Below are 55279 nucleotides of genomic sequence, written 5' to 3'. Positions count from 1 at the left end.
CGGCGAAACGCTCAGAGCTAGCGCCATCGGCATCAGCGCTTTAGCCGTCGCGGCCTGGGAGTAAAGCAGCGCCGAAGCAAAGAAGAAAATTACCGCCAGCAGCCATGGGTGGCCCTGAATCACGCTGCCTGCGGTCTCTTTGATCCAGTCAATGTTTGCGGAAACAAAGGTATCGCCCAGCCAGGCTACGCCAAGAATACAAATACAGGCGCTCATGCCGGCCTTGAAGGTGCTGGAGTTGAGAATGCTTTCCGTTTCTACGCCGCAGATAACGGTGGTCAGGGTAGCGACCGACAGCATAATAATCAGGATCGCATTGGTGGTATTCATCAGCGGCGTAGCGACGAGGCCAAGGCTTGGGCTGTTGACGATGGCATAAATAACCACGCCAACCACGCCGAGCAGGAAGAGGAAGACGGAGGTTTTGGCGCGAGGTTTAATCTCGATTTGCTTGTCGCCGCGCAGCTCAATCAGGCCTTCTTCCAGGCGTTTGAGGTAAACCGGGTCATTGGACAGCTTTGAGTCAAACAGGATAGACACCAGGAACGACATCACCAGCACCGCCAGCAGCGTGGAAGGGATAACCACCGACAGCAGCTGGATGTAGCTGACGCCATGGCCTTCCATCACTGACGACATGTAAACTACCGCGGCGGAAATCGGCGAGGCGGTAATGGCTATCTGGGCCGAAACCACCGCCGTTGAGAGCGGACGGCAGGGTTTGATGCCCTGTTCCTTGGCGACTTCGGCAATCACCGGCAGCGTGGCCAGCGAGATGTTGCCGGTACCGGCGAAGATGGTCAAAAACCAGGTCACAATCGGGGCAAGAATCGTGATGTATTTAGGGTTTTTGCGTAATAGTTTTTCAGTTTGATTGACGAGGTAATCCAGGCCGCCCGCAATTTGCATCGCTGAGATAGCCGCGATCACCGCCATAATGATGGAAATAACGTCGAAGGGGATGCTGCCGGGTTTTACGCCCATCGCGGCGAGAACTAAAACCCCCAGCCCTCCCGCATAGCCAATGCCTATCCCGCCAAGCCTTGCCCCCAGAAAAATCGCTGCTAACACGATGATGAGCTCGATGACTATCATGGTTGCTTCCTTGAAGTTTTAATGAGATGAAAATGAGTTGTTATGTTTTCGTATACCGTTGAAATGAAAAAGGCACGTCCGGTTGGACGTGCCTTTTGGCGTTTATGCTGATGAATTATTGTTCGTTTTCATCGGTATAGCGCTTAGCTTTGTAAGCCGGGTGCATCAGGTTATGGACGGAGAAAATATCGTCCAGCTCGGCTTCGGTCAGCAGGCCGCGCTCCAGCACGACCTCGCGCACGCTCTTGCCGGTTTCCGCACAAATCTTGCCGACGATATCGCCGTTGTGGTGGCCAATGAACGGGTTCAGGTAAGTCACGATGCCAATGGAGTTATACACGTAGCTCTCACACACTTCTTTATTCGCGGTGATGCCGTTGATGCATTTTTCCAGCAGGTTGTAGCAGGCGTTGGTCAGAATGTGGATGGACTCGAACATCGCCTGGCCAATCACCGGCTCCATCACGTTCAGCTGCAGCTGACCGGCTTCAGAAGCCATGGTCACCGTGGTGTCGTTGCCGATAACTTTGAAGCAGACCTGGTTAACCACTTCCGGTACTACCGGGTTCACTTTGGCCGGCATGATGGACGAGCCCGCCTGCAATTCCGGCAGGTTAATTTCGTTCAGGCCGGAACGCGGGCCGGAAGAGAGCAGGCGCAGGTCGTTACAGATTTTCGACATCTTCACGGCCAGGCGTTTCAACGAGCTGTGCACCATGACATAAGCGCCGCAGTCGGAGGTTGCTTCAATCAGGTCTTCTGCCGGTACGCAAGGCAGGCCGCTCACTTCCGCCAGCTTCTGAACCGCCAGCTGCTGGTAGCCATCCGGGGTATTAAGGCGAGTACCGATGGCGGTTGCGCCAAGGTTAACTTCAAGCAGCAGTTCCGCAGTGCGCAGCAGGTTTTTGGTTTCTTCGGTAAGCAGCACGTTAAACGCGTGGAATTCCTGGCCGAGGGTCATCGGCACCGCGTCCTGCAGCTGGGTACGGCCCATTTTCAGGATCTCTGCAAACTCAACCGCTTTACGCTGGAAGCCTTCGCCCAGCTGGTTGATAGCGTCGATCAGTTTGATAATCGAGGTGTAAACCGCGATACGGAAGCCGGTTGGGTAGGCGTCGTTGGTGGACTGGCATTTGTTGACGTGGTCGTTCGGGTTCAGGAACTGGTATTCACCTTTCTGGTGGCCCATCAGTTCCAGACCGATATTGGCGAGCACTTCGTTGGTGTTCATGTTAACGGAAGTACCCGCGCCGCCCTGGTAGACGTCTACCGGGAACTGATCCATGCATTTGCCGTTGTTCAGGACTTCATCACAGGCCTGAATGATGGTGTTCGCGATGCTCTTCGGAATGGTTTGCAGTTCCTTGTTCGCCATTGCCGCCGCTTTTTTCACCATCACCATACCGCGTACAAATTCCGGTATGTCGCTGATTTTACTGTTGCTAATGTAGAAGTTTTCAATCGCTCTCAGAGTGTGAACACCATAATAGGCATCCGCTGGCACTTCCCTGGTACCCAACAAATCTTCTTCGATACGAATGTTATTTAACATGTGAACCTTCTTAGTAAAGCTGCAGATAAATGCGCTGTATTATTCACACACACGAAATGTGGTTGTGAGCTTAATAGGCCGACGATTATGTCCATATTCGACCGCGTTATCGTGATGATATGCTGATGATAGCGAAAAGCAGTAACCTGGATCACTTATTAAAACCCGCTGCGCATAACAATTATTAATATGTGATATAGGTCAATAGTTGAAAATTTCCAGAAAAAATTCACTGAATAAGCATTGATCTTTGTCTATGTCGTCGCCATTTCACCCCTACGCATAATTGCCAATCCATTTTTCGCGAGGCCACTACCGGGCTCGCCCATTGACAGGAGCGTATAGTGCGCTGGATCCCGTTTATTGCCTTTTTCCTCTATGTTTACATCGAAATTTCGCTGTTCATACAGGTGGCACACGTTCTGGGGGTCTTTATGACCCTGATTCTGGTTATTTTCACTTCGGTGATTGGCCTGTCCCTGGTGCGTAATCAGGGCTTTAAAAACCTGATGCTGATGCAGCAGAAGATGGCGGCGGGCGAAAGCCCTGCGGCGGAGATGATCAAAAGCGTTTCGCTGATCATGGCCGGTATCCTGCTGATGCTGCCGGGCTTCTTTACCGACTTCCTCGGCCTGCTGCTGCTTCTGCCGCCGGTGCAAAAGCACCTGACGCTGAAGCTGATGCCGCATTTGCGTTTCTCCCGCATGCCGGGCGGCGGTTTTAGCGCCGGCAGCGAGGGTGGCGATACCTTCGACGGCGAGTTTCAGCGCAAAGACGATGGACCAAAGCGCCTCGACGACCAGCGCCGGGACGATCGTTAAATTTTAGTTTTTTTTGTTTTCCCCCCTTGAAGGGGGGAAGGCGCATCCCCATTAATCAGGTCACCAGCCGATAACCCATTTGGGACGGCGTTACCTAACTATCTGATACTGACTTTCTCAAAGGAGAGCTATCAATGAGCATTCGTCCATTACATGATCGTGTCATCGTCAAGCGTAAAGAAGTTGAGTCCAAATCTGCGGGCGGCATCGTTCTGACTGGCTCCGCAGCGGGCAAATCAACGCGTGGCGAGATCGTTGCTGTCGGTAAAGGCCGCATCCTGGAAAACGGTAGCGTGCAGCCGCTGGACGTGAAAGTGGGTGACATCGTTATCTTCAACGATGGCTACGGCGTGAAGTCCGAGAAAATCGACAACGAAGAAGTGCTGATCATGTCCGAAAGCGACATCCTGGCAATTGTTGAAGCGTAATTTGACGCACGAACCTGAACGAATTTGAGGAATAGAAGAAATGGCAGCTAAAGACGTAAAATTCGGTAACGACGCTCGTGTAAAAATGCTGCGCGGCGTTAACGTACTGGCAGATGCAGTGAAAGTTACCCTCGGTCCTAAAGGCCGTAACGTGGTCCTGGATAAATCTTTCGGTGCACCGACCATCACCAAAGATGGTGTTTCCGTAGCGCGTGAAATCGAGCTGGAAGACAAGTTCGAAAACATGGGCGCGCAGATGGTGAAAGAAGTTGCCTCTAAAGCGAACGACGCTGCAGGCGACGGCACCACCACCGCAACCGTACTGGCTCAGGCTATCATCACCGAAGGCCTGAAAGCCGTTGCTGCCGGCATGAACCCAATGGACCTGAAACGCGGTATCGATAAAGCCGTTGTTGCTGCTGTTGAAGAGCTGAAAGCGCTGTCCGTACCGTGCTCCGACTCTAAAGCGATTGCACAGGTTGGTACTATCTCCGCTAACTCCGACGAAACCGTAGGTAAACTTATCGCAGAAGCGATGGATAAAGTCGGTAAAGAAGGCGTGATCACCGTTGAAGACGGTACCGGTCTGGAAGACGAACTGGACGTTGTGGAAGGTATGCAGTTCGACCGCGGCTACCTGTCCCCATACTTCATCAACAAGCCAGAAACTGGCGCTGTTGAGCTGGAAAGCCCGTTCATCCTGCTGGCTGACAAAAAAATCTCCAACATCCGCGAAATGCTGCCGGTGCTGGAAGCCGTTGCGAAAGCAGGCAAACCGCTGCTGATCATCGCTGAAGACGTTGAAGGCGAAGCGCTGGCTACCCTGGTGGTTAACACCATGCGTGGCATCGTGAAAGTGGCTGCGGTTAAAGCACCTGGCTTCGGCGACCGCCGTAAAGCTATGCTGCAGGACATCGCAACCCTGACCGGCGGTACCGTTATCTCTGAAGAGATCGGTATGGAGCTGGAAAAAGCGACCCTGGAAGACCTCGGCCAGGCTAAACGCGTTGTTATCAACAAAGACACCACCACCATCATCGATGGCGTGGGTGAAGAAGCCGCTATTCAGGGCCGCGTTGGTCAGATTCGTAAGCAGATTGAAGAAGCAACTTCTGACTACGACCGTGAAAAACTGCAGGAACGCGTAGCGAAACTGGCGGGCGGCGTAGCGGTAATCAAAGTCGGTGCTGCTACCGAAGTTGAAATGAAAGAGAAAAAAGCTCGCGTCGACGATGCCCTGCACGCTACCCGTGCTGCGGTTGAAGAAGGCGTGGTTGCCGGTGGTGGCGTAGCGCTGGTTCGCGTTGCTGCGAAACTGGCTGATCTGACCGCTCAGAACGAAGACCAGAACGTGGGTATCAAAGTTGCGCTGCGCGCGATGGAAGCACCTCTGCGTCAGATCGTTTCTAACGCCGGTGAAGAGCCATCTGTTGTCACCAACGCGGTGAAAGCGGGCGAAGGTAACTACGGTTACAACGCAGCTACCGAAGAATACGGCAACATGATCGACTTCGGTATCCTGGACCCAACCAAAGTAACTCGTTCTGCGCTGCAGTACGCGGCTTCCGTTGCGGGCCTGATGATCACTACCGAGTGCATGGTTACCGACATGCCTAAAGGCGATGCGCCTGACTTAGGCGCTGCTGGTATGGGCGGCATGGGTGGCATGGGCGGCATGATGTAATTCGCCTTCGCACCTTGTGTTAAAGAAACCCTCAGTCAGAAATGTCTGAGGGTTTTTTCTTTTGTTCACAGTCTGGTATAAGGTCATACCGGGCAATAACGGCTCAATACCTTGATTACGGGGAATAACATGCGCATGAAAGTCTCATCGGGAGTGGTTGTGGCAGCGCTGCTGCTGGCAGGATGTAGCACGGGCAATCAGCTGAGCTCCAGCGGCCAGAGCGTTCGTTTTGTGGAAGACAAGCCGGGTAGCGAATGCCGTCTGTTAGGCACCGCCACCGGGGAACAGAGCAACTGGCTGTCAGGCCAGCACGGTGATGAAGGCGGTTCGATGCGCGGCGCGGCGAATGCATTGCGTAACAATGCGGCCGAGATGGGCGGTAACGTGCTGTACGGCGTGAGCAGCCCAACCCAGACCCTGCTGTCGAGCTTTGCGCCAACGGCCAGCAAAATGACCGGCCAGGTTTATAAGTGCCCGAACTGATTCAGTAAGCCTTACCCTCACCCAGCAGAAGACGGCCACACTGAGCGGCTTTTTCTTCTGTTGGGAGAAAAGAGCAGGGTGAGAGCGCTACGCTCTCACTTCTGCCTCAGCTGCAAATCCAGCGGCGTCTTGCTTGGCTCTCCGCCAATCTCTCTTGCCAGCTTCGGTACCATATAGCCAGAAACCAACGTCAGCAGCTCCCGCATAATAGCCCGGGCTTCTTCGTCTTCCACCATAAAGTGGGCCGCGCCCTGAACCCTGTCGAGCACGTGCAGGTAATACGGCATCACGCCTGCATCGAATAATGCATTGCTCAAATTCGCCAGCGTTTGCGCGTTATCGTTCACGCCGCGCAGCAGCACGCTTTGGTTGAGCAGCGTGACGCCAGCCTGGCGCAGCTTCGCCATGGCCGAGCGGAAATCGTCGCCAATCTCCTGGGCGTGGTTAATGTGGTTTACCAGCAGCACCTGAAGCGATGAGCGGGCAATTCTTGCCGCCAGCGTATCGGTAATGCGGGCAGGAATGACGATCGGCAGGCGGCTATGAATTCGCAGGCGCTTGATGTGAGGAATGGCCTCCAGCTCGCCGATGAGCCAGTCCAGCTCGTTATCTTTCGCCATCAGCGGATCGCCGCCTGAGAAGATAATTTCGTCCAGCTCAGGGTGCTCGCTGATGTAGCTGAGCGCGGTCTGCCAGTTGCGCTTGTTGCCCTGGTTGTCGGCATAAGGGAAATGGCGACGGAAGCAATAACGACAGTTTACGGCACAGCCGCCTTTCACCAGCAGCAGGGCGCGGTTGCGGTATTTGTGCAACAGGCCTGGCACCACGCTGTGCTGCTCTTCCAGCGGATCGGTTGTGAAACCGGGGGCGGCAACGAACTCCTGTTTTGCGGTCAAAACCTGGCGCAGCAGCGGGTCGTTAGGGTTGCCTTTCTCCATGCGTTCGACGAAGGCACGAGGGACGCGCAGGGCAAAAAGACGCCTTGCTTCACGTCCGGCGAGCAATTCTTCATCAGCGGCTACATTTAAAATGTGCAGCAGTTCATCAGGATCGGTTATAACATCGGCAAGTTGCGTTAACCAATCTTCTCTGTGAGGGGGATTTAGGGTTACAATGTGTGCCATTTTTTTGGCTAAGCTACCAGTTAACAAATTCAGAGGGCCTTATGGCGACTTATTCTAGCAACGATTTCCGTGCCGGTCTTAAAATCATGATGGATGGCGAACCGTACGCGGTTGAAGCCAGCGAATTCGTAAAACCGGGCAAAGGCCAGGCATTCGCGCGCGTTAAGCTGCGTCGTCTGCTGACCGGTACCCGCGTTGAGAAAACCTTCAAGTCTACCGACTCTGCAGAAGGCGCTGACGTTGTCGATATGAACCTGACTTACCTGTACAACGACGGTGAGTTCTACCACTTCATGAACAACCAAACCTTCGAGCAGCTGGCTGCGGACGAGAAAGCCGTTGGCGAAAACGCTAAATGGCTGCTGGACCAGGCTGAGTGCATCGTGACCCTGTGGAACGGCCAGCCAATCTCCGTGACCCCACCAAACTTCGTTGAGCTGGAAATCGTTGAAACCGATCCAGGTCTGAAAGGCGATACCGCAGGGACCGGCGGCAAGCCAGCTACCCTGACCACCGGCGCCGTGGTTAAAGTTCCGTTGTTCGTACAGATCGGCGAAGTCATCAAAGTTGACACCCGTTCTGGTGAATACGTTTCTCGCGTGAAGTAATTTTCGCGAAGGTTCGCGGCGCGGTGCCTCAGGCTCGCGCCGCCGCTTTATCAGGGCAGGGAAAATGAACCGTTTACTGAAACAGCTTCTTTTTATCTCGCTGCTGGCCGCTGCGCTGTCGGGGTGTCATACCACGCGTGGTTTTGGCGAAGACCTGCAACATCTCGGCGGTGCCATCGAGCGCGCGGCCAACAAATAACTTCACGTAGTCCTAAATCGCTTCGCTTTTCCTTCGTTGTGCCATTTTTTGTCTATGCTTAACGAGCTATACACAAACAACACAGGTAAAAGGAAAAGCTCATGATTAAGAAAACCCTTGCTGCGTTTTTCTCTCTCGTCGTTCTTTCATCCTTGTTGACCGCCTGCAACACCACGCGCGGTGTAGGTGAGGATATCCAGAGCGGCGGCCATGCTATTTCTGGTGCGGCAACAAAAGCTCAGCAATAACGATTTGCGGTACGGTAATATAACCGTGCCGCTATTCTAAAACCGTCTCAGGAATATTCAGAAATAGCGATAGTCTATTATCTGCGCCGAGCTTTAAACGAATGTTTCGCTTATACGTATAAACCGTTTTTACGCTTATATCCATTACCCGTGCGATATATTCATTATTAGCTTCTTCCTTCCAGAGTTTTAATATTCTCTCTTCGCGTAAGGTCAGCAGCGGAGTAATATGCCGTTTCACTTCGCGGAATGGCGGGCGAGTCGCAATAGTCTGCTGAATGAGCGACGTTAGCGCAGGTAATGATAGTGACTTATCCCAAATATCAGTACTGCCCTGCGCGGCACAGTACTCGGCAATGGTGGAGTGCTGCCCGCTTTGCAACAGCAGTAAACGCGTGGTATCACCACAGGCAGAATAAATAGTCGAAAGTTGTTGGATATTATGCAATGCAGTTGAGAAGCTGTTGAAATCGGCTATCACCATATTAGGTTGCCATTTAATTATTCTTTCCCGGGCGAGAAGCAAACTGTCTGTCTCTGAAATACTCACTGCCGTAGCCAGATTATTTTTCTGATTGAGCAAGTGCGTCAGTCCCTGACGGCTGAAGTAACACCTATCAACCAATAATATTTTATACATTTTCACGCTTCACGTTAATCATTACTGCGGCGTTTGCAGGCTGGCAAACCACGTTTTATCATATGAATAATTTTGGCAAAATGAATCACGGAAATGCGCTCGAATTCGCTGTCAATTCCAGGCTTAGTAAGGCCTGGCCGGTGAAACGATTATTTCAATGAGCGCCGTGGGCGGACGGATTTTCAGGCAGCCGTTTGGGTGCTAAAATGACCTTCTCACCTAAGCCTTACGGGACGACCCGCAAGCGCATCTCACAACGGGGACGGCCCCATTTTTACTGGAGCTGTTATGGCCTGGATCGTTCTGTTTATCGCTGGATTACTGGAAGTTGTATGGGCGGTTGGTCTTAAGTACACCCATGGCTTTAGCCGCCTGTGGCCTAGCGTTATCACCATTATTGCGATGGTTGTCAGTATGGCTTTGCTCGCCTGGGCGATGAAAACGCTACCTACGGGAACGGCCTACGCCGTGTGGACAGGGATTGGTGCCGTTGGCGCGGCCATCACCGGGATTTTGCTACTTGGCGAGTCGGCTAACCCGATGCGTCTGGCTAGCCTGGCTCTGATCGTTATTGGCATCATCGGACTGAAACTTTCCACGCATTAACTGCCGGGTTGTTTCACCCAAATCAATTTATCCACCGCGAATCCCTGCCGGGCAGCGATGGCCAGCAGCTGCTGTTTGAGGTCGCGGCTGATAGTTGGCGTGCGGGAAAGGATCCACAGGTAGCTGAGGTCCGGCCCGCACACCAGCGCGTGGCGATACTCTTTATCCAGCGCAATCACGTTATAGCCACCGTAGAACGGGCCAAAGAACGAGACTTTGAGCGCCGCGACGCTTGGGTCTCCGGTGAAATACGCTTTACCTTCAGCCTGCTGCCACATCTGCCTGTCAGGATTAAACCCGCGATTTATCACGCGCAGACCGCCATCATCCATAAAACTGTAGGTAGCCGTGACCTGATTCAGGCCGCTTTCAAAACTGTGGTCTAAGCGGGCGATTTCATACCAGGTACCGATAAAGCGTTTGGCGTCGAAGTTTTGGACCACCGTGACGCTGGGCGGGGGAGTTGGGGCGCTACAGGAGACAACGAATAATGCAACCGCAAGCGCGGTGACAGCGGGCCAAATGCGCATAGCAGATTCCTTCCAGGGTTTTTAGCTAAGTGTAGATGGCGGCAGGAAATAAAGTGTGAGCGAAGCCGGAAATAATAAGGCCTGCATGATGCAGGCCATTGTCATGTTTATTGCAGCGCTTCGAGAATAGCGTAGGCGGCTCTAACCCGTTCCGTATTCGGATAGCTTTTGTTGGCCAGCATCACGATACCCAACTGCTTCTCAGGAATGAAGGCCACGTAGCTACCAAAGCCGCCCGTTGAACCGGTTTTATGTACCCACGAGGCTTTCACTGCGGGCACAGGTGGGTCAATGAGCGTAGCCGGGTGCGGCGCAAGAGCGACCTTGTTGTCGCTACCGTCAATAATAGTTTTCCCCTTCACCGGCCAGTTCAGCATCTCCCAGCCAAGCCCCTGATACATGCTGCCCACGCGCCAGTAGCGGGACTGCGCGAGCCGAATGCCCTGCTGCAGGGTTTTATCCTCGAGACGGTCGGGTGCCATGTTGGCCTGGACCCAGTGCGCCATATCCTCGATGCTGGACTTCACGCCGTAGGCTTCCGCATCCAGCATACCGGGCGAGACGCGCACGGCCTTGCCGTCGCGGTAGCCCCAGGCATAGCGGCTCTCTTCCGTGGCAGGAACGTTAATCCAGGTGTGCGTGAGATTTAGCGGCTCAAAGACGCGTTTTGACATGGCCTTATCGAAGCTCATTCCCGACGGTTTCACCATCAACGCACCAAACAGGCCGATGCTCGCGTTGGCGTAAAGCCGCTGCGTACCCGGAGCCCACTGTGGCTGCCAGGTCTGGTAGAACTTAAGCAGAGCGTCGTTATTGGTCACTTCATCCGGCACCTGCAGCGGCAGGCCACCGGCGGTATAGGTTGCCAGCTGAAGCAGAGTTATCCCCCGCCACCGATCGCCGGTCAGTTCAGGCCAGTATTTTTGTGCCGGATCGCTAAGGCTAATTTCACCGCGAGCCAGAGCATCGCCGCCCAGCACGCCGGTAAAGGTTTTACTGACCGAGCCCAGCTCAAACAGGGTTTCCCGGGTCACCGGCTGGTTACGCTGCACATCGGCCTTGCCCCAGGTGAAATACAGCGGGTAGCCTTTATAGATTACCGCCACCGCCATACCGGGTATCGCCTGTTCCTTCATTAACGGCGCAACGGTGCGGTTTACGAGCTTTTCAATCTGCTGCGCGGTCAGTTCTTTTTGCGCGGCAAAGCTTGAGCATGAGGCGGCGAGGAGCAGCGTCAGGCAGAGGGATTTTTTCATAATGGATAACCTTCCTTAGAGAGATGATAGCAGTCCGGGCCCGTCAGACGAGGCAAGTTTGTTGGATTTGACTCCCGGTGACAAACGATTAAATTTGGCATTAGGCTTAAGATTTTCTAACAGGTGATGCCATGACCCGCAGCTATATCCCCCTGAACTCTCTGAGAGCTTTTGAAGCCGCTGCCCGGCATCTAAGCTTCACGCATGCCGCAATTGAGCTGAATGTTACGCACTCCGCCATCAGTCAGCAGGTAAAGACGCTGGAAGAACATCTGCATTGTCAGCTGTTTGTCCGCGTATCTCGTGGTCTGATGTTGACCACGGAAGGCGAAAACCTGTTACCTGTGCTAAACGATTCCTTTGATCGTATCGCGGGCGTGCTGGACCGTTTTTCGGGTACGCAGGCGAGAGAAAAACTTAAGTTAGGCGTCGTGGGCACGTTTGCCACCGGCTTTCTCCTGCCGCGTCTCGAGGCGTTTCGTCGGCGCTATCCGCATATCGATCTCCAGCTTTCAACCCATAACAACCGCGTGGATCCGGCGGCGGAGGGGCTGGACTATACGGTGCGATTTGGCAGCGGGGCCTGGCACGGGACTGAGGCGACGTTTCTGTGCGACGCGCCGCTGTCGCCGCTTTGCTCTCCGGCGCTGGCTGCTGAACTGCAGACGCCGAAAGATGTTCTGAACCACACGCTGTTGCGCTCCTACAGGCGTGATGAATGGGCGGCATGGCTACAGGCTGCGGATGAAGCCCCCCCGTCACCGACGCATCTGGTTATGGTTTTTGATTCCTCGATAACCATGCTTGAAGCCGCACAGGCCGGAGCCGGGATCGCCATTGCGCCGGTAAACATGTTCACCCATTTGCTGAACAGCGAACGGATTGTGCGTCCGTTTGAGACGGAAATCAGTTTGGGAAGTTACTGGTTAACAAGGCTTCAGTCGCGCGCGCAAACGCCCGCCATGCGTGATTTTTCTGCCTGGCTAGCCGGAGAGTGTGGAAAATAAAAAGGCCTGCGCAATGGCAGGCCTTCAGATTGATGACAAACAGCCGAAAAACGTGGTTTTCGACTGTTTGGGGCAAACCAGAGAACATTATTCATTGTTTTTATTAGTCCTGAGTTCGGACTTTTTTAGAGCAATGAACTTTGTCAGCACTCTCAAGGCCTGCACAATGGCAGGCCTTGTTGCGTGCTAAGCGATTACAGCGTCAGCAGGCCAATAATGGTCACCACCGTCAGGATGGCAGCAAGGCCGTAGAACACCCATTTCCCCGCCGGGACGTGGATTTTCAGATCGTGCATCGCGTGGTGAATACGGTGCAGGCCACACCACAGCGGCAGTACAATCATCAGCAGCAGGAACAGGCGGCCAATCCAGCTGTGGGCGAAGGCATAGACACGGTCAAAGCCCAGCGCATCACCAGGGAACAGGCCCAGCGGCAGCATGATGCCAACCAGCAGCACGATAACCGGCGCGAAAATAGCACCCCACATGCCGCCTGCGCCAAACAGGCCCCAGAATAGCGGCTCGTCGGAACGTTTTGGATTTTGGTTAATCACGTCAGCCTCCTTACCAGAACAGTGCTACAAGCAGCACAACCAGCGTCACCAGACCGGTGACCACCCAAAGCCCTTTAATGACCGGCTCTGGCCCCATTTTTTCACCCTTCACGATGACGTTAGCGGCCTTCGGCGCCAGCTCAAACCAGGTTTTGGTGTGCAGTACCGCCGCGGCCAGGGTGATGATATTAAGGATAATTACCACCGGGTTTTGCAGGAAATCGACAAAACCTGCCCAGCCTTCCGGCCCGTGTTTCAGCGAAAAAAGTCCGTAAATCAGCACAATGCTGAACCAGACGGTCGGGACCGAAGTGCCTTCACGCAGCATATAAAAACGGTAGAAGCCCAGCTGTCGCCACCAGGTTGGCGCCATGGGGCGGACATAAGGCTTACGTTTCGTGGTCATGGTGCACTCCTTAGCGTGGTTTCAGGGTAGCAATCAAAAAGTCTTTCGAGCTTTCGACTTTGCCCTGCTGGATGGCCGCGGCCGGATCGACGTGTTTTGGACAGACTTCGGAGCAGAAGCCGACAAAGGTGCAGCTCCAGACGCCGTTCTGCCCGTTAAGCTGCGGCATACGCTGTTTCTTGCCGTGGTCGCGGCTGTCCAGGTTGTAGCGGTGGGCGAGGGTGATCGCCGCCGGGCCGATGAACTCAGGATTCAGGCCAAACTGCGGGCAGGCGGCATAGCACAGCCCACAGTTGATGCAGCCGGAGAACTGATGGTATTTCGCCATCTGCGCGGGCGTCTGCTTGTTGGTCCCCTGATCCGGCGTGCGCGAGTTGCCGATAATGTAAGGCTTAATCGACTCCAGGCTTTCGATGAAGTGGGTCATGTCGACCACCAAATCGCGCTCAATCGGGAAGTTGGCCAGCGCTTCTACTTTGATGCCTTTGGTGTATTCGCGCAGGAAGGTTTTACAGGCCAGCTTCGGCACTTTGTTGACCATCATGCCGCAGGAGCCACAAATCGCCATACGGCACGACCAGCGGTAGCTGAGGTCCGGCGCGAGGTTATCTTTGATATAACCCAGTCCGTCCAGCAGCGAGGTTTGCTCGTCAAATGGCACTTCGTAGATTTCGCTATGCGGCTTGCTGTCCGTTTCCGGGTTGTAGCGCACAATCTCAATCTTCAGGGTTTGCATCTCAGCCATTTGCCTTCTCCTTTTTCTCAGCGTCTTCCGCTTCCGCGCCGTACACGCGTTTTGCTGGCGGCAGCGTGGTTATCTTCACGTCGCTATAGTCGAGGCGAGTGGTGCCGTCGGCGTCGCGGAAGGCCAGAGTGTGCTTCAGGAAGTTGACGTCATCGCGTTCGGTATGGCCTTCGTCAAGGCGCTGGTGAGCGCCGCGCGACTCTGTACGAGCGATGGCGGAGTGCGCCATACATTCGGCTACGTTCAGGCCGTGGCCCAGTTCAATGGTGTAAAGCAGGTCGGTATTGAAGACGCTGGAGGTGTCGGTAATGCGCACTCGCTTGAAGCGTTCCTGCAGCTCGGCCAGCTTGTCGACGGTTTTTTGCATTAATGCCGTGGTGCGGTAAATCCCGCAGCCTTCCTCCATGGAAAGCCCCATTTCGTCGCGGATTTTCGACCAGTTTTCGTTGCCTTCCTGATTGACCAACTGCTTCAGGCGGCCTTCAACATCGGCGGCCTGGGCGTTCAGCGCGGCATCGTTCGCTGGCCGAGCCTGAGCGGCACGCTCCATCGCCTGCTCACCCGCGAGACGGCCGAACACCACAAGTTCTGCCAGCGAGTTAGAGCCAAGACGGTTGGCCCCATGCAGGCCCACGGAAGAACATTCACCTACTGCGTAAAGCCCTTTGATGCGGGTTTCGCACTTCGTATCGGTTTCAATCCCGCCCATGGTGTAGTGCGCGGTCGGGCGGACTGGAATAGGTTCTTTGATTGGGTCGACGCCGACATAGGCTTTTGCCAGCTCGCAGATAAACGGCAGGCGCTCAAGCAGCTTTTTCTCGCCCAGGTGGCGCAGGTCGAGGTAAACCACGTCCCCGCGCGGGGTTGAAATGGTGTTGCCTTTGCGCCACTCGTGCCAGAAGGCCTGAGACACTTTATCGCGCGGGCCGAGCTCCATGTATTTGTTCTTCGGCTCGCCGAGCGGGGTTTCCGGCCCCATGCCGTAATCTTGCAGGTAGCGATAGCCGTTTTTGTTCACCAGGATACCGCCTTCGCCGCGGCAGCCTTCGGTCATCAGGATGCCGGAGCCCGGCAGCCCGGTTGGGTGATATTGCACAAACTCCATGTCGCGCAGCGGTACGCCGTGGCTCAACGCCATGCCCATGCCGTCGCCGGTGACGATGCCGCCGTTGGTGTTGTAGCGATAAACACGTCCGGCACCGCCGGTGGCCATCACTACCGCGTTGGCGCGGATCTGCACCAGTTCGCCCTCCATCATGTTCATCGCGACCACGCCGCGAGCCTGCCCGTCATCGACCAGAATGTCGAGGACGAAGTGCTCGTCGAAGCGTTGAATTTGCGGGAATTGAAGGGAGGTCTGGAACAGCGTGTGGAGCATATGGAAGCCGGTTTTATCGGCGGCGAACCAGGTACGTTCGATCTTCATGCCGCCGAAGCGCCTGACGTTGACGCTGCCGTCCGGACGACGGCTCCACGGGCAGCCCCACTGCTCAAGCTGGGTCATTTCAGTTGGGCAATGGTGAACAAAGTAGTCAACCACATCCTGCTCACACAGCCAGTCGCCTCCGGCAACGGTGTCGTGAAAATGGTATTCGAAGCTGTCGTGATCCTGTGCGACGGCAGCGGAACCCCCTTCGGCGGCAACCGTATGGCTGCGCATTGGGTAGACTTTGGAAATCAGAGCGATTTTTGCCTGTGGATTAGCCTGGGCTGCCGCAATGGCTGCTCGTAGGCCTGCTCCGCCGGCGCCTATAATGGCGAGATCGGCTTGAAAGGTTTGCACGACATTCCTCCAGATTGTAGTAATTCGCAAAGCTATACGACCAAAGGGTATTCACCGTCATAAAGGCGGTGGCTGCGAAAGGTGTATCCCTGCTCCTTTTTAGGTAGATGAAGTATAACCGGAGGGATTTTAGGGAAATTTGATTTGTTCGATTTTTTTGCCGATCTGTGCGCTGATTAATTACTTCTGTTAATGAATTGCGTCACAAAAATGATTGTTTAAATGGTGTAGTGCGAAGAGAAAAATGGCGGCTGGGGCGCGAGAAAAATTTTGCCTGAGTCTCGCTATTTGCGCCGAAATTAAAATTCTCTGCGCAAAATTTGTCTCCTTTCTGTGATGCGGGTAGACTTCTCGGCCTTGCATAAATACGGAGACTTTCTCATGAGCGAAACGGCCACCTGGCAGCCGAGCGCGTCCATCCCCAACCTGTTAAAACGCGCCGCCATCATGGCGGAGATTCGGCGCTTTTTCGCCGACCGCGGCGTTCTGGAGGTGGAAACACCCTGCATGAGCCAGGCGACGGTAACCGATATTCATCTGGTGCCGTTTGAAACCCGTTTCGTCGGCCCAGGCCACTCTCAGGGCATGAACCTGTACCTGATGACCAGCCCGGAATACCACATGAAACGCCTGCTGGCGGCGGGCTGTGGTCCGGTGTTCCAGCTGTGCCGCAGTTTCCGTAATGAAGAGATGGGGCGTCACCACAATCCGGAATTCACCATGCTGGAGTGGTACCGTCCGCACTACGACATGTACCGCCTGATGAATGAGGTGGATGACCTGCTGCAGCAGGTGCTGGAGTGTGGCGCGGCAGAAAGTCTGTCTTATCAGCAGGTCTTCCAGCGCCATCTGGACATCGACCCGCTGTCTGCGGACAAAACCCAGCTGCGTGAAGCCGCGGCGAAGCTAGACCTGAGCAACATCGCTGACACAGAAGAAGACAGAGACACGCTGTTGCAGCTGCTGTTCGCCATGGGCGTTGAACCACAGATTGGTAAGGACAAGCCGACCTTTGTGTATCACTTCCCGGCAAGCCAGGCCTCTCTGGCGCAGATTAGCACCGAAGATCACCGCGTGGCGGAGCGCTTTGAGGTGTACTTTAAAGGGATTGAGCTGGCGAACGGTTTCCACGAACTGACCGACGCACGTGAACAGCAGCAGCGGTTTGAGCAGGATAATCGCAAACGTGCCGCTCTTGGCCTGCCGCAGCAGCCGGTGGACATGAATCTGCTGGCGGCGTTGGAAGCCGGAATGCCGGACAGCTCCGGCGTGGCGTTGGGCGTTGATCGCCTGATCATGCTGGCGCTGGGGGCAGAAAGCCTCTCCGAGGTTTTAGCCTTTACCGTCGACCGCGCTTAGCGCTCAAAAGGCTTAACGCTCGAAGACTTTACGTTCGAAGAATAGTGGCCCCGCATTTGGGGCCATTTTTTTAGCTCTGGCTTAGGCAGCCAGCCGCCAGGTTATTTCTCCGCCTGCATTTGATAAACTGCGCGCCATGCTAACGATAAAACGAATTACCGACCGCAGCTCCCCGTACTTTGAAAGCGTGGACGAGCTGTATGAAAGCGCCTTTCCGCGCCACGAAAAACGCCAGCCGGCCGCAAAAATCAGCGCACTTGCTAACCCAAACTACAGCCTGCAGGCGTGGTTCGACGGCGAGCAGTTTGTCGGCATGATTGGCGCATGGGACTTTGACGACTACGCCTATATTGAGCACCTTGCCGTCAACGACCAGCTGCGTGCGCAGGGCTACGGCAAACGGATGCTGAGCCAGTTTTTACAGCTTTACCCGCAAACCATTCTCGAAATCGATCCGCTGACCACGGCGATCGCCCATAAGCGGCTGCGCTTTTACCAAAGCCTCGGGTTCAGTGAAAACGCATACCCGCATTTCCACCCGACCTACCATGCGGACATTCCCGACCATCAGCTGATCGTGCTGAGTTACCCGCAGCCTATCGACGAGGTGCGGTATCAGCGATTTTTTGACGATCTCTGCCGCGTCGTGATGGAACGCAGCGTTTAAACCACAACTTTCTTAACGTGCCCGCCGGCCAATCACCGGCGGGCGCTGATGTGTTTTTGCTTACCAGGACTTGATTGATGGATATCACCACGCTTTTTCTTTACGTCATCGCCGTTAGCGCGGTGATGGTGACGCCCGGCCCGTCGATGCTTTTAGCGCTCAATAACGGAGCGACTTACGGGATGCGCATTGCGGGCTACGGCTTTCTTGGGGCGGTGTTGGCCGACCTGCTGCTGATTGGCGCGGTGGGCTGCGGCCTGGGCGCATTGTTGCAGGCTTCCGAGCAGCTGTTTGCGGTGGTGAAGTGGGGCGGTGCGCTTTATCTGGTGTATCTGGCTTACGTTTTGTGGCGTGCCCCTGCTAAGGCCCTGAGCGTGAGCGCTTCGGCAGCGGTGGCCACGGGAAAAACGGCTTTTTTACGCTCGCTGATGGTCGGTTTATCCAACCCGAAGGGGCTGCTGTTCTTCTCGGCATTTTTACCGCAGTTCATCCGCCCGCAGGAGCCGGTGGCGATGCAGTACATGATTCTGGCGCTGGTCAGTGCGATTATCGACTGCATCATGATGACGATTTACGCCTGGGGTGGCCGCCATGCGATGCGTAAGTTCTCCGCTAACGTGATGCGTTGGGTGAACCGCAGCTGTGCGGGAATGCTCGCCGTGCTGGCGGTGGGCGTGGCGCTGTATCGACGCAGTAATTTGACCTGAGAAAGGTCAGAGAAAATCGAGCGCTGGCCGCGGAGAACATCGGGCCAGCGCTAGCGTCTTAGCTTTCCTGCGCTTCGGCGAGTTCGCGAAGGTAAGAAAAGATCTGACGATAGGACTTAGGCGGCTTATTGGCCGCTTTTTCTTTTTGCGCGTTACGGATAAGCACGCGCAGCTGCTGGCGGTCAGCCTGCGGATAAAGTCTCAGGACTTCGCTCATCGCCTCGTCGCCTTCTTCGACCAGACGGTCGCGCAGCGCTTCCAGCTTGTGGAACAGCGATACCTGCTGGTTGTGGCGGTTTTTCAGCTTGTCGAGCGCCTGACGGATAGGGTCCATATCGCGGGAACGCATCATCTTGCCGATCAGCTGTATCTGGCGGCGGCGACCTTCTTTCTTAATGCGCTGCGCCAGCTCAATCGCGGCACGCAAATCATCGTCGAGCGGGATTTTTTCCAGGGCATTTTTGCCCAGTTCCATCAGCTCAACGCCGAGATGTTTTAGCTCTTCGGCGTCGCGCTTAATTTCACTTTTACTGACCCAGATAATCTCATCATCTTCGTCTTCATTTTCATCATCGGGCACGTCGTCGAGCCAGTCTTCGGGCTGCTTGGTCATATTAGGCTCCTTAAAAAGTTGACGCGGATATTACCAGCAATGGGCCTGCACTGCGAAATTGTTCTGATCCTGTTAGACTTGAACGACTCACCTTACATTATGGCAGTAGCGATGAAAGTAAACACGCAAGTAGCACAACAACGTCAGGTTCTGGAGCAGGCGGTTTCACAGGCGCTGGAGCTGGCGAAAGACAAGTCAGACGGCGCAGAAGTTGCGGTCAGTAAAACCACTGGTATCAGCGTCAGCACCCGCTACGGTGAGGTGGAGAACGTCGAATTCAACAGCGATGGTGCGCTTGGCATCACCGTTTATCATCAAAACCGCAAGGGCAGCGCTTCGTCCACCGACCTTAGCCCGGACGCGATAGCGCGTACCGTACAGGCGGCGCTGGATATCGCGCGCTATACCTCGCCGGACCCTTATGCAGGCGTGGCCGATAAAGAACTTCTGGCCTTTGATGCACCCGATCTGGATCTCTTCCACCCGGCGGAGATTGACCCGGAGCGTGCCATTGAGCTTGCCGTACGAGCGGAAAACGCCTCCCTGAACGTGGACAAGCGTATTACCAACACCGAAGGCGGCAGCTTTAACAGCCATTACGGCATCAAAGTCTTTGGCAACAGCCACGGCATGCTGCAAAGCTATTGTTCCACTCGTCACTCTCTTTCGAGCTGCGTGATTGCCGAAGAGAACGGCGATATGGAACGCGATTATGCCTACACCATCGGCCGTGCGATGGAAGACCTTAAGTCACCCGAGTGGGTCGGTGCCGACTGCGCACGCCGCACGTTGTCCCGCCTGTCGCCGCGTAAGCTGTCCACCATGAAAGCGCCGGTTATTTTCGCCAATGAAGTGGCGACCGGGCTGTTCGGTCACCTGGTCGGCGCGATTGCAGGCGGCGCGGTGTACCGTAAATCGACTTTCCTGCTGGACTCCCTCGGCAAGCAAATCCTTCCGGACTGGCTGACCATTGAAGAGCATCCGCACCTGCTGAAAGGCCTGGCCTCCACGCCGTTCGACAGCGAAGGCGTGCGCACCGAACGCCGTGACATCATTAAAGACGGCGTGCTGCAGCAGTGGCTGCTGACCAACTATTCCGCGCGTAAGCTTGGGCTGAAAAGCACCGGCCACGCGGGCGGCATCCACAACTGGCGCATTGCCGGTCAAGGCCTGGGCTTTGAGGAAATGCTGAAACAGATGGGCACCGGGCTGGTGGTGACCGAGCTGATGGGGCAGGGCGTAAGCGGCATTACCGGCGACTATTCTCGCGGTGCGGCAGGCTTCTGGGTTGAGAACGGTGAGATCCAGTATCCGGTGAGCGAAATCACCATCGCCGGTAACCTGAAGGACATGTGGCGCGAGATAGTTACTATTGGCAACGATATAGAAACACGTAGCAACATTCAGTGTGGTTCAGTCTTACTTCCGGAGATGAAGATAGCCGGTCAGTAAAGCAATGTGGCGCGTCCTGCCGCGCCTACCTCAAAAAAATACTCTAAATAATTCGAGTTACAGCCAGGCGGCAAGAGAGTAAACCCCCAGGAGCTTACTTGGGTAAGTGACTGGGGTGAGCGAAAGCAGCCAACACCGCTGTAGCTTGAAGTATGACGAGTAGAAAAAAGATAAAGGAAAGGTGAGTAAATGCGTAAGCAACTGATTGCAATGTTAGCAGTATCATCCGTTTTGTTGTCCGGCGTCGCTTTTGCTAAAGACGTTGGCGACGACATGGACATTATCGCCAAAAACTACAAAACCGTGCTGAGCACCAAAGATGCCGCCGAGCTGAAAACTTCACTGGGCAACATGCGTGAAGCAGCTCTGGATGCGCAAAAAGGGACGCCGCCAAAGCTGGAAAATGAAGCAGCCGACAGCGCCAACATGAAAGAGTACCGCCACGGGTTTGATATCCTCGTGGGCCAGATTGACGGTGCGCTGAAGCTGGCTACTGAAGGCAAAGTCACAGAAGCTCAGGCCGCTGCGGCTGACTTCAAAACCACGCGCGATACCTACCACAAGAAGTTCCGCTAAGATTTAAAAACGGGCGGGTTATTCCCGCCCGCTCTCTTTATTGCAGTGCTCTCACCGCGCGTTCCAGCGCATCAATATCGTTATTGCTCAGCAGGGGCTGAATAGCCTGAAAATGCTCATCGCTTAGCTGATAAATTTGCAGCTTCAGCAGCCGCTCAATCACTTCGGGTTCGAAACGCAAGGCGATAGGTTTTGCCGGGTTGCCGCCGACCACGCTATAAGGGCTGACGTTTTTTGTCACCACGCTGCCTGCGGCAATAATCGCGCCTTCGCCAATGGTCACGCCAGGCATAATCATTGCCCTCATGCCTATCCAGCATCCGTCTCCCAGCGTGGTATCGCCTTTGGCGCGGTAAGCGTCTTTGATGGTTTCGATAAACGGATAAAGGGAAAACCAGTCGCTGCGGTGCGTGTGATTGCCGCCCATCAGGATCACCGCCTCGGCGGCAATGCAAACGTAATCGCCAATCCACAGCTGGTCGAGCACGCCAATGGGTTCCCACTGCTGGCTAATCGCGTCTCCCTGAAGGTAGCGCACCGCGCTTTGCTCAAAGCCGCCATCCCAGCAGTCGCTGTAATAGCTGTGCCGGCCTTTGATATGAATATTGGGGTTAGTCACCGTTTCGTGCAGGTATTCGACCTGAGACCAGTGTTTTTCAGTCTTTGACATGTTTTTTCTCACAACAATAGTATGCCGACGGAACAAAGTTCCGTTTCAATTTGCAGAGGGAAAACTTGAACGCGCTAAGCGATGCGCGGCTGTTTCAGCCAAGGATTGTTGAGGATTGTGGTGAGTAGCATGACGTTAAAACCTGTATTGAAGACCCGCTAACCTTAACACCGGGAGCTTCAGAGTACACTTTTTTCCTCCCTCGTTTGTGTGTAGCGCACCCTGGCCAACTTCACCTTCTACCTCGATCACAAAACGGTAAATCCATTATTACTCTAAGGCTAATGATTGGTTCCTGAGCTTAATTGATAGCCAACCCGGCGTGGCGCACACTTTTAACCAGACTAAAGCCAATCAAAATGATTTGCTGAATCAGGAGGTTAATAATGAGTGCTAGCCAAACGCCTGCCCGCGTCTGGAACACACGCCGCACCGAGAAGCAGCGGCGAATGGCGTCCAGCAACGTACAGGGCAAGGTGATCCCGACCGGGGACCTCGTCGCAGTGATGGAAAAGCTGATTGCGCCGGGTGACCGGGTGGTGCTGGAAGGTAACAACCAGAAACAGGCAGATTTTCTCTCCCGCATGCTGGCGGAAGTCAGCCCGCAAAAAGTACACGATCTGCATATGATCATGCCGAGCGTCGGCCGCAGTGAACACCTTGATATCTTTGAAAAAGGCATTGCCCGTAAGCTCGACTTCTCTTTCTCCGGTACCCAAAGCCTGCGTATTTCTCAACTGTTGGAAGACGGGCAGTTGGAAATTGGCTCTATTCACACCTACATCGAGCTTTATGCGCGCTTATATGTCGATCTTGCGCCTAACGTCGCGCTTATCGCCGGGTATAAAGCTGACCGTAAAGGCAACCTGTACACCGGGCCGAGCACCGAAGATACCCCAGCGCTGGTTGAGGCTGCCGCCTTCCACGACGGCATTGTTATCGCCCAGGTTAATGAGCTGGTGGACGACGACTGTGACCTACCGCGCGTGGACATTCCCGGCTCGTGGATTGACTACGTGGTGGTTGCCGATAAGCCGTTCTTTATCGAACCGCTGTTTACTCGCGACCCGCGCCTGATCAAGCAGGAACATATCCTGATGGCAATGATGGCTATCAAAGGCATTTACGCCGAGCATCAGGTGCAGTCGCTGAACCACGGGATCGGCTTCAACACCGCCGCCATCGAGCTGCTGCTGCCCACCTACGGCGAACGGCTTGGCCTGAAAGGCAAAATCTGCAAGCACTGGACCCTGAACCCACACCCGACGCTGATCCCGGCGATTGAAAGCGGCTGGGTTGAGAGCGTGCACTGCTTTGGCGGTGAACTGGGGATGGAAGAATACATCCGCGCTCGCCCGGATATCTTCTTTACCGGTGCCGACGGCTCCATGCGTTCCAACCGCGCTATGTGCCAGCTGGCAGGGCAATACGCGGTGGATATGTTTATCGGTTCGACCCTGCAGGTTGATGGCCTGGCGAACTCTTCTACCGTGACGCGTGGCCGCCTGTCGGGCTTCGGCGGCGCGCCAAACATGGGCCATGACCCGCACGGTCGTCGCCATGCCACACCGGCCTGGCTGAACATGATAACTGAACCTGACCCGATGCAGCGCGGCAAAAAGCTGGTGGTGCAGATGGTCGAAACCTTCCAGGCGGGCGTGAAGCCAACCTTCGTAGAAACCCTGGATGCTGTTGAAGTGGCTAAAACCTCCGGTATGCCGCTGGCACCGGTGATGATTTACGGCGACGACGTAACCCACGTGCTGACCGAGGAAGGGATTGCGTATCTCTACCGCGCGGAGAGCCTGGAAGAGCGACGTGCGATGGTGGCAGCGGTGGCCGGTATCACCGACATCGGCCTGGGCGTTGACGCTAAGCGCGTCGCGGCGCTTCGCCAGAGCGGCAAAGTGGCTTACCCGGAAGACATGGGGATCCGCCGCAGCGATGCGACTCGTTCCCTGCTGGCGGCAAGCAGCGTGGCCGATCTGGTCGAATGGTCCGGCGGTCTCTACAACCCGCCGGCGAAATTCCGGAGCTGGTAATGAAATTACATCCACAGAAAGGCGTTGAGGCAGGGGCGGGCTGGCTGGCAAGGGCGGCAACCCAAAGCCTGATTGAAGAAGCCCGTCTGAGCCCAAAACCCGGTCTGGTGGACAGCCGGGGGAATGGCGCCCATCACGATCTCAGCCTGGCGCTGATGGAGCGATCGGCCCACAGCCTGACCCCGACATTTCATGCTCTGGCATTACAAAGCTGGGAACGTCCGGCAGACATCGCGCTGCGCCAGCTGGTCGGGCGCCTGGGGCGCGAAGGGGAGCAGCAGATGATGGCGGCGACCTGCGGGGTGAACACCCACCGGGGCGCAATCTGGGCGCTTGGCCTGCTGGTTTCCGCCGCCGCTATGCACGGTATGGCTGGCAGTAGCGCGGAGATTACCGCTACGGCAGCACGGCTGGCTGGGCTTCCTGATGAGGCAGCACCAAAGAGCTTTAGCAAAGGGTTGAGAGCCACAAGACGCTATCGCGTGCCGGGCGCACGAGAAGAAGCTCAGCAGGGCTTTCCTCACGTTATGCGTCTCGCGCTGCCTCAGCTGCGCCGCAGCCGCCAGTCCGGAGCAACCGAGGGCGAGGCTCGCATTGACGCTCTGATGGCGATTATGACTTCGCTGTCAGATACCTGCGTGCTCTCTCGCGCCGGGTTAACCGGGCTGGAAACGATGCAGAACGGTGCCCGTAGCGTGCTGATCAACGGCGGTATTTCGCGCCAGGAAGGCCGCGACGCGCTGGACGTGCTCGACCGCAACATGCTGGCGCTGAATGCTTCTCCGGGCGGGGCGGCTGATTTGCTCGCCGCCACGCTGCTGCTGGACCGCATCGCCAATGATGCCACCCCGCTTCACTCACTTATTTAACGAGGGCGTTATGGAACACATTACGTTGTCATTTCCGGCAACCCGCACGGCCACAGGCAAAGCCCTGGCTGGCGTGGTGGGCTCCGGCGATATGGAAGTCCTGTTTTCTGCCGCACAGGGGCAGACTCTGACCATCGACATCACCACCTCCGTCGATAACAGCGAAAAACGCTGGAAAGCACTTTTCGAGCGCCTGGCCGCACTGAGCAGCCTGCCTGCCGGAGATTTGAAAATTCATGATTTTGGCGCGACGCCGGGCGTGGCGCGTATCCGTATCGAACAGGTCTTTGAGGAGGTGGCTCATGCGTGACGACAGCAGCTTTATTGAATTAAGAGCCCGCGAGCGCGCACGTCTGCTGCTGGATGAAGGCAGCTATCGTGAATTGCTCGACCCGTTCGACGGCATTGTCTCGCCGTGGCTGGGGCCGCAGGGCATTGTGCCGCAATCTGATGACGGCATGGTCGTTGCCAAAGGCACGATTAACGGTGGCCCGGCGGTGGTGATTGCCATCGAAGGCGCATTCCAGGGCGGCAGCATGGGCGAAGTGTCCGGCGCAAAAATGGCGGCCGCGCTTGAACTGGCGGCGGAAGACAACCGCCACGGCATTCCTACTCAGGCTGTGCTTTGCCTGGAAACCGGCGGCGTGCGCCTGCAGGAGGCCAACCTCGGCCTGGCGGCGATTGCCGATATTCACGCAGCGATTGTCGATTTACGTCGCTACACCCCGGTGATTGGCGTTGTGGCCGGCACCGTGGGCTGCTTCGGCGGAATGTCGATCGCCGCCGCGCTTTGCAGCTATTTGATTGTGACTCGCGAGGCACGTCTTGGTCTCAACGGCCCGCAGGTTATCGAGCAGGAAGCGGGCATTGAGGAATATGACTCCCGCGACCGGCCGTTTATCTGGGGCATGACCGGCGGTGAAGTTCGCTATCAGAGCGGGCTGGTGGACGCGCTGGTTGGCGACGGCGTCCATGCCGTGAAGCAGGCGGTCAATGAAGCCATCGCCAAAGGCGTTCCGGCGCAGCATCGCACCGATAACTACGCGTGGTATCTGGATCGCCTGACCCAATTCGACACCAGCCAGCAGGCTGATGCCGAACAGATCAAACAGCTTTTTGGGGAGAAACGTTAATGAGCCAGAAACTGAATCGCGCCGCCGTTTGGCTGGATACTTTAGTTCCGAATGCGCCGCGTATGGCGGGGCTATGCGCCTCCGTACAGGTCGCCGACGGCAACGTTGACGGGAAACCTGCCCGCTTTATCGCCGTGGTGCCCGATGCCAATAACCATTATCCCCGTGCTGCTGGCGGCGAAGTGGGGCTGTTAGAAGGCTGGACGCTGGCAAAAGTGGTCAGCGAAACCATCGCTGAAGATGCAAACAAGGCTGAAAAGCGCGCCATCGTTGCGGTGATTGATGTCCCAAGCCAGGCCTATGGCCGCCGCGAAGAGGCATTCGGTATTCATCAGGCGCTGGCCGGTGCCGCAGGCGCTTATGCCAATGCTCGGCTGGCCGGGCATCCTGTTGTGGGCCTGATTGTCGGCAAAGCGATGTCCGGGGCGTTTCTCGCCCATGGTTACCAGGCTAACCGGCTGATCGCCTTTAACGACAAGGGCGTGATGATCCACGCGATGGGGAAAGAGTCCGCCGCGCGCATCACCTTACGCACCGTGGAGGCGCTGGAGAAGCTGGCCGCCACCATTCCACCGATGGCCTACGACATCAGCAACTATGAAACTCTCGGCCTGCTTTCGGCGCTGCTGGATATCAGCCACCCGGATGCTCCGCAGAGCGACGATGTGGCAAAAGTGAAGGCTGCTCTGAGTACGGCGGTGAAAGAAGCACGTAGCGAGACTTCGCTGAAATGCCGTCTGCTGGCGAAAAATCGCCACAGTTCGGCGCTGGTTCGCGAACGTATGCGCGCCAGCTGGTAATAAAAAAGACAAACCTGCCGGACTCTATAACCAGGCACGGTACGCCGTGCCTGAGTAAAAAAAACGTCCGAAAATAATAAATATCGCGACCGTGCTAACTCTCTTTATTGACTCAAGGTGAAGTTATGACTTACGTGATCGTTCATGCTCTGGCCCCTATTTTTGTCATCATGCTGCTGGGATTTTTCGCCGGCAAAGCGAAAATGGTCGATAACAAAAATGTCTCGCTGTTAAACATTTTTGTCATGGACTTTGCTCTACCCGCCGCGCTGTTTAGCGCGACCGTTCAAACGCCGTGGCTTGGCATTGTTCAGCAGTCACCGCTGATTGTGGTGCTGGTGCTTGCGATGTGGATTACCTACGCGGCGATTTACTTCCTGGCGACCAGCGTATTTAAAAAGTCGCCGCAGGATGCTGCCGTGCTGACCCTTACCGTGGCGCTGCCTAACTATGCCGCGCTCGGCCTGCCAATTTTAGGCAGCGTGCTCGGTGAAGGCTCTTCGACTTCGCTTTCCGTGGCGGTGTCGATTGCCTGCGGTTCCGTCCTGATGACGCCGTTCTGCCTGCTGATTCTTGAGCGTGAAAAAGCCCGTGCGGCCGGTGAAAACAGCGGCTCAACGCTGGCGATGCTGCCGGTGCTGATGTGGCGTTCGGTGAAAAAACCTATCGTCTGGGGGCCATTGCTTGGGGTTGTGCTGTCGGCTATCGGTATCCGTATGCCTGACCTGCTGCTGGCCTCGATTAAACCGCTGGGCCTGGCCGCTACCGCCGCTGCGCTGTTCCTGACCGGGGTGATCCTGTCGGCCCGCAGGCTGCAGATCAACACCATGGTGATCGCCGCGACCGTTACCAAGTTGCTGATTCAGCCGTTCATCGCCTGGGGCATCGTGCTGGCGCTTGGCCTGACCGGCCCGGTAGCGATTACTTCCATCCTGATGATTGCCCTGGCCGCCGGCTTCTTTGGCGTGGTCTTTGGCAACCGCTTTGGCGTGCAGTCGCCGGATGCAGAAGCCGTGTTGTTGCTAAGCTCGGTACTCTCTATCCTGTCGCTACCGCTGTTTATTACGCTGACTTCAGGACTTTAAATAATGCCGACATTACGCCCCCACGATCTCCTTTGGCTCACCGACCGCGAAGCGCTGGAAGGTGCTAACGAGGAGTGGGTCACAAGCCAGTGGCGCCCTGCGCTGCCGGTGGTGGTGCGGCGTGATGTCGAGCGTGACGGACGTGTTCCGGTAGGCGTGCGAGGAATGCGGCGCGACCAGCGAGCTGCGGGTTGGGTGAATCCGGCGAGCGTGAAGCGCGTCGTCAGCCCGGAGGCGTTATCCAGCCGTGACCTGCTGCTCAATTCCCCGTTTGTTTCCATGCCGCCGGTGCAGGGGGCTATTCAACTGGCAAGCCGCCCGTGGGCATGGCGCTGGGGCATTACCGGGAGCGTAGGCTATACGCTGGCAACCGAAGTGCCGGTGATGCACGCCGCGAGCGACCTTGATTTGCTGGTCCGCTGCCCACAGCCGATAGCAAAAGAGGCGCTGGCAGAGTGGCAGAGCCTGACCGACAAACTGCTTTGCCGGGCCGATACGCAAATCGAAACGCCCTATGGGGCGTTTGCGCTGGCGGAATGGCTAAGGGAAAAGCGCGTGCTGCTGAAAACCAATCAGGGGCCGCAGCTCGTGGTTAATCCCTGGCAGCCGGAGGATAACGGATGAAGATACTTTTTACCTTTCCCGGACAGGGAACGCAGCGGGCGGACATGCTGCAAAATTTACCCGAGCGTGACGCCATCATGGCGCAGGTAAGGGCGGTTTTAGGCGATGAAGCAAACCAGCTGGATAGCGCTGCCGCGCTGAAGCATACCCGCGCGGTGCAGCTTTGCCTGCTAATCGCAGGCGTGGCCTGGGCGCAGGAGCTTGAGCGTAATGGCGTGAAGCCGGACATGGTCAGCGGCCTGTCTATCGGGGCGTTTCCGGCCGCGGTGATGGCCGGCGTCATCCGTTTTTCCGATGCCCTGCGGCTGGTGGCGCTTCGTGGCGACCTGATGGAACAGGCTTATCCAGAAGGTTACGGCTTAACGGCCATCGTCGGGCTGCGTCTTGAGCAGGTTGAAGCCCTGGTGGCGGGCAGCGAAACCTATATCGCGAATATCAATGCCGAGCAGCAAATCGTCATTGCCGGGAGCGAGCTGGCTATGGAGAAGGTGGCGCACCGGGCGTTGGAGCAGGGGGCGCAAAAAGCTCGCCAATTGGCGGTTAGCGTGCCGTCCCATTGTGCGCTGCTAAATGAACCCGCACAGAAGCTTAAGCAGGCGTTTGCCGATGTGGCGTTGAGCCGCCCGTCCTGCGCTTATCTCAGCGGCAGCACGGGCCGCGTCCAATGGCAGCCGGAACAAATTGCCGAAGATCTGGCGCTTAACATGGCGCGGACCGTGCGCTGGCGAGAGGCGATGGTTGCCGCCAACGAGCGCGACGTGCGTCTGGCTGTTGAAATGCCGCCGGGCAGCGTACTTTCGGGGCTGACACGGCAGGCGTTTCGGGAAGGGATCGCCGTCTGCCGGGAACAAAATAGCGTGGCGGCCATCGTTCATCTTGCGGAAAAAACTAAGGCGGCGCGTTAGGCGTATCGATAAACGAGCGGGCGTACATGCGCCCCTCGGCGGCCAGCGCCAGCAGGTTCGGGTCAAGTTCGCGATTACGGGCGAAGACGATAGCGATGGTCTGCTTCATCTGGTACTGCTCGGCAAGCCTTAAAAGCTGCACCGAATTTTCATACACCTTCTTCATTCTGCCGGGCATCAACGTCAGCCCGACGCCCGCCTGTACCAGGCTGACCATTGAGAAAATGTCGTTTACGCGGGTGACGATTTCCGGTTCGAAACCGGCGACGCTAAAGGCTTCCTGAAAGCCCGCGTAGGTAGCAAAGCCTTCCGCGAGCGAAACAAATTTTTCACCGTGGAACTCGCGTAAATCTGCCGGATGGCTGGTGTCGAGCGGGAAGCTGGCCGGTGCGGCGAGGAAAATATCGTCCCGGAACATCGGCAGGACTTCCAGCCTTGAGCGATCGACTTCGCCTTCGGAAATAGAAATCAGGATGGCGTCCAGCACGCCGTCTTCCAGCATATTCAGCAGCACCTGATTTGAGCCCATGGTGAGATCCATTTCCAGCTCCGGTCGCCTCAGTTTCATGCCCATGATCAGTTTCGGAACGGTTTCGAGCGTCAGGGAATAGAGGGTGCCGATGCGCAGCCGGCCCTGGCCAACGCCCGCGGCCTGACGGGTTTCATCGATGCCGCGCGCCATCAGCGCCACCACTTCTTTGCAGTGTTCCAGCAGGGTGAGCGCAGATTCCAGCGGCACGAGGTTGCGCCCTTTATGAATAAACAGCGGGCAGCGCACACCTTCTTCCAGCGTATGCAGCGCGCGATGCACGCTAACCCCGCTAATACCCAGCGCTTCGGCGGTGCGCGCAATGTTCCCTTTCTCCATAAACTCCATAAAGATCTCAAGCTTACGGAAGGTGATTTCAGCGTCGATTTTCATTAGAGGATAATCTTTGGATGTTTGACGCCGCAGGCTTTTGCGTAGCGGACAACGGTTTCAATACTGGCTTTGATAATATTGGCTTCCATACGAGAGACCGTTGGCGGCGTGACGCCCATACGCTCGGCAACCTGTGCGCGTGTTAGCCCTTCATGGCTGCGCCATTCAGCAAGCATTGCCTGCAGCCGGAGTTTACGCTCTTCGGCTTCATAAGCGGCCTGGACTTCGGGGTTGGTTAGCAGGTCTGCGCGCGCTTTTTCCCAGTCGATACTTTTACTCTTTTTCATTGAGCATCTCCTCTAGTCGTTGAAAAGCCAGCTTTGGTAGACATAAAGCCCCCGTGCGATATGGGTCCCCATCGTCCTTATTTCAAACAGCCCATTGCCTAAGGGTTTGCTATCAGGTTCACGCAGCGATGTCGCATTTTGTTTAATTTTATCAATCAGACGCAGCATTTTTGCCTGAACGACGGGAGGCAATTCGGTTATTTCATTGAAGACATCCACATGCAATTGAACGCGAGACATACGGTCACTCCCTGACGAGGTTAACATAGCAATTAAATTGCCTTATAAGCTAATTTTTATTGCCGATGCTGGCGGCAAAACCAGGTGAAAATCAGCCTAAAGCGCGCCTGACTTCTTTTCTATCTCCCGCTTCTGTTTTTGCGTAATGCCTCGTGAACGTCGATTCCTCCGTCATAAGCAACGCCAATAATGGCGGCAAAACTGTCCTCCCATCACACTTTCGAACAAAAAGGGCCGCTGGAAAAGGGGCCTTTTATCACTCGGTTATGTGACCAGATTCACGGTAAGCCAGCGGAAAACCGCCATTCCGGGCCTTTATGTGGAACAGATCACTATTGCCTCACCGATTTCCACTTCGAAGTGGAAAACAACTCGCTACAAACCTTCCACCCCGCCAGGTAGTTTAAAAAACAGATTAGTTAACGAGGTACCCAGGGTGAATAACGGAGCGGTAATGGTTAATGAAGCCGAGGAATTAACGACGCGTATTCAGGATTTTATTTACGCGCTGTTCAAAAGTAAGCACATCACGCCCAACGCGGTACAGGAACAAATGCTGGCCTCCCACGTGAAGGCGATGATTCATCGCTCTCTCACCGGGGAGCCGTTACCAGAAGTGGAAGAGAGCTTGTTCGAAGAGATCTCCGCCGAGTCGATGGAAATGGCGCAGGCGGTGGTCGATCAGTTCGGGAATCTGCCGGTAGAAGAAGCGTGGTTGCTGTCAGTGCATTTCGAAGTGGCGAAAGACAATCTTTGAATCATCAGGAGAAAAAAATGGAACAAATTACCGTAGTGATTGGTGACCGTCTGGGCAAAGGCCAGAAAGTTGCAGCAGGGATCGAAAAAGCGGGCGGTCGCGCCGTGGTTATTCCAGGCGTCGCCGCCGACATGAAGCTGGGCGACGTGATGAAAGCAGAAAACGCCACTTTTGGTATTTCCTTCTGCGGCAGCGGTGGCGCAGGCGCTATCACCGCACAAACCAAACATGGCTACAAAGCCAAATACGGCATGCGCTCCGTTGATGAAGGCGTGACGGCGATTAACGAAGGCAACAACGTGCTTGGCTTTGGCTTTATGGATAAAGAAGAGCTGGGCGAGCGCCTGGTGCTGGCCTGGAACAAGAAGTACGGCAGCTGAGTATGAAAGAGAAATTCGCAACTACGGTGCGAGTCAGCGGGCGCGGCGATACCAAAGCCAAAGCCTTCTCCGACGCCCTGAACCACGTTCAGGGCACGGTGCTCAAATCCACCAACCACATTCTTCTGCGCATTGAGCCACAGGACGTGCAGGTTGTTCAGGCGCAGGTCAGGGTGCGCAAAGAAGCTTTTCTGTTCTTCTTCCTGCGTCGGGAAAGGCGGAGCTACAGCGTGGAGCTGGATGTTTCCGTCAACGTGACGGCTCTTAACCTCGATGAGGTAGATTTCGTCTCTAGTTAATTCAAACATTTATACCCAATTAGCTGGTGTTGTAGCAAGGCAGCAAGGGAAGGCAGTCCGATGAGCTTACTTGGGTAAGTGATTCGGGTGACTGAGCGCAGCTAACGCGGCTACAGCGACAGATAAGCAGGGTAGAAAAGGGCAGACTCATGTTCTTAATTATATTAATAAAATCACTCATTATCGGCGGCCTCGTCGGCGTGGGCGTTGGTGCCGGAGCCGCGCGTATGTTCCATGCGCCAACCACTCAGGGCATGGGCGCATTTCGTACACTCGGCGAGCTGAACTCCTGCGAAGGGGACCCGGCTTCTCACTTCTCCTTTGGCCTCGGCTTCTTCTTCAACGCGTGGGCTTCTTCCGTTGCAGCAGGTGCGTTCACCCAGGACGTTGACCACCGCATCATCCCTAACTGGGGCGCGGCGGCACTGATGGTGAAGAATCGCAACGTGGCGGAAACCCTCCACGACCCAAGAAAAATGGCTATCGCCTGCGGCATCATCGGCATGATCGTGGTGGCGTTTCTGAACTCAACCGCGTCTGCGGTGCCGGCGGCGCTTCAGGTGACGGCGGTGAAAGTGCTGGTGCCTGCGGCCAACCTGCTGGTGAACACCGTGATGCCGGTTATTTTCTGGCTGGCGGCTATCGACGCCGGTAAAAAATCTGGTTTCTGGGCAACCATCTTCGGCGGCGCAGCGCAGCTGATCATGGGTAACGCCGTACCGGGTCTGGTGCTTGGCATCCTGATCGGTAAAGGCGTTGAAGAAAGCGGCTGGCACCGCGTTACCAAAGTGATGATGACGGCTATCGTTGCCCTCTTTGTTCTGAGTGCCTTCTTCCGTGGGTTCGACATGAAGATGATCGAGTCTTTCCACATGACCGTGCCGAACTGGCTGGATCTGCTGCATAACTCGCTGAGCGGCAAATAAGGGGATAACGCATGGAACAGAATAAAGGTTTTTGGTACGCGGACTGGTCATTCCCAATCTTTGTGGGCCTGCTCTCCTCCGGCGTGTTTGCCGGGACGCATATGTACTACCTGTACGGCATCGGCGCGTTTAACGAAGTGGCTTTCGTGGCGATGCTGAAGTCGGGGATTGATACCGGCGTTTACGGTGCGGTGGCGGCGTTTGGCGCAAGCTTCCTGTTTGCCCGCATCATTGAAGGTTCGCTGGTGGGGATTCTGGATATCGGTGGGGCGATTCAAACCGGCGTAGGCCTCGGCGTTCCGGCGCTGCTGCTGGGCGCAGGCTTTGTTTTCCCGGTCGCTAACTTTGGCGCTTCGTTGATCACCGGGCTGGTGATTGGCCTGGCCATTGGCTACCTCATCATCCTGGCGCGTAAGTTCACCATCAATCAGAGCGACTCCACCTACGGGGCGGATGTCATGATGGGCGCGGGTAACGCTTCCGGCCGCTTCCTCGGGCCGTTGATTATCCTCAGCGCCATGACGGCTTCGATTCCAATCGGTATCGGCTCGTTGGTGGGCTCTCTGCTGTTTTATCTCTGGGGCAAACCGATCACCGGCGGGGCGATCCTCGGCGCAATGATCTTAGGCTCGATCTTCCCGGTAGCGTTGTAAGCAGTATTTCCAGGGCGGACGGGCTGCGGCTCGCCCGCCAGTTAAGGAGAAAAATATGTTTGACCTGATCCTGCGCGAGGCGCGGCTGGTGGACGATACCGTGATCGATATCGCCCTGAAGGACGGCAAGATTGCCGCCTTAGGCAAGATAACCGGCGAGGCAACTGAAGAACGCCAGCTGAACGGCGAATACTACGTTAGCGCCGGCTGGATTGACTCCCACGTTCACTGTTACCCCAGGTCCCCTATCTACCACGACGAGCCTGACAGCGTGGGCATTCATACCGGTGTCACTACGGTGGTCGACGCGGGCAGCACCGGCGCCGATGACGTCGACGATTTCTATCAAATCACCCGCAGCGCGACGACCGAAGTTTATGCCCTGCTGAACATTTCCCGCGTGGGCCTGATTGCCCAAAACGAACTGTCCAATATGGCGAATATCGACGCTGACGCCGTGCGCGGCGCGGTGAAGCGCCACCCGGACTTTATCGTGGGCTTAAAAGCGCGGATGAGCAGCAGCGTGGTGGGCGATAACGGCATTACGCCGCTGGTGCGCGCCAAGGCTATCCAGAAAGAAAACGGCGATTTGCCGCTGATGGTGCACATCGGCAACAACCCGCCGGACCTCGATGAAGTGGCCGAACTGCTGACCAGCGGCGACATCATTACTCACTGCTACAACGGCAAGCCAAACCGCATTCTCAACCCGGCCGGGCAACTGAGAGCCTCCGTAGCGCAGGCTATTCAGCGCGGTGTGCGTCTGGATGTAGGGCACGGCACCGCCAGCTTTAGTTTTGACGTGGCGCGTGTCGCTATTCAGCAGGGCATTCTGCCGCACAGCATCAGCTCGGACATCTACTGCCGCAACCGCATCAGCGGCCCGGTGCATTCACTCGGCGCGGTGATGTCTAAATTCCTCTCCATCGGCCTGTCATTGCCTCAGGTGATCGACTGCGTGACCGTTCACGCTGCCGATGGATTACGACTGAAAAATAAAGGCCGCCTGGCCGTAGGGCTGGACGGCGACCTGACCGTCTTCGAGCTGCGCCGTCAGCCAACGGTATTTACCGACGCAGAGCAGCAAACGCTGACGGGTGACCAGGTGCTGGTGGCGCTGGCTGCGGTGCGCGCCGGGAAGTGGTTTGACTGTGAATAAGGGAAAACAGAACATGTCTTCGATCTATGAAAAATACAATTTAAAACAGGTAATTAACGCATCCGGCCGCATGACCGCCCTCGGCGTGTCCACGCCACGTCCGGAAGTGGTGGACGCGGTAACCACCGGTATGAACCACTACTTTGAAATGAAGGATCTGGTTAATAAGACAGGCGCCTACATTGCCGGGCTGCTCGACGTTGAGGCGGCGACCGTGGTGTCCTGCGCTTCTGCCGGTATCGCCCAGTCCGTGGCGGCGGTGCTGGTGAAAGACAATCAATGGCTGATCGAGAACCTGCATGCGGCCCCGCTGGAGAACAACGAGATCGTGCTGCCGAAAGGCCACAACGTTAACTTCGGCGCGCCGGTTGGCACCATGGTGAACCTGGGCGGTGGCAAAATCGTCGAAGCAGGCTACGCCAACGAATGTTCAGCGGATCAGCTGGCTGCGGCTATTTCTCCACGCACGGCGGCCATTCTGTATATCAAATCCCACCACTCGGTGCAGAAAAGCATGCTCAGCGTTGAGCAGGCCGTGGTCGTGGCGCGTAAACACAACCTGCCGCTGATCGTAGACGCTGCGGCAGAAGAAGATTTGGCATGCTATTACCGTGCCGGGGCCGACCTGGTGATTTACAGCGGGGCGAAAGCTATCGAAGGCCCAACCAGCGGGTTGGTGATCGGCAAAGAGCAGTACGTCGAGTGGGTGAAGCTGCAAACCGGCGGCATCGGGCGTGCAATGAAAGTTGGCAAAGAAGGCATCCTCGGCCTGACCTGCGCGATTGAACATTACCTGAGCGCGGCCAAAGAGAGCGGGGCCGAAATGGTCGCCAAAATGATGCCGTTTATCGACAGCCTGAACACGCTGAATGGCGTAACCGCCCGCGTAGTGTGGGATGCAGCCGGCCGCGATATCGCCCGCAGCGAAATCAAGTTCGACGAAGCGACCGTCGGCATCAGCACCGGCGAGCTGGTCAGCGCGTTGAAGCAGGGCGAATACGCCATCTACTTCCGTGGCTATAAGGCGAACGAAGGCATTATTGAAGCGGATGTGCGCAGCGTAAGCGCGGCACAGCTGGAGATTATTTACCGCTGCATCAAAGCGCTGGTAAGCAAGGAGAAATAAGCATGAAACTGACCCCAAATTTTTACCGCGACCGCGTTTGCCTGAACGTGCTGGCAGGCTCTAAGGAGAACGCCAAAGAGATTTACCAGGCGGCAGAAGGCCACGTGCTGGTCGGCGTGCTGTCTAAAAATTATCAGGATGTAGAAAGTGCGGTTGCCGATATGCGTGACTATGCGGCGCTTATCGACAACGCGCTGTCCGTCGGTCTTGGTGCGGGCGACCCGAATCAATCGGCGATGGTGAGTGAAATCTCTGGCCAGATTCAGCCTCAGCACGTCAATCAGGTCTTTACCGGCGTGGGCACCAGCCGTGCGCTGCTGGGCCAGAACGACAGCGTGGTTAACGGCCTGGTTTCGCCAACCGGCACCGTCGGAATGGTGAAAATCTCCACCGGTCCGTTAAGCTCCGGTGCGGCAGACGGCATCGTGCCTGTTGAAACAGCTATTGCGCTGCTGAAGGATATGGGGGGCAGCTCAATCAAATACTTCCCGATGGGCGGGCTGGAGTGCCGCGAAGAGTATCAGGCGGTAGCGGAAGCCTGTGCGAAGCATGACTTCTGGCTGGAGCCGACCGGCGGTATCGATCTCGAAAACTTCGAAGAGATCCTGAAGATTGCGCTGGACGCCGGCGTCAGCAAAGTGATCCCGCATATTTACAGCTCGATTATCGACAAGGCCAGCGGCAATACGCGCCCGGCGGATGTGGCTACGCTGTTGGCGATGACGAAGAAGCTGGTGGGGTAAAGCACTGTTTCCCCTCACCCCGACCCTCTCCCCAAAGGGGCGAGGGGGAAAAGAAAGATCCCCTCTCCCCAAAGGGGCGAGGGGGAAAAGAAAGGTCCCCTCTCCCCAAAGGGGCGAGGGGGAAAAGAAAGATCCCCTCTCCCCAAAAGGGCGAGGGGGAAAAGAAAGATCCCCTCTCCCTTTTAGGGAGAGGGTTAGGGTGAGGGTATAATCCTCATCAACCACACTTCGAGGACAAACGCATGTCTGCACGCACTCTGCTTGTTGCTTCATTTGCCTTACTCGCCGCCGGCAACAGCGCGGCGCAAAGCCATTATGCCTGGGTTGGCACCTACAACCCGAACGGCGAAGGTCTTTATCGCTTCCAGGTGGACGCCAAAACCGGTGCGCTTAGCGAGAAAACGCTGGTTAGCTCGCTGCCAAACGCCGCGCAGCTTACCGCGTCGCCGGACGGCAAGACGTTGTACGTTGCCAGCGAAGCGGAGAAAGGCGTGGTAGCAGCATTGCGCGTAGGCGATGACGGAAGTGTGACCGAACTAAACCAGGTTTCTTCCGGTGGCGCAGGCCCGGTTTACCTTTCCCTGACGCCGCAAGGCAAGCACCTGCTGGTGGCAAACTACGTGAGCGGCTCTATCGCCGTGCTGCCGGTTAATGCCGACGGCAGCCTGCAGGAAGCCAGCGACAAACATCAGGACAGCGGCGAGCCGGGCGCGGCGAAACCAGAAGCAGCGGTAGAAGGTAGCTTCGCCGCCAGCGATCATAACGGCCCGCATGCCCATATGATTGCCGCCGATCCGAGCGGCAAGTTTGTTTTCTCGACCGATCTTGGCCTGGATCGGATCTACCAGTATCGCTTTGATCAAAACAAAGGCGTGCTGGAGCCAAACGATCCGCCGTTCATCTCCGCCTCTTCAAAAGGCGCAGGGCCACGCCACTTTGTCTTTTCTGCGGACGGTTCAGGCCTGTGGCTGATTAACGAAGAAGCCTCTACGCTTAGCCATTACAAGCTCGACCGTGAGAAAGGCACGCTGACCGAAGGGAAGACCATCTCTTCGCTGCCAAAAGGCTATAAGGGCACAAGCTTTGCGGCGGGCCTGGTATTGAGCCACGACGGCAAGCAGCTGTATGTGGCCAACCGTCTGCATAACAGCATCGCACATTTCAGCGTGGGCTCTAACGGCGAGCTTACACATCAGGACGATATCTGGACGCGTGGCGACTATCCACGAGGCCTGACGCTGGACAGCACCGGCAAACATCTTTATGCCCTGAACCAGCGCAGCGACAATATCACTCGCTTTAGCGTGGCGCCGGGCAACGGTAAATTAACCTTTATCGAGGATTATACGGCGGTGGGAAGCCCGTCGCAGATGGTCTTCACCCCGTTTAAGTAAAGCAGGACGGGGCGCCAGTGTGCCCCGACAACCAAAGGAAACGGTAGTGAGATTCCCCAATCAACGGCTGGCTCAGCTTTTTGAGATGCTGCAAAACGAAACGCTGCCCCAGGATGAACTGGCGCGGCGTTTGTCCGTTTCTACCCGCACGGTAAGAGCCGATATCACGGCGCTTAATGCGCTGATGGCCGGCTTCGGGGCTCAGTTTACGCTGACCCGTGGCGCGGGCTATCAGCTGAATATCGAGGATGCTGAACGTTACGGCGAGCTGGTTCAGCATCGCCCGCGCCAGCTGCGTATCCCGCGTACTTCACCAGAACGCGTGCATTACCTCGTGGTGCGTTTTTTGACGGCGGCGTTTTCACTGAAGCTCGAAGATTTGGCCGAAGAGTGGTTTGTCAGCCGCGCCACGCTGCAAAGCGATATGGCGGAGGTGCGTGAGTGGTTCAACCGCTACCATCTGACCATTGAGACGCGCCCGCGCCACGGCATGAAGCTGTTTGGCAGCGAAACGTCTATTCGCGCCTGCCTGACGGATCTGCTGTGGCAGCTGACCTTAGAGGACAGCGAAAATCCCCTGTTGACCGAAGAAGCCCTTAACGCGGGCGTGCCTGAGCAGCTCACCAGCTCGCTGCATGACTGTTTTACCCGCTGCCGCATCCGCTTAACCGATGAGGGCGAGCAGTTTATTCGTCTTTATTGTTCGGTGGCGGTGCGCCGCATCAGCGAGGGCTATCCTTTGCCGGAGTTCACGGCGGATAACGTCGATATACAGGTGAAAGAGGCCGCGCGCCAGATTGCCGGCTTGATGCAGCAGCTGGCGGGTAAACCCCTGGCGGAAGCCGAAGAGCAGTGGCTGCAGGTGCATATTGCTTCACGGCAGGTGCAGGAAGTGGCGCCGAGCGCGATCAATGCCGACGATGACGAAGCGCTGGTTAACTACATCCTGCGCTACATCAACACCCACTATAACTACAACCTGCTCGGTGACGAGCAGCTGCACGCCGACCTGCTCACCCACATCAAAACGATGATCACCCGGGTACGCTACCAGATAAACATCCCGAATCCACTGCTGGCCAACATCAAGCAGCATTATCCGCTGGCTTACGACATGACGCTGGCGGCGGTCTCAAGCTGGGGAAAATACACGCCTTACGCTATTAGCGAGAACGAAATTGGTTTTCTGGTGCTGCATATCGGCGTTGGCCTGGAGCGCCACTACAACATTGGCTACCAGCGTCATCCTCGCGTGCTGCTGGTTTGTGATACCGGCAACTCGACGGTGCGCATGCTGCAGGCCATGCTGCTGCGTAAATATCCGCAGGTGGAAGTAACCCACATTATTTCCCTGCGCGACTACGAACAGCTCGACGCGGTGGATGAAGATTTTGTGATCAGCACGGCGCGCATCAGCGAGAAAGAAAAGCCGGTTGTGATGATGGCGCCGTTCCCGACCGATTATCAGCTGGAGCAGCTTGGCAAGCTGGTACTGGTGGACAGAACTCGCCCTTACATGCTGGAGAAATTCTTTGATGCCAGCCACTTTCGTATTATCGACCAGCCGATGACCCAGCAGCAGCTATTCCTGACGCTCTGCGAGCAGCTGGAGCGGGAAGGTGTCGTTGACTCAGATTTCCATCCGTCGGTGGTGGAGCGAGAAGCGATCGTCAGCACCATGTTGGGTGAGGGCATTGCGCTGCCGCACTCGTTAGGCCTGCTGGCGAAAAAAACCGTGGTCTACACCGTGCTGGCACCGCACGGTATCAGCTGGGGCGACGAAACGGCGCACGTGATCTTCCTGCTGGCTATCAGCAAAAGTGAATACGAAGAGGCGATGGCGATTTACGACCTGTTTGTGACGTTCCTGCGCGAGCGGGCGATGATTCGGCTGCGCGACAGCAAGGATTTTGACAGTTTTAAAGCGGTGGCGATGGAGTGCCTGAGTAAGCTGTAATCGTCAATGGCCCTTAGTTAAAAGGGCTATGGCTTATCCCCTCTCCCCTGTGGGGAGAGGGTTAGGGTGAGGGGCAGTTATTTCAGGATAGTGAACGCGGTGGTCACGTGCTTCACGCCGCTTACTCGGCTGGCAATGTCCGCCGCGGCTTTACCTTCGCGTTCGGTCACCAGGCCAAGCAGGAACACCTCGCCATTCTCCGTCGTGACTTTCACGTTAGAAGACTTCACCTGATCGCTGGTTAGCAGCTGAGAGCGAACTTTCGTGGTGATCCACGTATCGCTCGACGCGGTGCCCAGGCCGACCGGAGGCATAATCCGAATTTCGTTATAGACTTCGGCTGCGCCGTCTACGCCCAGCGCGATTTGCTTCGCGCGAGAAGAGAGGTCTGGGGTTGGCGACTGGCCGGCCAGCAGCACTTTGCCCTGGTAAGCCGTCACGTTAATGCGTGCTTCTTTCTTGATTTGCTCATCCTTGCTGAGCGCGCTGTTCACGCGTAACTCAAGCGTGCTGTCATCAACCTGCGTCCCGACGGTACGCGGGTCGGTCGCGGATTTTGTCGCAACGGCGGCGCTTCCCACAACAACGGCACCGACGCAGCCTTGCAGCAACAACGCGGAAATAAGAACTGCGAGTGGCGTAATGGCCTTCATGTTCATTCCTTCTCCTATCTCAAAATTAGCTATTAGCCATCCTGGTGCGGAAATAGCGTATTGTCGATCAGATCGCATAAACAGTTTACCGTCAGCATATGCATTTCCTGGATGCGGGCGCTGCGGTGAGAAGGGATTCGGATTTCAACATCCTGTGGCCCCAACAGTCCTGCCAGTTCGCCGCCGTCATAGCCCGTCAGCGCAACGATGGTCATGTCGCGGGTGACGGCTGCCTCAACCGCTTTGACAATATCACGGCTATTGCCTCGGGTGGAAATAGCCAGCAAAACGTCCCCGGCGTGGCCCAGCGCACGAACCTGTTTGGCATACACTTCTTGATGCAGACGGTCGTTAGCGATCGCGGTTAAGACCACATTATCTGCATTAAGTGCAATGGCCGGTAAACTAGGACGCTCTGTTTCAAAACGATTGATCATGCTGGCAGCAAAATGCTGTGCGTTGGCGGCGGAGGTCCCATTGCCACAACAGAGGATTTTGTTGCCGTTCAGTAAAGACTGAACCAGCGTCATCGCTGCACGGGAGATGGCGTCCGGCAGGGCTTCCGCTGCGGCAATCTGAGTTTGAATACTTTCCGTGAAGCAGCCTTTGATTCTTTCAAGCACGTTGATTCTACCTGGAGTTTTTTAGATATCGGCGGCAAACGCGTTGGTCAGCCACTCTATTTCATTGCCGGTGAAAGCTAACACATCGAAACGGCAATCTACAGTATCAAAACTTTTGCCGCTGCCGCTAAGCCAAACCTGCGCGGCGTATAGCAGGCGCTGTTGTTTGCTGCGGGTGACGCTGGCGGCTGCACCGCCAAACTTATCGTTACGCCGGAAGCGCACCTCTACGAAGACGATAACCTGCTGCTGTTTCATTATGAGGTCGATTTCGCCGCCGCGAACATGCACGTTCGCCGTAACGAAGCGCAGTCCCTTGCGCTCAAGGTAGCGGCGCGCCTGCTGTTCATAGCGCGCGCCGCGTTGCTGGCGGTTCAGGATACCGGGACTATCTGGCCCTGACTGAATTGCAGCCAATTTAATTTCCTGTTGATGACGCAGTCCTGGCTGGCGGTCAGTTGCCCGGTGTTGCCGTTCACCTGGTAACCCGGCACCTGGCGTATCTGGGAGAAATGGCTTGCCAGCGTCCAGGCATCCACGCCCATCGCATACAGGCGCGCCAGCGAGTAGTCATTATTGACGCTGCGTAACGCCTGCTGCATCAGCTGCGGGTTGCCGCCGGAAAGCATCGGGATTTCGCTAAACTGCAATCCTTCCATTTCCAGACGATAGTCCGGGCCGTTAACGCCCTGCGAGCTGCGCGAGCTGGCATACAGCTGAGCGCTGCTGCGGCTACCGGTACGCATCGCAATCATCGGTTTGATCAGAGCAACTTCTTCTGCGGTGGCAATGATATATACCGCGTCGACGTTGCCGCTGCTGCCTGCGGTGATTTGTGCGTCGGTCGGTGCCGCTGGAATTGTAAGCCCGCCGATGGTCACGCCCGGAGGCGTATTGGACGGTGTGTTCACCGGCGTGCCGGTTAAGGCGATGCCGGAGCCGCTGTTAATCCCGCGCTTCAGATCGCTGATTGAGCCAAATTTCTGCTGCAGCACCAGGTTGCCACCCAGCTTCTGCCATTCGGTGGCAAAGGCTTTCGCTACGCGGTCGCCCAGGGCATTGGCTGGAATCAGCATCAATGGATTACGGTGGTTTTGCTGCCAGATGTGGTCTGCGGCGTCGCGGGCTTCATCTTCCGGAGAAAGCGCGAAGTAGCAGATGTTTGGTCGGTTCTGGACGTTTTCTGGCTGGTTGAGCGCCAAAATATTCAGCGGGCTGTTGGTGCTGGCTAGCTGATCGACATTGTTTTTCAGCAGTGGGCCGACGACAAGCGTGGCGCCGTCCTGCTGTGCCTGAGCCAGAACCTGTGAGAGCGGCTGGCTGCTGGTGTCGTAAATTTTAATTTCTGAAGCCGGGCTCGCTGCAACGGCTGGCGCAGTCTGTGCATCAGGCTGCGCGGCTGGCGTTGCCGTTTGTGGTGTCGCGGCCTGTGCTTTTTGGTCAGTCAGGTCACTGACGGACGCGCTTGCCGGACTCACGGCTGCATTCGGGTCTACCTGCGCTTGAGGTTGCTCCTGCGGCGGGGAAACCTGCTGCTGTGCATTCGGGTCTACAGGCGGTGCGGCTGACTGCACGGCGGTAACCGGCGCAACGCCGTTATTTTTTGCCGCTTCAAAACCTTGTTCAATGGCGCGACCAAACACCGCTGCCTGGCCGTTTAACGGCAGCAGAAGGGCGATTTTACCGGTTGAGGCCGGCTTGAAGTTTTGTACGTTCACCAACTGGGTTGGCAGCGTTTTCGAGCCTGGGTTGTTCGGGTAACGCGTTTGCCAGTCCTGAATGCCAGCTTTCAGCATGTTTGGATCGTTACGGTTATCGCTCCAGACGTGCTGCAGATCCAGCCAACCTTGCAGGGTATTTTCGTCGGCATTAATCACCAGGCTGTTCATTTGTTCTGGGGAGAACTGCGACAAAACCTGCCAGGTGCCATCAATGTTTTTCTGATGGGCATCACCTTTCAGCAGCGGTTCCTGAGCAATGTAGGCGCGCAGCAGGGCTAAAGAAGGGCGTCCCTGGGAAGCGTCAATCACGGCCTGGTAGTAGCGACTCTGTTGGCCCTTGTCGAGTGCGCTCGGGTCAATCTTTTCCAGCAGGGCAGAGGCGGCGTTGAAGTCTTTCTGCGCAATCTTCACTTCCGGTACCAGCAACTGCTGTTCACGAGCTTGCGCATCGTTGAGTTGCTGCGGCAGTTGGTTATACAACGCAACGGCCTGCTGAGGTTTACCCTCTTTTAGCAGGGAACGAATGGCGAGTAATTGCCAGTTGGTCTTGCTATCATCTGCACTTTGCTGCATTTGCTGCAGATAGTAAGCGGACCCGGCGGTGGTCTCGCCCTGCAGCAGCGTAGCGGACTGATCCGGTGCTTGAGTAGAACAGCCGGCAAAAATCAGCGCCGCGAGCAACACAGGCAGGCAGCGCCCGGCTTTCGAACGATTCAAGGTTGAGGGTAGCATTCTGTATCCAGTGGTTTTTATATCCCAATGTACAATATTAAATCGGCAATACGGATGAGACAATGAAACAACACGAAACGGCGGCGATTTCAGCCAGTACGCTCTACATCGTCCCGACGCCTATCGGCAATCTCGGGGACATCACACAGCGGGCCCTCTCGGTGTTGCAAAGCGTTGATCTGATTGCCGCAGAAGATACTCGCCATACCGGCCTTTTGCTGCAGCATTTTGCGATTAATGCGCGACTCTTCGCACTTCACGATCACAATGAGCAACAAAAAGCCGAAACGTTAGTGGCAAAACTGAAGGAAGGCCAAAGCATCGCGCTGGTGTCCGACGCCGGTACGCCGCTGATTAACGATCCGGGTTATCACCTGGTGCGCACCTGTCGCGAAGCAGGCATTCGCGTTGTGCCTTTGCCTGGCCCGTGCGCCGCCATCGCAGCGCTCAGCGCGGCGGGTTTACCGTCCGACCGCTTCTGCTACGAAGGTTTTCTGCCTGCAAAATCAAAAGGCCGCCGCGATGCGCTTAAGGCCATTGAGCAGGAGCCAAGAACGCTAATTTTCTATGAATCAACCCACCGCCTGCTGGATAGCCTCGAAGATATCTGTGCGGTGCTGGGCGAATCCCGCTACGTGGTGCTGGCGCGCGAGCTGACCAAAACCTGGGAGTCGATTCACGGTGCACCCGTCGGCGAACTGCTGGCATGGGTAAAGGAAGATGAAAATCGCCGTAAAGGCGAAATGGTGCTGATTGTTGAGGGCTTTAAAGCCCAAAGCGATGACGAGCTGCCGGCCGAAGCGCTGCGTACGCTTGCATTGTTGCAAACAGAATTACCGCTGAAAAAAGCCGCTGCGCTGGCTGCCGAAATCCACGGCGTGAAGAAAAATGCTTTGTATAAACATGCTGTAGAAAACAGCGAGAAATAGTTTTCTCGAGCCGTCTCCTGGTTTTCACATCGCAACGCGGTTAGTGTTTAAAAAACGAACTCCCTGGTGTTAATTTGTGCATGACTGAATGACTTTAAGGGAGTTAAAGTTTATGCCGGTATTGATACCAGGAGATTCGAGGATGGTTGTTTACCCCATCAGCTACAGCCCTGCAGCATTAGAAAGAGCATTCGATATTTCTGGAACCACGGAAATTCTGGGTGAACCCGCTTTATTCGTTTTTCGCAAAGATAAAACTGCGGCGGCGATTATCTATGCCGAACCCACTCTTGATGACAACAACGAACTTCGCCATCTGGTTGTGGCTAAGTTGGATCTTATCCCTCGCAAAAGCACCAGGCAGGAAGAATCTATTGTTGCCGTGAAGCGTTACTGGGAAGCGAAAGCCGTGACTCAGGTTGAGGGTGTGGTTGTCGACAGCCCGGCACGTGATACGCGAGTCGCAACCACGCTTTATGAGCACCTTATCCTGGAGAAGAATCTGATCCTGATGAGCGATCATGAGCAGTACGCTGGGGGGCAGGGAATTTGGCGGCGTATTGCCCGTTCATCGAAGCAAGTTAAGGTGTATGTGCTGGATACCGAGAGTGGTCACTTCTATCCCTATGATGGGGAGCGTGTCAGCTATGACGGAGAAAGCATTCCAGAGTCGGAGATTTGGAGCCTGTCTCCTGATGAATCTCGTCATGGTATTGTGCTGGTGGCAGAAAAATCTTGCGAATAACAACATGAATAAGGCCCGTGATATGGGAGCAGTCCATACCTTCGGGCCTTATAATGTTATTAGTTTACCGGCGTGGCCTCAATCACCAGCGTTTCCAAAGGCTTCAGCGTCACAATCAGCGGCTTACCGTAGTCGTTGGCCAGCGTCTCGTTCTTGCCGTAAACCTGCTTCAGCGTAAAACTCGTGGCCTCACCGTTCGGAATTTCAAAGCTCTTATTCAGGTCGAGATAGTAGCTTTGCGGCTTATCCGACGGGTTGCGCAGGCCTAAAATTGCCTTTTCTTTACTCCACGATGCCCAGCCATAAACCTCGAGCTGCGTTGGGTCACCGCCAATCCAGTGGCTGTCGACCAGCACGCTGCTGTTTGCCCGTGACCATTTCGCCGCGTCGGCGAGCGTGTCCCATTTGCTGCTGTTCAGCATTGACGGCGTAATATACAGCTCCTGCAGCTGAGTGCCGGTGGCAAAGTAGCTCCATGCCTGATCCGCAAAGTCCCGATCCGTCTGTACTTTTTCCAGCCCAAAGTACGCGTGCTCGGCGCTGACGATACCGTGGTACATCAGCGAGTTAATCGGGAACAGCGGCCCTTTACGCACAATCGAACGATAAGTCTCTGCATCACGATAGGTTATCCACTGCTGCACCGGAGAGCCTTTGCCGTAGACGTTGATGTCATCGCCCTGACGCCAGATAGAGTCGGCGTAGAATAGCCAGGACGGGCTGGCGTCGGTGCCGGTGGTCAGGTTGATAAACAGGTCTTTGTTGGCGGCCCGCATGTTCCTGATTAACTCGATGGAGGCATCAAAGTCCGAGGCGTACGGGCTGCCTTTGATATAGGAGTTCGCGTTGCCCATGCCGTCGAGCTTAAACGAAGTGATATGTTCGTTTTTAATAAGCCCGATGATTTGCTGATTAAAATTGCGGAAATAGTTTGGGCCTGAGAGTGCAAACTTGCCGTCCACGGTTTCAAAACCGTTCTCTTTGGCGTGTGAAACGCGCACGTCGCGCGGTTTGTTGTAGCCCCCCCACGGCGAGAGCCACAGGCCGACTGAAGTATGCAGGCTGTCGGCTTTTTCTTTGATGGCACCAAAGCCGTGCTTAAACGCCGGGCCAAACAGCCATTTTCCGGTTAAATCATCCCAGCCATCATCCAGCAGGAAGCCGTCGAGCTTCACGCCCCGCTTGCTTATCAGCTCGCTGGCGTATTCATCCATGCGCGTCAGCACGTCTTTTTCGGTGTAGGGCGTAAAGAAACCGATGTCCATCCAGCTGTTGTAATGCAGATAGGGCTGATAAGGGCGTGGACGCATGGCGTTGATAAACTGGTTAAAGCTGCGGCGGAGCTGGTCGGTTGCTTCAAACGTTCCGAAGTAGACCGTATAGGTCACCGGCGCGTCGGTTTTAATCGGCGTTTTGAGTCCGACGTTCAGGTTGGTGGTGGTTTCGTAAGCGTAGGTATTCACAATCGGCTTTTGCGGCAGCATATAGAAGCTGTCCGCGACGATCGGGGAGCTGTTAATGGCACCGTTAACATAAGGTGCCTGAGCCTGGCCTTTGGTCGGGAAGAAGGTAATTTTTGCGACATCGCGAGGCTGGCCTTTTGCCTGGAACGTATAGTCCACCGCCGCATATTTCCCCTTAAGCAGCTTCAGGGTCACGTTGACCGAGAAGTCGTCCCGTTCGTAATCAATCCGAATGGCGTCTGCGGTTTTGCTGACGTTTTTGATTTTAAAGTCGGCGGTATGGAGAACCTTTTCATCCGGTAGCGTCAGGAAAAACAGCTCGATGGGCGCCAGTTTATGGTCGGAAAGCCGGTCTTTAATCACCGCTGCCGAACCTGAATCGTCGAAAGAGACGGCAAGGTTATCGTTTTCCAACTGGTACTGTGCGGCCATCGCCACGTGACTTAGCAACATCATCAGTAGAGAGCTTTTTATTATTGTCTTCATCAGAGGTCCTTACGGGAGTGAGTTACAGGGCTGCTTCTGATTCCGGCAGCAATTTATTAGCCGATCCACATACCGCGACTTTGCTGCGCACAACCTCTTTCATCGCATCCATGCCGACGCGCATGTAATAACGCGGATCGTTGCCTTCCGGGTTGTCTCCAAACCATCTTTTCACCGCGGCGGCGAAGGCGATTTTTAGTTCCGTTGCCACGTTTACTTTGCAGACGCCAAGCTCGATGGCGCGACGCACAAACTCGTCCGGGACGTCGCTGGCGCCGTGGAGCACCAGCGGCACGCTGACGACTTCGCGGATTTCGCCCAGCCGTTTGAAGTCTATTTTCGGGCGTTTGGTATACAGCCCGTGAGCAGTACCGATGGCGACCGCCAGGCTGTCGACGCCGGTGAGTTCAACAAAGCGGCGCGCTTCTTGCGGATCGGTGAGGAAAGCGCTCTCCTCGTCCACGTCCATGTCGTCCTCCACGCCGCCGAGACGGCCCAGTTCGGCCTCGACGCTGCAGTCGTTACGGTGGCAAAAGTCGACCACCGATCTCACCAGCTGCACGTTTTCTGCAAACGGGAAGTGGCTGCCGTCAATCATGGCGCTGCGCACGCCAGCGTTAACTTTGCGGCTGATATCTGCGAGGCTTTCATGGTGATCAAGATGCAGAGCCAGCGGCATGCCGTAGCTTTCTGAATAGGCATGGCACAGGGCGTAAATCTCTTCAAAAGCAATGTGTTTAAACGTTCCGGGCGTACCGGCAAGGATCACCGGGGAATGCATCTCTTTGCAGACTTCAAGGATCGCCTGGATGGTTTCGGCATTGTGGATATTAAAAGCCGGTACCGCATAGCCTCTGGCCTGTGCGTCCTGAAGCAGATACTTCGTCGAAATAATGCTCATGATGAACCTCTCAGCCTTTCCAGGGATGAATGACGACGCCTTTTACCACGCGGTTTACCGTGCCGCTGGTGGAAGGTGTGTCTGGCGTAATACCTGCTTTAACGGACGAGGTGAGTGCGAAAATCTGCGCATACATCAGGAAGCAGAACGCCTGCTCAACGTCGAGGAACGTGCGGTCGGCCTCGGGCAGCAGAATGTGCGGGCCAGCTTCGATTTCCGGGCTGGTTGCTGCCGAAATGGCGATCGTCTGCATTGCCAGGCTGTCTCGTCGCAGCTCTGCCAGCAGATCCAGATCGTACTGACGGGTGTACGGATCGCTGGAAACCAGCACGATCGCCAGCGTTTCGTTATTCACCAGGGATTTGGGGCCATGCCTGAAGCCGGTCGGCGTGTCGTAAAACGCCGCCAGCTTGCCCGCCGTGAGTTCCAGCACCTTGAGCGAGGCTTCCCGTGCCACGCCCTGCAGGCCACCGCTGCCAAGGTAGACCACGCGCTTGTAGGGAAGGGCACCAAATGGGCTCTCGCTGAAGTCCCCCTGAGAATGAATTATCTGCGCGCAGCGGTGCGCCACGTCCTGGAACGATCGGGTGTTGATTATCTCCGGCGCGAAGACCGCAAGGCAGCTTGCCATCATGGTGGTGATGCTGCTCGTCATGGCAAAGCCGCGATCGTGGGTTTCCGCCGGCATGAGCAGCGGCAATGAACGGCTGTCTTCCAGCGCGCTGCGATAGAGGCTGCCGCCTTCGTTACAGGTGATGGTCAGATGATGGCAGGATTTAACGAGCTGATTGGCAAGATCCACCGCTGCCACACTCTCCGGGCTGTTGCCGGAGCGGGCGAAGGATACCAGCAACGTTGGCTGTTCCGGGGTGAGATAGTCCAGTGGATTTGTCACCAGGTCGGTGGTCGGGACGGCAACGAACTGTTTGCCGGTGTGGCGAGAAAGCCAGGGCGCAATGATGTCGCCGATAAAGGCCGAGGTTCCCGCGCCGGTAAGAATAATTTTCAGCTTATCGTCGGCGAGCAGTGGAGACAGGAAGGCGGTGATGCGATCGCGAGTTCGATCGATCTGCTGTAGCGAGCGGATCCAGCTGGCTGGCTGTTGGCGAATCTCTCTTTCGGTCCAGGTGGAAGTGCTGCGGCCTGCGGCAGCGGAGGTTTCACTCATGACTAAGTCCTTAGCATTGCAGAGTCAGGTGTCATGCTGGATCGCATGGCGACCTTTCGTTTTATTTCATTTAAAGGTTGTTAGTGCTTAAAGGAAATGTATAGAAAGGTTTTGATAAGATCAATATGTATAAAAGAAATAAAACGAAAACCACGGCGCAGATCGTCATTTTTATCTTAATTAAATGATTTAAAAAGATATTTTTTGATGTTAAAGCGTTGTGGAAAAGAAAAGGAAAGGTCTGCGGCGGAGCAGGCCGCAGGCCAAAGTGATGCATAATGAAAGCAGCAGAGGAGGCCGCTTTCATTAAACGGGGGGCGAAACTGGAGAGGGGCTACCCGGTCATTTGCTTCAGATACCTTCTTCGCTGGCTTCCGTGGCTCGGTGGCGAGCCATCTCGTCGACCAGGCTTGTCAGGCCACGATGGCCGCACTCCAGCGCCATCTGGCGAAACTCGCAGCTGTTTAAGCCTTCTCGCTCCAGCACCATTTCAAGCAGCAGCTGGAGGTTGATGCCCGTGACTACCTCGCGTTCTGGTTTCTCGAGCGCCAGCGTTGAGGCGACCCTGAACGGCGTTCCTCCTAAAAGGTCCGTGAGAAAGACCAGCCCTTCGCGTTCATCAAGCTGGCCTATAGCCGCTTGAAATTGTTCAGTAAGCCTCGCCGTGGAGGAGGTTTCCGGGAAGTCGATGGCGATAATCTGCGGCTGCTCGCCGAGGATCTGTTTCATCGCCTGCTCCAGGCCGCTGGCAAAGCCTCCATGGCCGCTCAAAATGATGCTTAACATCTGCTTTTCTCCTGACTATAAGAAGTGAAGAAACTTCCCAACAACGGCCAAAACGACGGTAATACAAATCAGGCGTAGAGGGCTCCAGCCGCGGCGCACCAGGGCGTACATCGCCAGGGTATAAACCAGCGGAAGAAACGCCGGCATCAGCTTATCGATGACGTCAGACTGCAGTTTAACCACCGCATCACCGGCGGTAATTTCGAGCGTAGTAGATAGCCGGACATAGGTTGCAACGAGGGCACCGATGACCGTCATCCCGACGATGGAGGCGGCGTGCCCTACCTTGCGGGTGTTCGCCTTAATCAGCGGAATAGCCGCAACCCCCATTCGATAAGCATAGTGCGCCAGCCCAAAACGCAGGCCCAAATGCACCACGTTGAACAGCACGATAAACACGATAGCGCCGAGGATGGAGCCCTGCAGCGCCAGGCTGGCGCCTATGCCACCGCATATCGGCAGCAGCGTCAGCCAGAACATTGCATCCCCGATGCCGCCAAGCGGCGCGCCAACGGCGATTTTTGTGCTCTGAATGCTGTTCACGTCCTGCTTTGAGCGTTCCATTGCCAGAATAATGCCGATAACAAAGGTGACCAGGAACGGGTGGGTATTGAAGAACCCCATATGCCCCTGCATGGCCCGTGCCAGATCGCGTTTGTTGGTGTGGATCTTTTTCAGGGCGGGCAGCAGGCCATACAGCCAGCCGCAGGCCTGCATGCGCTCGTAGTTAAACGAGGCCTGCAGCAGCATTGAGCGCCACGCTACGCGGTTAATGTCTTTCCGCGTTAGTTCCGCTCCAATATTCTGATCTTCATAGATATTGTCGTTACCGTTGGTGATGACGGTTTCAGGCTCTGCGGCCTGAGAAAGCGTTTGGGTATCAGATGCCATCTTCGAATTCCTCTTGCTTAGCGCGAGCGGGTTGCGGCGGAGTTGGGTCTTTGCGCAGTAAATCCATCAGCGCCAGCGCCAGCGCTGCGGCAGCAATCGCCAGCACCGGCAGCTTCAGCCAGGCCGCGCCCACAAAGCCGATAATGAAGTAGGGGATGTAGACGTTTTTCATCATGATTTTCAGCAGGACGGCAAAACCGATAGCCGGCATGATGCCCCCGGCAACGCCAAGTCCGTCGATGAGCCGCGCGGGCAGCATATCAATGGCCGTTTTGGCATGGTCGGCGCCGAAGTAAATCGGCAAGAAAGCGCACAGAAAATAGAAGATACCGAGCGTGAGCATCGCCAGATAGTTGATGCGTTCGATGCCTCTGGTATCGGCGTTAGCCGCCATGCGGTCGGCTCGTGCCATCACGCCGGACATCACGGAGAACAGGAAGGTGATGCCCATCTGTACCGCAACCGCGAAAGGCACCGCGACCCCGACGGCAACTTCTGGCTTCACGCCGGTGCCGATCGCGAAAGCGGTGCCGACGATGGTGCCGATAATCACGTTCGGCGGCTGGGCTCCGGCGAGGGGGGCCAGACCCATCCACACCAGCTCCAGCGTGCCGCCGGTGAGAATGCCGGTGTGGAGATCGCCGAGAATGAGGCCAACCAGCGGGCCAAGGACAACGGGGCGGTGCATATGGGTCAGGCCGTTGAACATGTCCAGACCGGCAATAAAGGCCAGCAGGCCCAGCGCTATCGCTTGCAGTAAGCTGATTTCCATAGCAAATACCTCAGAGAAGTTTATAAAGATCCTGAGCTGATTCCGTCGGCACGCCCTGGACAAAACACTCTACGCCGGCCTGTTTCAGCCCGGAGAAGGCGGCAATGTCCTGTTCGTCGACCGACACGGTTTTGGCGACCTGCTTCTTACCTTCGACATAGTGCATGTTGCCAACGTTGATGCGTTTTACCGGCACGCTGCCGTTCACCAGGGTGAGGAAGTCCTGAGGGTTTTTGCAGACCAGCAGGATCTTCTGGCGGTCGGCCGCGCGGTGGATGTTGTCGATGACTTTTTGCAGCGGCCAGAAACGCACGGCGATCCCTTCCGCCAGCACCATCTCCATCAGGTTTTGCTGTATAGGGTCTTCCGCTACCTCATCATTGGCGACCAGCACCAGGTTAGCGCCGGAAAATCCGACCCACTGCACGCCAACCTGGCCGTGGATAAGGCGCTCATCAATGCGGCTTAAGACAATATTTGGCATGTTATTTCCCTTATTATCATTGTGTTAATGAGAAGATGGCTCACCGTGACAGGCCGCGTGATACTGACGCAGCACATCCTGAATATGGTCGATAATCAGCTCGTGAGGGCTGGCGGCCAGCTGTGCTTCGCGCACTCTGGCGTACTGAAGCGGCAGATACTGGCTGATTAACGGCAGCGGAAGGGGTTCATGGGCCAGGTTTTTGACCAGCACATCGTAAGCGTCGTCGATGTCGCGATCCGGCCAGTAATAGCGCACCCGATCCGAGTAGCTGTAGCCGCGCGCCAGACGCAGCGCATCTCCATTGCCGTGATAGTGCTGCTGCCAGTGTTCCGGATGGTCGAGCATCACGCTTTCCAGCACGTCCCTTAGCCCGGAACATTTGTGGGCCGGAAGCAGTTCTCGTTCGATGGCCGACAGCGAGAAAAGCGCTTCACGCAGGGCGAAGGTCAGCGCCGGGCCTACTTTCAGTATTGCAAAGTGGTCCTCTACCAGCTGGCGTAGCGCCTGCGTTGTCTGGTAATCCGTCGAGTGCGCTTCAAACACCATGGTCTGTGACGCTTCGATCATTTTGCTTAACGCGCGAGATTTTTCCGGCTGGTAGTCAATCACCCGGGTGTGGTCAAACTCGACGCCCGGCTGAACAACAAGGCCAATAATTCGGGGCCAGATAGCGCTGAGGCCTTGTTCAGAGAAGGCGTTGCGATGCGCTTCCAGCGTGGCATTGGCCGCCTGTGGCGTGGTGACGGCCAGCTCGGCAAGGGTTTCGTGCGCACCGCCGGGAACCGGCACCTCTGTGCCGATGATGTATACCAGGTCGGCTTGACCAAAGTGGTCGATGCAGGTTTGTTCGGCAATGGCAGCTAACCTCGCCGCGCGTGCGGCAACGATATCGTCAGTGAGCGGTACCGGGTCGCCCGCGCAGGACATGCTGCAGTCGAGGTGTATTTTCTTGAAACCTGCGGCCACATAGCTGCGAATCAGCTCTTCGGCATGAGACATCGCCTCTTCTGCAGGCCGGGTTTGCCAGCGGTTTGGGCCAAGGTGATCGCCGCCGAGAATCAGGTTAGCGTGGGGGAAGCGATGCTGTTCGGCCAGTTGGTAGACGAAGCCGCAGAAGTCCGCCGGCGTCATCCCCGTATAGCCGCCGTACTGATCGACCTGGTTAGAAGTAGCTTCGATAAGCAGGCTGGTTCCGGCCTCACGGGCATGGCGCATAGCCGCCTCAAGCACCAGCGGATGTGCAGAACATACGGCAAAGATCCCGCATTGGTTGTTCCGTTTATGGCTAGCGACAAATTCGGTCAACTGTTTCACTTTCCTCTCCACGGCGATGGGTTAAAACATTTTCTTTCGATTCATTTCATTTAATCGTGCCTGAATGGCGTTTGAGAATAAAAAGAAAGATACTGGAATTGAGATCTGTTTCGCAAAAGAAACATAATGAAAGGTGGCGGAGGGCGAAAAGCGCCGTTTGAGCGCAGATTCCTGGGGGTTGCTTTCTGCTAAAAGAAAGGTGTTAATAGGCAAATAGAAATGAAACGAAAGATATATTGAAAGGTTACCCTATGAGCAACAGCGATACCGCAACGGACAAACGTATTCCGGGTACCAGCGAAAGACGCGAGCAAATTATTCAACGCCTTCGCCAGCAGGGAAGCGTACAGGTTAATGATTTATCTTCTTTTTTTGGCGTCTCTACCGTCACTATTCGCAACGATCTCGCTTTCCTGGAGAAGCAAGGCATTGCCGTTCGTGCCTACGGTGGGGCGCTGATTTGTGAACCCGGCAGCGCGGTGGCTGAACCTTCGGTGGAGGATAAAAGCTCGCTGAATAAGTCACTGAAGCGCAGCATTGCACGGGTCGCAGCCGATCTTATTAATCCCGGTGACAAGGTGATTCTGGACTCCGGCACCACGACGTATGAAATCGCCCGTCTTATGCGCCAGCATAAAGAAGTGATTGCGATGACCAACGGCATCAACGTGGCTAACGCGCTGCTGGAAGCGGAAGGCGTCGAGGTGCTGATGACCGGCGGGCACCTGCGCCGTCAGTCGCTGTCGTTTTACGGCGATAGCGCTGAACAGTCGCTGCAAAACTTCCATTTCGATATGCTTTTCCTCGGCGTGGATGCCATCGATCCAGAGCGCGGCGTGAGCACCCATAACGAGGACGAGGCCCGGCTTAACCGTAAAATGTGTGAAGTCGCCGAACGGATTATTGTGGTCACGGATTCCAGCAAATTTAACCGCTCCAGCCTGCATAAAATCATCGATACCCAGCGTATTCACCGGGTGATTACCGATAAAGGTATTCCGGCGGAAAGCCTGAGCGCGCTGCGTAAAAGCGGTATTGATGTTGTGCTTGTCGGCGACTAGCTTTTCGTTTCTGGCGGGCCCGCGTGACAGGGAGGGTGAAACCCTCTATACTGCGCGCCGAAGCTGACCAGACAGTCGCCGCTTCGTCGTCGTCCTCTTCGGGGGAGACGGACGGAGGGGAGGAAAGTCCGGGCTCCATAGGGCAGGGTGCCAGGTAACGCCTGGGGGGGAAACCCACGACCAGTGCAACAGAGAGCAAACCGCCGATGGCCCGCGCAAGCGGGATCAGGTAAGGGTGAAAGGGTGCGGTAAGAGCGCACCGCGCGGCTGGTAACAGTCCGTGGCACGGTAAACTCCACCCGGAGCAAGGCCAAATAGGGGTTCACATGGTACGGCCCGTACTGAACCCGGGTAGGCTGCTTGAGCCAGTGAGCGATTGCTGGCCTAGATGAATGACTGTCCACGACAGAACCCGGCTTATCGGTCAGCTTCA

The 55279-nt window shown here is 55.9% G+C and carries 61 protein-coding genes, 1 other RNA gene and 1 pseudogene (1 of these 63 cut by a window edge); 36 read left to right on the top strand and 27 right to left on the bottom strand.

Annotated features, from left to right (window positions below; all coding sequences use genetic code 11):
* Positions 1–1095 carry the 5' portion of an anaerobic C4-dicarboxylate transporter gene (locus HX778_RS22870; protein ID WP_038476436.1) on the bottom strand. It extends 207 nt beyond the left edge of the window, so only the first 1095 of its 1302 coding nucleotides appear in the window; its start codon is at positions 1093–1095; its stop codon lies beyond the left edge, outside the window.
* A gap of 115 nt (positions 1096–1210) precedes the next feature.
* Complete coding sequence (gene aspA, locus HX778_RS22865; RefSeq protein ID WP_038476433.1) at positions 1211–2647, bottom strand: aspartate ammonia-lyase; 1437 nt, start codon at positions 2645–2647, stop codon at positions 1211–1213.
* A 344-nt stretch (positions 2648–2991) separates the two neighbouring features.
* Here aspA and HX778_RS22860 point away from each other — a divergent pair, with 344 nt between their 5' ends.
* The 4 genes from HX778_RS22860 (at position 2992) to HX778_RS22845 (ending at position 6063) form a co-directional block, all read left to right on the top strand.
* Positions 2992–3468, top strand: coding sequence for an FxsA family protein (locus HX778_RS22860; protein ID WP_038476430.1), 477 nt, complete (start codon positions 2992–2994; stop codon positions 3466–3468).
* 134 nt (positions 3469–3602) lie between these two features.
* The gene (locus HX778_RS22855) at positions 3603–3896 is read left to right on the top strand and encodes a co-chaperone GroES (RefSeq protein ID WP_038476427.1); all 294 of its coding nucleotides are present in this window, start codon (positions 3603–3605) and stop codon (positions 3894–3896) included.
* A gap of 40 nt (positions 3897–3936) precedes the next feature.
* The gene (groL, locus tag HX778_RS22850) at positions 3937–5580 is read left to right on the top strand and encodes a chaperonin GroEL (RefSeq protein WP_038476424.1); all 1644 of its coding nucleotides are present in this window, start codon (positions 3937–3939) and stop codon (positions 5578–5580) included.
* A 129-nt stretch (positions 5581–5709) separates the two neighbouring features.
* A complete protein-coding gene (locus HX778_RS22845; RefSeq protein WP_038476421.1) occupies positions 5710–6063 on the top strand; it encodes a DUF4156 domain-containing protein in 354 nt (117 codons plus the stop codon).
* Between the two features lie 95 nt (positions 6064–6158).
* On the opposite strand, the gene epmB is transcribed toward HX778_RS22845, so the two are convergent.
* Entirely contained in the window at positions 6159–7187 is a 1029-nt protein-coding gene (gene epmB, locus HX778_RS22840; protein WP_176983143.1) for an EF-P beta-lysylation protein EpmB, read from the bottom strand.
* Between the two features lie 41 nt (positions 7188–7228).
* Here epmB and efp point away from each other — a divergent pair, with 41 nt between their 5' ends.
* The 3 genes from efp (at position 7229) to ecnB (ending at position 8242) form a co-directional block, all read left to right on the top strand.
* A complete protein-coding gene (gene efp / locus HX778_RS22835; protein ID WP_038476416.1) occupies positions 7229–7795 on the top strand; it encodes an elongation factor P in 567 nt (188 codons plus the stop codon).
* Positions 7796–7859: 64 nt separating this feature from the next.
* The gene (locus HX778_RS22830) at positions 7860–7994 is read left to right on the top strand and encodes an entericidin A/B family lipoprotein (RefSeq protein ID WP_038476413.1); all 135 of its coding nucleotides are present in this window, start codon (positions 7860–7862) and stop codon (positions 7992–7994) included.
* 101 nt (positions 7995–8095) lie between these two features.
* Positions 8096–8242, top strand: a complete 147-nt coding sequence (gene ecnB / locus HX778_RS22825; protein ID WP_038476410.1) for a lipoprotein toxin entericidin B — start codon at positions 8096–8098, stop codon at positions 8240–8242.
* 31 nt (positions 8243–8273) lie between these two features.
* On the opposite strand, the gene HX778_RS22820 is transcribed toward ecnB, so the two are convergent.
* Positions 8274–8882 carry a response regulator transcription factor gene (locus HX778_RS22820; protein WP_038476407.1) on the bottom strand — a complete coding sequence of 203 codons (609 nt, stop codon included), beginning with the start codon at positions 8880–8882 and terminating at the stop codon, positions 8274–8276.
* Between the two features lie 288 nt (positions 8883–9170).
* Here HX778_RS22820 and sugE point away from each other — a divergent pair, with 288 nt between their 5' ends.
* Positions 9171–9488, top strand: coding sequence for a quaternary ammonium compound efflux SMR transporter SugE (gene sugE / locus HX778_RS22815; protein WP_038476404.1), 318 nt, complete (start codon positions 9171–9173; stop codon positions 9486–9488).
* On the opposite strand, the gene HX778_RS22810 is transcribed toward sugE, so the two are convergent.
* Both HX778_RS22810 and ampC read right to left on the bottom strand, forming a co-directional pair.
* Complete coding sequence (locus HX778_RS22810) at positions 9485–10018, bottom strand: lipocalin family protein (RefSeq protein ID WP_038476401.1); 534 nt, start codon at positions 10016–10018, stop codon at positions 9485–9487. The genes sugE and HX778_RS22810 overlap by 4 nt on opposite strands.
* 107 nt (positions 10019–10125) lie before the next feature.
* Complete coding sequence (ampC, locus tag HX778_RS22805; RefSeq protein ID WP_176983154.1) at positions 10126–11277, bottom strand: CMY2/MIR/ACT/EC family class C beta-lactamase; 1152 nt, start codon at positions 11275–11277, stop codon at positions 10126–10128.
* Between the two features lie 128 nt (positions 11278–11405).
* Here ampC and ampR point away from each other — a divergent pair, with 128 nt between their 5' ends.
* Positions 11406–12281 (top strand): LysR family transcriptional regulator AmpR, encoded by an 876-nt coding sequence (gene ampR, locus HX778_RS22800; RefSeq protein WP_038476395.1) that lies wholly within the window; start codon positions 11406–11408, stop codon positions 12279–12281.
* Between the two features lie 194 nt (positions 12282–12475).
* Here ampR and frdD read toward each other — a convergent pair whose 3' ends face one another.
* The 4 genes from frdD to frdA are packed head-to-tail and all read right to left on the bottom strand — an operon-like array spanning position 12476 to position 15769.
* Entirely contained in the window at positions 12476–12835 is a 360-nt protein-coding gene (gene frdD / locus HX778_RS22795) for a fumarate reductase subunit FrdD (protein ID WP_038476392.1), read from the bottom strand.
* A gap of 10 nt (positions 12836–12845) precedes the next feature.
* A complete protein-coding gene (frdC, locus tag HX778_RS22790) occupies positions 12846–13241 on the bottom strand; it encodes a fumarate reductase subunit FrdC (protein ID WP_038476389.1) in 396 nt (131 codons plus the stop codon).
* A gap of 10 nt (positions 13242–13251) precedes the next feature.
* The gene (locus HX778_RS22785; protein WP_038476386.1) at positions 13252–13986 is read right to left on the bottom strand and encodes a succinate dehydrogenase/fumarate reductase iron-sulfur subunit; all 735 of its coding nucleotides are present in this window, start codon (positions 13984–13986) and stop codon (positions 13252–13254) included.
* Positions 13979–15769, bottom strand: a complete 1791-nt coding sequence (gene frdA / locus HX778_RS22780; protein WP_038476383.1) for a fumarate reductase (quinol) flavoprotein subunit — start codon at positions 15767–15769, stop codon at positions 13979–13981. Before frdA ends, HX778_RS22785 begins: the two co-directional genes overlap by 8 nt.
* A 381-nt stretch (positions 15770–16150) precedes the next feature.
* On the opposite strand from frdA, the gene epmA reads away from it, so the two are divergent.
* From epmA to HX778_RS22765, 3 genes are all read left to right on the top strand, one after another.
* Positions 16151–17128, top strand: coding sequence for an elongation factor P--(R)-beta-lysine ligase (epmA, locus tag HX778_RS22775; RefSeq protein WP_176983142.1), 978 nt, complete (start codon positions 16151–16153; stop codon positions 17126–17128).
* A 136-nt stretch (positions 17129–17264) separates the two neighbouring features.
* Positions 17265–17795 (top strand): GNAT family N-acetyltransferase, encoded by a 531-nt coding sequence (locus HX778_RS22770; RefSeq protein WP_176983141.1) that lies wholly within the window; start codon positions 17265–17267, stop codon positions 17793–17795.
* A 77-nt stretch (positions 17796–17872) separates the two neighbouring features.
* Positions 17873–18502, top strand: coding sequence for a LysE family translocator (locus HX778_RS22765; protein WP_008453726.1), 630 nt, complete (start codon positions 17873–17875; stop codon positions 18500–18502).
* 58 nt (positions 18503–18560) lie between these two features.
* On the opposite strand, the gene yjgA is transcribed toward HX778_RS22765, so the two are convergent.
* Entirely contained in the window at positions 18561–19115 is a 555-nt protein-coding gene (gene yjgA, locus HX778_RS22760) for a ribosome biogenesis factor YjgA (RefSeq protein ID WP_038476373.1), read from the bottom strand.
* 99 nt (positions 19116–19214) lie between these two features.
* Between yjgA and pmbA the strand changes: the two genes are divergently transcribed.
* Positions 19215–20567, top strand: a complete 1353-nt coding sequence (gene pmbA, locus HX778_RS22755; RefSeq protein WP_176983153.1) for a metalloprotease PmbA — start codon at positions 19215–19217, stop codon at positions 20565–20567.
* A gap of 189 nt (positions 20568–20756) precedes the next feature.
* The gene (cybC, locus tag HX778_RS22750; protein ID WP_038476371.1) at positions 20757–21143 is read left to right on the top strand and encodes a cytochrome b562; all 387 of its coding nucleotides are present in this window, start codon (positions 20757–20759) and stop codon (positions 21141–21143) included.
* 37 nt (positions 21144–21180) lie between these two features.
* Here cybC and HX778_RS22745 read toward each other — a convergent pair whose 3' ends face one another.
* A complete protein-coding gene (locus HX778_RS22745; protein ID WP_038476368.1) occupies positions 21181–21813 on the bottom strand; it encodes a CatB-related O-acetyltransferase in 633 nt (210 codons plus the stop codon).
* A gap of 386 nt (positions 21814–22199) precedes the next feature.
* Here HX778_RS22745 and mdcA point away from each other — a divergent pair, with 386 nt between their 5' ends.
* The 8 genes from mdcA (at position 22200) to mdcH (ending at position 29271) form a co-directional block, all read left to right on the top strand.
* The gene (gene mdcA, locus HX778_RS22740) at positions 22200–23855 is read left to right on the top strand and encodes a malonate decarboxylase subunit alpha (protein ID WP_038476365.1); all 1656 of its coding nucleotides are present in this window, start codon (positions 22200–22202) and stop codon (positions 23853–23855) included.
* Entirely contained in the window at positions 23855–24724 is an 870-nt protein-coding gene (locus HX778_RS22735) for a triphosphoribosyl-dephospho-CoA synthase (protein ID WP_038476362.1), read from the top strand. The genes mdcA and HX778_RS22735 overlap by 1 nt, the downstream gene beginning before the upstream one ends.
* A gap of 10 nt (positions 24725–24734) precedes the next feature.
* Positions 24735–25034, top strand: a complete 300-nt coding sequence (gene mdcC, locus HX778_RS22730; RefSeq protein WP_176983140.1) for a malonate decarboxylase acyl carrier protein — start codon at positions 24735–24737, stop codon at positions 25032–25034.
* Positions 25027–25857, top strand: coding sequence for a biotin-independent malonate decarboxylase subunit beta (locus HX778_RS22725; protein ID WP_176983139.1), 831 nt, complete (start codon positions 25027–25029; stop codon positions 25855–25857). Before mdcC ends, HX778_RS22725 begins: the two co-directional genes overlap by 8 nt.
* Positions 25857–26657 carry a biotin-independent malonate decarboxylase subunit gamma gene (gene mdcE / locus HX778_RS22720; protein ID WP_176983138.1) on the top strand — a complete coding sequence of 267 codons (801 nt, stop codon included), beginning with the start codon at positions 25857–25859 and terminating at the stop codon, positions 26655–26657. The genes HX778_RS22725 and mdcE overlap by 1 nt, the downstream gene beginning before the upstream one ends.
* A gap of 125 nt (positions 26658–26782) precedes the next feature.
* Entirely contained in the window at positions 26783–27742 is a 960-nt protein-coding gene (locus HX778_RS22715) for an AEC family transporter (RefSeq protein WP_038476350.1), read from the top strand.
* A gap of 3 nt (positions 27743–27745) precedes the next feature.
* The gene (locus HX778_RS22710) at positions 27746–28366 is read left to right on the top strand and encodes a malonate decarboxylase holo-ACP synthase (RefSeq protein WP_176983137.1); all 621 of its coding nucleotides are present in this window, start codon (positions 27746–27748) and stop codon (positions 28364–28366) included.
* A complete protein-coding gene (gene mdcH / locus HX778_RS22705) occupies positions 28363–29271 on the top strand; it encodes a malonate decarboxylase subunit epsilon (protein WP_176983136.1) in 909 nt (302 codons plus the stop codon). Before HX778_RS22710 ends, mdcH begins: the two co-directional genes overlap by 4 nt.
* Here mdcH and HX778_RS22700 read toward each other — a convergent pair.
* From HX778_RS22700 to HX778_RS22690, 3 genes and pseudogenes are all read right to left on the bottom strand, one after another.
* Positions 29255–30193, bottom strand: a complete 939-nt coding sequence (locus HX778_RS22700; protein WP_038476341.1) for a LysR family transcriptional regulator — start codon at positions 30191–30193, stop codon at positions 29255–29257. The genes mdcH and HX778_RS22700 overlap by 17 nt on opposite strands.
* Complete coding sequence (locus HX778_RS22695; RefSeq protein ID WP_052048993.1) at positions 30193–30480, bottom strand: helix-turn-helix transcriptional regulator; 288 nt, start codon at positions 30478–30480, stop codon at positions 30193–30195. Before HX778_RS22695 ends, HX778_RS22700 begins: the two co-directional genes overlap by 1 nt.
* A gap of 33 nt (positions 30481–30513) precedes the next feature.
* A pseudogene (locus tag HX778_RS22690) lies at positions 30514–30720 on the bottom strand (type II toxin-antitoxin system RelE/ParE family toxin); the annotation flags it as partial.
* Positions 30721–31174: 454 nt separating this feature from the next.
* Between HX778_RS22690 and HX778_RS22685 the strand changes: the two are divergent.
* From HX778_RS22685 to HX778_RS22640, 10 genes are all read left to right on the top strand, one after another.
* The gene (locus HX778_RS22685) at positions 31175–31477 is read left to right on the top strand and encodes a glycine dehydrogenase (protein ID WP_038476338.1); all 303 of its coding nucleotides are present in this window, start codon (positions 31175–31177) and stop codon (positions 31475–31477) included.
* 17 nt (positions 31478–31494) lie between these two features.
* On the top strand, positions 31495–31857 hold the full coding sequence (locus HX778_RS22680) for an SFCGS family glycine-rich protein (RefSeq protein ID WP_038476335.1): 363 nt from the start codon (positions 31495–31497) through the stop codon (positions 31855–31857).
* Positions 31858–31859: 2 nt separating this feature from the next.
* Positions 31860–32156, top strand: coding sequence for a DUF4312 family protein (locus tag HX778_RS22675; protein WP_038476332.1), 297 nt, complete (start codon positions 31860–31862; stop codon positions 32154–32156).
* A gap of 149 nt (positions 32157–32305) precedes the next feature.
* A complete protein-coding gene (locus HX778_RS22670) occupies positions 32306–33082 on the top strand; it encodes a DUF4311 domain-containing protein (RefSeq protein WP_038476329.1) in 777 nt (258 codons plus the stop codon).
* Between the two features lie 11 nt (positions 33083–33093).
* Positions 33094–33735, top strand: a complete 642-nt coding sequence (locus HX778_RS22665) for a DUF4310 family protein (RefSeq protein ID WP_038476326.1) — start codon at positions 33094–33096, stop codon at positions 33733–33735.
* A 55-nt stretch (positions 33736–33790) separates the two neighbouring features.
* Positions 33791–34894 carry an amidohydrolase/deacetylase family metallohydrolase gene (locus HX778_RS22660; RefSeq protein ID WP_176983134.1) on the top strand — a complete coding sequence of 368 codons (1104 nt, stop codon included), beginning with the start codon at positions 33791–33793 and terminating at the stop codon, positions 34892–34894.
* Positions 34895–34907: 13 nt separating this feature from the next.
* Positions 34908–36020, top strand: a complete 1113-nt coding sequence (locus tag HX778_RS22655) for a DgaE family pyridoxal phosphate-dependent ammonia lyase (protein ID WP_176983133.1) — start codon at positions 34908–34910, stop codon at positions 36018–36020.
* Between the two features lie 2 nt (positions 36021–36022).
* Positions 36023–36763 (top strand): KDGP aldolase family protein, encoded by a 741-nt coding sequence (locus tag HX778_RS22650; RefSeq protein ID WP_176983132.1) that lies wholly within the window; start codon positions 36023–36025, stop codon positions 36761–36763.
* A gap of 242 nt (positions 36764–37005) precedes the next feature.
* Positions 37006–38157: a lactonase family protein gene (locus HX778_RS22645; protein WP_176983131.1), complete on the top strand. Its 1152-nt coding sequence runs from the start codon at positions 37006–37008 to the stop codon at positions 38155–38157.
* A 46-nt stretch (positions 38158–38203) separates the two neighbouring features.
* Positions 38204–40114, top strand: a complete 1911-nt coding sequence (locus tag HX778_RS22640) for a transcription antiterminator (RefSeq protein WP_038476312.1) — start codon at positions 38204–38206, stop codon at positions 40112–40114.
* A 77-nt stretch (positions 40115–40191) separates the two neighbouring features.
* On the opposite strand, the gene dolP is transcribed toward HX778_RS22640, so the two are convergent.
* The 4 genes from dolP to HX778_RS22620 are packed head-to-tail and all read right to left on the bottom strand — an operon-like array spanning position 40192 to position 43843.
* Positions 40192–40767: a division/outer membrane stress-associated lipid-binding lipoprotein gene (gene dolP / locus HX778_RS22635; RefSeq protein WP_038476309.1), complete on the bottom strand. Its 576-nt coding sequence runs from the start codon at positions 40765–40767 to the stop codon at positions 40192–40194.
* Positions 40768–40799: 32 nt separating this feature from the next.
* Positions 40800–41390: a DnaA initiator-associating protein DiaA gene (gene diaA / locus HX778_RS22630; protein ID WP_038476306.1), complete on the bottom strand. Its 591-nt coding sequence runs from the start codon at positions 41388–41390 to the stop codon at positions 40800–40802.
* Between the two features lie 21 nt (positions 41391–41411).
* Complete coding sequence (locus HX778_RS22625) at positions 41412–41807, bottom strand: YraN family protein (protein WP_176983130.1); 396 nt, start codon at positions 41805–41807, stop codon at positions 41412–41414.
* Entirely contained in the window at positions 41765–43843 is a 2079-nt protein-coding gene (locus HX778_RS22620) for a penicillin-binding protein activator (RefSeq protein WP_176983129.1), read from the bottom strand. The genes HX778_RS22625 and HX778_RS22620 overlap by 43 nt, the downstream gene beginning before the upstream one ends.
* 62 nt (positions 43844–43905) lie before the next feature.
* Here HX778_RS22620 and rsmI point away from each other — a divergent pair, with 62 nt between their 5' ends.
* Entirely contained in the window at positions 43906–44772 is an 867-nt protein-coding gene (rsmI, locus tag HX778_RS22615) for a 16S rRNA (cytidine(1402)-2'-O)-methyltransferase (RefSeq protein WP_176983128.1), read from the top strand.
* A 142-nt stretch (positions 44773–44914) separates the two neighbouring features.
* A complete protein-coding gene (locus HX778_RS22610) occupies positions 44915–45517 on the top strand; it encodes a hypothetical protein (RefSeq protein ID WP_038476295.1) in 603 nt (200 codons plus the stop codon).
* Positions 45518–45576: 59 nt separating this feature from the next.
* Here HX778_RS22610 and HX778_RS22605 read toward each other — a convergent pair whose 3' ends face one another.
* From HX778_RS22605 to kbaZ, 8 genes are all read right to left on the bottom strand, one after another.
* Positions 45577–47466, bottom strand: coding sequence for an enterotoxin (locus tag HX778_RS22605; RefSeq protein ID WP_176983127.1), 1890 nt, complete (start codon positions 47464–47466; stop codon positions 45577–45579).
* 22 nt (positions 47467–47488) lie between these two features.
* Entirely contained in the window at positions 47489–48367 is an 879-nt protein-coding gene (kbaY, locus tag HX778_RS22600; RefSeq protein WP_038476289.1) for a tagatose-bisphosphate aldolase subunit KbaY, read from the bottom strand.
* Between the two features lie 10 nt (positions 48368–48377).
* Positions 48378–49535 (bottom strand): SIS domain-containing protein, encoded by a 1158-nt coding sequence (locus HX778_RS22595; protein ID WP_176983126.1) that lies wholly within the window; start codon positions 49533–49535, stop codon positions 48378–48380.
* A 351-nt stretch (positions 49536–49886) separates the two neighbouring features.
* Entirely contained in the window at positions 49887–50321 is a 435-nt protein-coding gene (gene agaF / locus HX778_RS22590) for a PTS galactosamine/N-acetylgalactosamine transporter subunit IIA (RefSeq protein ID WP_038476280.1), read from the bottom strand.
* Between the two features lie 15 nt (positions 50322–50336).
* Positions 50337–51212, bottom strand: a complete 876-nt coding sequence (gene agaE, locus HX778_RS22585) for a PTS N-acetylgalactosamine transporter subunit IID (RefSeq protein WP_176983125.1) — start codon at positions 51210–51212, stop codon at positions 50337–50339.
* Positions 51202–51984 (bottom strand): PTS N-acetylgalactosamine transporter subunit IIC, encoded by a 783-nt coding sequence (agaW, locus tag HX778_RS22580; protein ID WP_038476274.1) that lies wholly within the window; start codon positions 51982–51984, stop codon positions 51202–51204. Before agaW ends, agaE begins: the two co-directional genes overlap by 11 nt.
* 10 nt (positions 51985–51994) lie before the next feature.
* A complete protein-coding gene (gene agaV / locus HX778_RS22575; RefSeq protein ID WP_038476271.1) occupies positions 51995–52468 on the bottom strand; it encodes a PTS N-acetylgalactosamine transporter subunit IIB in 474 nt (157 codons plus the stop codon).
* A 24-nt stretch (positions 52469–52492) separates the two neighbouring features.
* Positions 52493–53785, bottom strand: coding sequence for a tagatose-bisphosphate aldolase subunit KbaZ (gene kbaZ / locus HX778_RS22570; RefSeq protein WP_176983124.1), 1293 nt, complete (start codon positions 53783–53785; stop codon positions 52493–52495).
* A gap of 251 nt (positions 53786–54036) precedes the next feature.
* Between kbaZ and HX778_RS22565 the strand changes: the two genes are divergently transcribed.
* Together HX778_RS22565 and rnpB are read left to right on the top strand one after the other, a co-directional pair.
* Positions 54037–54846 carry a DeoR family transcriptional regulator gene (locus HX778_RS22565; RefSeq protein ID WP_038476265.1) on the top strand — a complete coding sequence of 270 codons (810 nt, stop codon included), beginning with the start codon at positions 54037–54039 and terminating at the stop codon, positions 54844–54846.
* 59 nt (positions 54847–54905) lie between these two features.
* Positions 54906–55279, top strand: an RNA gene (gene rnpB / locus HX778_RS22560) — RNase P RNA component class A; the annotation flags it as partial.

It is taken from the genome of Cedecea sp. P7760 (assembly GCF_013386425.1).
Lineage (GTDB): Bacteria > Pseudomonadota > Gammaproteobacteria > Enterobacterales > Enterobacteriaceae > Cedecea > Cedecea selenatireducens.
Note: the sequence above shows the minus strand (reverse complement) of the source record. Positions and strands in the feature narration are given on the sequence as shown.

Excerpts from the sequence above, each read along its gene's own strand:
- mdcE (WP_176983138.1), top strand. The coding sequence starts at position 25,857 with ATGAGCCAGAAACTGAATCGCGCCGCCGTTTGGCTGGATACTTTAGTT.
- mdcH (WP_176983136.1), top strand. The coding sequence starts at position 28,363 with ATGAAGATACTTTTTACCTTTCCCGGACAGGGAACGCAGCGGGCGGAC.
- HX778_RS22645 (WP_176983131.1), top strand. The coding sequence starts at position 37,006 with ATGTCTGCACGCACTCTGCTTGTTGCTTCATTTGCCTTACTCGCCGCC.
- pmbA (WP_176983153.1), top strand. The coding sequence starts at position 19,215 with ATGGCAGTAGCGATGAAAGTAAACACGCAAGTAGCACAACAACGTCAG.
- HX778_RS22670 (WP_038476329.1), top strand. The coding sequence starts at position 32,306 with ATGTTCTTAATTATATTAATAAAATCACTCATTATCGGCGGCCTCGTC.
- HX778_RS22845 (WP_038476421.1), top strand. The coding sequence starts at position 5,710 with ATGCGCATGAAAGTCTCATCGGGAGTGGTTGTGGCAGCGCTGCTGCTG.
- epmB (WP_176983143.1), bottom strand. The coding sequence starts at position 7,187 with ATGGCACACATTGTAACCCTAAATCCCCCTCACAGAGAAGATTGGTTA.
- agaF (WP_038476280.1), bottom strand. The coding sequence starts at position 50,321 with ATGTTAAGCATCATTTTGAGCGGCCATGGAGGCTTTGCCAGCGGCCTG.
- kbaY (WP_038476289.1), bottom strand. The coding sequence starts at position 48,367 with ATGAGCATTATTTCGACGAAGTATCTGCTTCAGGACGCACAGGCCAGA.
- ecnB (WP_038476410.1), top strand. The coding sequence starts at position 8,096 with ATGATTAAGAAAACCCTTGCTGCGTTTTTCTCTCTCGTCGTTCTTTCA.
- HX778_RS22735 (WP_038476362.1), top strand. The coding sequence starts at position 23,855 with ATGAAATTACATCCACAGAAAGGCGTTGAGGCAGGGGCGGGCTGGCTG.
- HX778_RS22680 (WP_038476335.1), top strand. The coding sequence starts at position 31,495 with ATGGAACAAATTACCGTAGTGATTGGTGACCGTCTGGGCAAAGGCCAG.
- mdcA (WP_038476365.1), top strand. The coding sequence starts at position 22,200 with ATGAGTGCTAGCCAAACGCCTGCCCGCGTCTGGAACACACGCCGCACC.
- HX778_RS22605 (WP_176983127.1), bottom strand. The coding sequence starts at position 47,466 with ATGAAGACAATAATAAAAAGCTCTCTACTGATGATGTTGCTAAGTCAC.
- HX778_RS22810 (WP_038476401.1), bottom strand. The coding sequence starts at position 10,018 with ATGCGCATTTGGCCCGCTGTCACCGCGCTTGCGGTTGCATTATTCGTT.
- HX778_RS22565 (WP_038476265.1), top strand. The coding sequence starts at position 54,037 with ATGAGCAACAGCGATACCGCAACGGACAAACGTATTCCGGGTACCAGC.
- aspA (WP_038476433.1), bottom strand. The coding sequence starts at position 2,647 with ATGTTAAATAACATTCGTATCGAAGAAGATTTGTTGGGTACCAGGGAA.
- HX778_RS22830 (WP_038476413.1), top strand. The coding sequence starts at position 7,860 with ATGAACCGTTTACTGAAACAGCTTCTTTTTATCTCGCTGCTGGCCGCT.
- HX778_RS22620 (WP_176983129.1), bottom strand. The coding sequence starts at position 43,843 with ATGCTACCCTCAACCTTGAATCGTTCGAAAGCCGGGCGCTGCCTGCCT.
- mdcC (WP_176983140.1), top strand. The coding sequence starts at position 24,735 with ATGGAACACATTACGTTGTCATTTCCGGCAACCCGCACGGCCACAGGC.
- HX778_RS22685 (WP_038476338.1), top strand. The coding sequence starts at position 31,175 with ATGGTTAATGAAGCCGAGGAATTAACGACGCGTATTCAGGATTTTATT.
- agaE (WP_176983125.1), bottom strand. The coding sequence starts at position 51,212 with ATGGCATCTGATACCCAAACGCTTTCTCAGGCCGCAGAGCCTGAAACC.
- HX778_RS22745 (WP_038476368.1), bottom strand. The coding sequence starts at position 21,813 with ATGTCAAAGACTGAAAAACACTGGTCTCAGGTCGAATACCTGCACGAA.
- HX778_RS22700 (WP_038476341.1), bottom strand. The coding sequence starts at position 30,193 with ATGAAAATCGACGCTGAAATCACCTTCCGTAAGCTTGAGATCTTTATG.
- groL (WP_038476424.1), top strand. The coding sequence starts at position 3,937 with ATGGCAGCTAAAGACGTAAAATTCGGTAACGACGCTCGTGTAAAAATG.
- HX778_RS22655 (WP_176983133.1), top strand. The coding sequence starts at position 34,908 with ATGTCTTCGATCTATGAAAAATACAATTTAAAACAGGTAATTAACGCA.
- HX778_RS22725 (WP_176983139.1), top strand. The coding sequence starts at position 25,027 with ATGCGTGACGACAGCAGCTTTATTGAATTAAGAGCCCGCGAGCGCGCA.
- HX778_RS22695 (WP_052048993.1), bottom strand. The coding sequence starts at position 30,480 with ATGAAAAAGAGTAAAAGTATCGACTGGGAAAAAGCGCGCGCAGACCTG.
- ampR (WP_038476395.1), top strand. The coding sequence starts at position 11,406 with ATGACCCGCAGCTATATCCCCCTGAACTCTCTGAGAGCTTTTGAAGCC.
- HX778_RS22595 (WP_176983126.1), bottom strand. The coding sequence starts at position 49,535 with ATGAGTGAAACCTCCGCTGCCGCAGGCCGCAGCACTTCCACCTGGACC.
- frdC (WP_038476389.1), bottom strand. The coding sequence starts at position 13,241 with ATGACCACGAAACGTAAGCCTTATGTCCGCCCCATGGCGCCAACCTGG.
- yjgA (WP_038476373.1), bottom strand. The coding sequence starts at position 19,115 with ATGACCAAGCAGCCCGAAGACTGGCTCGACGACGTGCCCGATGATGAA.
- HX778_RS22610 (WP_038476295.1), top strand. The coding sequence starts at position 44,915 with ATGGTTGTTTACCCCATCAGCTACAGCCCTGCAGCATTAGAAAGAGCA.
- HX778_RS22770 (WP_176983141.1), top strand. The coding sequence starts at position 17,265 with ATGCTAACGATAAAACGAATTACCGACCGCAGCTCCCCGTACTTTGAA.
- HX778_RS22785 (WP_038476386.1), bottom strand. The coding sequence starts at position 13,986 with ATGGCTGAGATGCAAACCCTGAAGATTGAGATTGTGCGCTACAACCCG.
- efp (WP_038476416.1), top strand. The coding sequence starts at position 7,229 with ATGGCGACTTATTCTAGCAACGATTTCCGTGCCGGTCTTAAAATCATG.
- HX778_RS22650 (WP_176983132.1), top strand. The coding sequence starts at position 36,023 with ATGAAACTGACCCCAAATTTTTACCGCGACCGCGTTTGCCTGAACGTG.
- HX778_RS22715 (WP_038476350.1), top strand. The coding sequence starts at position 26,783 with ATGACTTACGTGATCGTTCATGCTCTGGCCCCTATTTTTGTCATCATG.
- sugE (WP_038476404.1), top strand. The coding sequence starts at position 9,171 with ATGGCCTGGATCGTTCTGTTTATCGCTGGATTACTGGAAGTTGTATGG.
- rsmI (WP_176983128.1), top strand. The coding sequence starts at position 43,906 with ATGAAACAACACGAAACGGCGGCGATTTCAGCCAGTACGCTCTACATC.
- HX778_RS22675 (WP_038476332.1), top strand. The coding sequence starts at position 31,860 with ATGAAAGAGAAATTCGCAACTACGGTGCGAGTCAGCGGGCGCGGCGAT.
- HX778_RS22660 (WP_176983134.1), top strand. The coding sequence starts at position 33,791 with ATGTTTGACCTGATCCTGCGCGAGGCGCGGCTGGTGGACGATACCGTG.
- agaV (WP_038476271.1), bottom strand. The coding sequence starts at position 52,468 with ATGCCAAATATTGTCTTAAGCCGCATTGATGAGCGCCTTATCCACGGC.
- dolP (WP_038476309.1), bottom strand. The coding sequence starts at position 40,767 with ATGAAGGCCATTACGCCACTCGCAGTTCTTATTTCCGCGTTGTTGCTG.
- cybC (WP_038476371.1), top strand. The coding sequence starts at position 20,757 with ATGCGTAAGCAACTGATTGCAATGTTAGCAGTATCATCCGTTTTGTTG.
- epmA (WP_176983142.1), top strand. The coding sequence starts at position 16,151 with ATGAGCGAAACGGCCACCTGGCAGCCGAGCGCGTCCATCCCCAACCTG.
- HX778_RS22665 (WP_038476326.1), top strand. The coding sequence starts at position 33,094 with ATGGAACAGAATAAAGGTTTTTGGTACGCGGACTGGTCATTCCCAATC.
- HX778_RS22855 (WP_038476427.1), top strand. The coding sequence starts at position 3,603 with ATGAGCATTCGTCCATTACATGATCGTGTCATCGTCAAGCGTAAAGAA.
- HX778_RS22820 (WP_038476407.1), bottom strand. The coding sequence starts at position 8,882 with ATGTATAAAATATTATTGGTTGATAGGTGTTACTTCAGCCGTCAGGGA.
- HX778_RS22710 (WP_176983137.1), top strand. The coding sequence starts at position 27,746 with ATGCCGACATTACGCCCCCACGATCTCCTTTGGCTCACCGACCGCGAA.
- HX778_RS22765 (WP_008453726.1), top strand. The coding sequence starts at position 17,873 with ATGGATATCACCACGCTTTTTCTTTACGTCATCGCCGTTAGCGCGGTG.
- agaW (WP_038476274.1), bottom strand. The coding sequence starts at position 51,984 with ATGGAAATCAGCTTACTGCAAGCGATAGCGCTGGGCCTGCTGGCCTTT.